Here is a 57,671-nt window from a genome sequence, read left to right on the forward strand (position 1 = left end):
CGCGGCGCGGCGCGCTCGCGAATACTCACGTGATGACTCCTCAGATGGCAGCAGCGACGCCAGCGTCTACTACGGACGATGGTAGACCGCGCAGCCGGGTCGACCGAATCGCAGGGTCGATTCATGGGTAATACACACGGCGACCGGACCTGCAACACTACCCGGCCCCCCACTAGGGTGAGAACCAACCAGGCTTGCCTAAACACATCCCGAAGATGAGGACTTCACGTTCGTGACCACTGCTGCAGAGATCTCCGCCCTCACCCAAGCCCACCACCCCGACGACTGGGCCGAGATCGACTCGGTCGCCGTCGACACCGCCCGGGTGCTGGCCGCCGATGCGGTGCAGAAGGTCGGCAACGGCCACCCCGGCACCGCGATGAGCCTGGCGCCGCTGGCGTACACCCTGTTCCAGCGGGTGATGCGCCACGACCCCTCCGACACGCACTGGCTGGGCCGCGACCGGTTCATCCTGTCCTGCGGGCATTCGAGTCTGACGCTCTACATCCAGCTCTACCTGGGCGGTTTCGGGCTGGAGCTGTCCGACATTGAGTCGCTGCGGACCTGGGGTTCCAAGACGCCGGGGCACCCGGAGTTCCGCCACACCAAGGGGGTGGAGATCACCACCGGTCCGCTGGGGCAGGGTCTGGCCTCCGCGGTCGGGATGGCGATGGCCGCCCGCTACGAGCGCGGGCTGTTCGACCCCGACACGGCCCCCGGCCAGAGCCCGTTCGATCACTACATCTACGTGATCGCCTCGGACGGCGACATCGAAGAGGGCGTCACCAGTGAGGCGTCGTCGCTGGCCGCGGTCCAGCAGCTGGGCAACCTGATCGTGTTCTACGACCACAACAAGATCTCCATCGAAGACGACACCAACATCGCGCTGTGCGAGGACACCGCGGCCCGCTATGAGGCCTACGGCTGGCACGTGCAGCGAGTCGAGGGCGGCGAGAACGTGACCGGCATCGAGGAGGCCATCGCCAAGGCGAAGGCCGTCACCGACCGGCCCTCGTTCATCGAGCTGCGCACGATCATCGGCTATCCGGCGCCGAATCTGATGAACACCGGCAAGGCGCACGGCGCGGCACTCGGCGACGACGAGGTGGCCGCCACCAAGTCCGCGCTCGGATTCGACCCGGACAAGTCCTTCGACGTTCGCGAGGACGTGATCACCCACACCCGCGGGCTGGTGGGCCGCGGCAAGGCGGCGCGGGACGAGTGGCAGGCCCAGTTCGAGTCATGGGCGGCCCGGGAGCCGGAGCGCAAGGCACTGCTGGACCGGTTGACCGCTGGTGAGCTGCCGGACGGCTGGGACGCCGACCTGCCGTACTGGGAGCCCGGCTCCAAGGAGATCGCGACCCGCGCCGCGTCCGGCAAGGTGCTCAATGCGGTGGGGCCGAAGCTTCCCGAATTGTGGGGCGGCTCAGCCGATCTGGCGGGCAGCAACAACACCACGATGGACAATGTCAAGTCGTTCGGCCCGGCGTCGATCTCCACCAAGGACTACACCGCCGACCCGTACGGGCGCACCCTGCACTTCGGGGTCCGCGAGCACGCGATGGGCTCGATACTGTCGGGCATCGTGCTGCACGGCCCGACCCGCGCCTACGGCGGCACCTTCCTGCAGTTCTCCGACTACATGCGGCCGGCGGTGCGGCTGGCCGCGTTGATGGACATCGACACCATCTATGTGTGGACCCACGATTCGATCGGCCTGGGCGAAGACGGCCCCACCCACCAGCCGATCGAGCACTTGGCGGCGCTGCGTGCCATCCCCCAGCTGTCGGTGGTGCGTCCGGCCGATGCCAATGAGACCGCTTACGCCTGGCGCACCGTGCTGGCCCGCGGCGCGGACAGCGGACCGGTCGGGCTGATCCTGACGCGTCAGGGCCTGCCGATCCTGGAGGGCACCGACCCCGAGGGGGTCGCGCGCGGCGGTTATGTGCTCGGCGATCCCGGCACCGAGCGGCCCGACGTGGTGCTGATCGCCACCGGGTCGGAGGTACAGCTCGCCGTGGCAGCACAGAAGCTGTTGGCGGACAAGGGCATCACTGCCCGCGTGGTGTCGATGACCTGTCTGGAGTGGTTCGAGTCGCAGCCGGTCGAGTATCGCGACGCGGTACTGCCGCCCGCGGTGTCGGCGCGTGTCGCGGTGGAAGCCGGTGTCGCGCAGTGCTGGCATAAACTGGTAGGTGACACCGGGGAAATCGTCTCGATCGAGCACTACGGCGAGTCCGCCGACCACAAGACGCTGTTCCGTGAATTCGGTTTCACTCCGGAGGCCGTCGTCGCCGCCGCCGAACGAACCCTGGAGCGATGAAGCAAACCGTGGCCGCATGACGGCCGATTGAGAAGGAGCGCAACATGACTCAGAACGAAAGGCTCGCCGCTCTGAGCGCCGCCGGCGTATCGGTGTGGCTCGACGATCTGTCCCGCGACCGGCTGACGTCGGGCAACCTGGCCGAGCTGGTCGCCACCCGCAGCGTCGTCGGGGTGACCACCAACCCGACCATCTTCCAGAAGGCCCTGGAGAAGGGCCATGCCTACGACAAGCAGCTGGCCGAACTGGCCGCGCGCGGCGCCGACGTCGACGCGGTGATCCGCACTGTCACCACCGACGACGTGCGCAACGCGTGTGACGTGTTGACCAAGGCGTGGGAGGCCTCCGACGGCGTCGACGGCCGGGTGTCGATCGAAGTCGACCCCCGCCTGGCCCATGACACCGACAAGACCGTCGCGCAGGCCGTCGAGCTGTGGAAGATCGTCGACCGGCCCAACCTGTTCATCAAGATCCCGGCCACCAAGGCCGGACTGCCGGCCATCACCGCGGTGCTGGCCGAAGGCATCTCGGTCAACGTCACGCTGATCTTCTCCGTCGAGCGGCACCGAGAGGTGATGGACGCCTACCTGGCCGGCCTGGAAGCGGCCAAGGCCGCCGGGCACGATCTGGCCAAGATCCATTCGGTGGCGTCGTTCTTCGTCTCCCGGGTGGACACCGAGGTGGACAGCCGGCTCGAGAAGATCGGTTCGGCGGACGCCCTGGCGCTGCGCGGAAAGGCCGGCGTGGCCAACGCCCGACTGGCCTACGCCGCCTACGAGGAGGTCTTCGCCGGTGAGCGCTTCGCGGCGTTGGCGGCGCACGGCGCCCGGGTGCAGCGCCCGCTGTGGGCCTCGACCGGGGTCAAGAACCCGGACTACCCGGACACCCTGTACGTCACCGAGTTGGTGGCCCCGCACACCGTCAACACCATGCCGGAGGCGACGATAGAGGCGGTGGCCGACCACGGCGATGTCACCGGCAACACCATCGCCGGTACCGCTTCATCGGCCCAGCAGGTCTTCGACCAACTCTCGGCGGTGGGCATCGATCTGACCGACGTGTTCCTGGTGCTGGAGAACGAGGGCGTGGACAAGTTCGAGGTCTCCTGGGGAGAACTGCTGGACGCCACCGCGTCGCAGCTCGACGCCGCCAAGTGACCTGATGGTGGGCGCAGGCGCAGCGCGAAGCAGTGCCGCGGGGTGGCGCAACCCCCTGCGGGACAAGCGGGACAAGCGCCTGCCTCAGATCGCCGGCCCGTGCGGCGTGGTGATCTTCGGGGTGACCGGCGACCTGGCCCGGCGCAAGCTGATGCCGGCCATCTATGACTTGGCCAACCGCGGGCTGCTGCCTCCGACATTCGCCCTGGTCGGCTTCGCTCGCCGGGACTGGGCCGACCAGGATTTCGTCGACGTCGTCTACCAGGCCGTCAAGCAGCACGCCCGGACACCGTTCCGTCAGGTCGTGTGGGACCGGTTGGCTGCCGGGTTCCGTTTCGTGACAGGCACCTTCGACGATGATGCCGCTTTCGCCCAGCTGGCCGAGACGCTGGAGAAGCTGGACGCCGAGCGCGGCACCGGCGGCAACCACGCCTTCTATCTGTCGATCCCGCCCGACGCGTTCCCGGTGGTGTGCGAGAAGCTGCACGCCAGCGGGCTGGCCCGCCCGCGGGAGGGCCGCTGGAGCCGGGTGGTGATCGAAAAGCCGTTCGGTCACGACCTCTCCAGCGCGGTCGAGCTCAACAGCGTGGTCAACAGCGTCTTCCCGGAGGAGTCGGTGTTTCGCATCGACCACTACCTGGGCAAGGAGACGGTCCAGAACATCCTGGCGCTGCGGTTCGCCAACCAGCTGTTCGACCCGATCTGGAACGCGCACTACGTCGACCATGTGCAGATCACCATGGCCGAAGACATCGGCCTGGGGGGGCGGGCCGGCTACTACGACGGCATCGGCGCCGCCCGCGATGTGATTCAGAACCACCTGCTGCAGTTGCTTGCCCTGACCGCCATGGAGGAGCCGGTGAGCTTCTCCCCCGCCGAGCTGCAGGCCGAGAAGATCAAGGTGCTCTCGGCGACCAAACTGGCGCTGCCGCTGGATGAAACCACCTCCCGCGGGCAGTACACGGCCGGCTGGCAGGGCGGCGAGCACGTCGTCGGTCTGCTCGAGGAGGAGGGGTTCGCCGCGGACTCCCGCACCGAGACCTATGCGGCCATCACGCTGGAGGTCGACACCCGGCGTTGGGCCGGGGTGCCGTTCTATCTGCGCAGCGGCAAGCGACTGGGGCGTCGTGTCACCGAGATCGCGCTGGTGTTCAAGCAGGCGCCGCACCTGCCGTTCGACGCCACCATGACCGATGAGCTGGGCAAGAACGCCCTGGTGATCCGGGTGCAGCCCGACGAGGGGATCACCCTGCGATTCGGATCCAAGGTGCCCGGCCATCTCATGGAAGTCCGCGACGTCAACATGGATTTCTCCTACGGCTCGGCGTTCTCCGAGGATTCACCGGAAGCCTACGAACGGCTGATTCTCGACGTGCTGCTCGGTGAGCCGTCGCTGTTCCCGGTCAACGCCGAAGTCGAATTGTCTTGGCAGATACTCGATCCGGTTCTGCAGAACTGGGAGCAGCACGGCAGACCCGAGCCCTATGAGGCCGGTACCTGGGGTCCGCGGTCGTCGTTCGAGATGCTGGAGCGCTCCGGGCGGGAATGGCGGCGCCCGTGATTGTCGAACTGCCGGACACCACCACCAACGCAATCAACAAGAAGCTCGACGAGTTACGCGAGCAGGTCGGCGCGGCCACCACCGGCCGGGTGCTGAGCCTGATCATCGCGATCGAGAACGACACGCTGCTCGACGAGTCCATCGCCGCGGCCAATATGGCCAGCCAGGAGCATCCCAGCCGGGTGATCGTGGTGATAACCGACGACACCGATGCCCGCAATGCCCGCCTGGACGCCCAGCTGCGGATGTTCGGCGACGCCGGCGCCGGCGAGGTGGTGGTGCTGCGGCTGTCGGGCCCGCTCGCCGGCCACGCCGATGCGGTCGTGGTGCCGTTTCTGTTGCCCGACATCCCGGTGGTCGCGTGGTGGCCCGAGATCGCGCCGTCGGCACCGGCCGTCGACCCGCTGGGCGCCCTGGCGGTGCGTCGGATCACCGACGCCACCAACAGCCCGGATCCGCTGGCGGCGATCAAGGGCCGGCGGGGCGGCTACACCGCCGGCGACACCGACCTGTCCTGGAGTCGCATCACCTACTGGCGGGCGCTGCTGGCGTCGGCGGTGGATCAGCCGCCGTATGAGCCGATCCGCTCGGCGCTGGTATCGGGACTGTCGACCGAACCGGCGCTGGACATCTTGGCCGGCTGGCTGGCCAGTCGTATCGATGGGCCGGTACGCCGCGCGGTCGGCGAGCTGAAGATCGAGCTGGTGCGCGACAGCGAAACGGTGGTGCTGAGCCGGCCCCAGACCGGGGTGATCGCCACCTTGAGCCGCACCGCCGGCCCGGACGCGCTGGTTCCGCTGCCGCGCCGGGTGACCGCCGAGTGCTTGGCCGAAGACCTGCGCCGACTGGACCCCGACCCCATCTATGGCGCCGCGTTGGTCGGCCTCGAGGAAGTGGAGTATCTGTGACTGTAACGACCTACCGCGATACCGAGGAACTCATCGCCGCCGCCGGTGACCGGCTGGCCGATGCCATCGAGGCAGCCGTCGCCGCCCGGGGCCGCGCGCTGATCGTGCTGACCGGCGGCGGCAGCGGTATCGCGCTGCTCAAGCGCCTCGGCGAGCACGCTGCACGCATCGACTGGACACGCGTGCACCTGTTCTTCGGCGACGACCGGTTCGTCCCGGCCGACGATGCCGAACGCAACGACAAGCAGGCCCGTGAGGCGCTGCTGGGCCGCATCGACATCCCGGCCGCCAATGTGCACGCCATGCCGGCGAGTGACGGCGAATGCGGCGACGACCTCGAGGCCGCCGCGCAGGCCTACCAGGAGGTGCTGGCCGCCAACGCCGAGCCGGGCCAGCCGGCACCGGATTTCGACGTGCACCTGTTGGGAATGGGCCCCGAGGGCCACATCAATTCGCTGTTCCCCGATACCCCCGCGGTGCGCGAGACGACCCGCCTGGTGGTCGGGGTGCCCGACTCACCCAAGCCGCCGCCGCGGCGCATCACGCTGACGCTGCCCGCGGTCCGGCGCTCCCGCCAGGTGTGGCTGGTGGTGTCCGGGGAGGCCAAGGCCGAGGCGGTGGCCGCCGCGGTCGGCGGCGCCGACCCGGTCTCGGTGCCGGCGGCCGGGGCCGTCGGGCGCGAAGAGACGGTGTGGCTGCTCGATGCCGGGGCGGCCGCGCAGCTGCCCGCGCAATCTCGCTGACCGGCGCTCGGCGCTGCCCGCCGTCGCGTCATAATGAGCGGCATGGCAGACAGAGGCTCGGGCACTGGCGGGGAACGCAATCGGCTCAAGACATTGGCGCAGGCGGCGCTGAACGCCGACGTGACCGTCGGGCAACTCGAAGACGTCCTGAGCGGCCTGGGCGACACGATGAACGCCTTGAACAGTTCCCTGGCCGGCCTCAACGCCACCGTCGAACGCCTCGGTGACGGCCTGGACCACCTGGATGAGACCATGGCCAGTCTCGACGACCTGGCCCGCCGGCTGGTTGCCCTGATCGAACCGGTGGAGACCATCGTCAGCCGGATGGACGATATCGTCAGCGTCGGCGAGACCGCGATGGCGCCGCTGGCCGCGACCGAGAACATGGTCCGGGGCATGTTCAACGCCATGCGCAACCGGGTGGTGCGTTAAGCGCCGCCTGGTTCAGGCGTATTTGATGAGCAGGCCCACCGCGATGATCGACACCAGCCAGATCGCGATGACGAAGTAGGTCAGCCGGTCGAGGTTCTTCTCCACCACCGTCGAGCCGGACAGGCTGGACTGCACGCCGCCGCCGAACAGGGTCGACAGGCCGCCACCCTTGGCGCGGTGCAGCAGCACCAGCAGCACCACCAGCAGGCTGGTGATCACCAAGAGGATCTGCAGCGTCAAGATCATGGCCGCTACCCTACCGTGCCACGCAGGGCCATCACGGCCCGCCTAGACAAGGGGCCCGCCGGCCGCCAGCGCCGCCAGGGTGGCGAACTGCTCGCCGTCCAGCGACGCCCCGCCGACCAGACCGCCGTCCACGTCGGGCTGCCCGATCAGTTCACCGATGTTCTTGGCGTTGACCGAGCCGCCGTAGAGCACCCGCACGGCCTCGGCCACCTTCGGCGAGGCGAGCTTGCCCAGCTCGGCGCGCACCGCGGCACACACCTCCTGGGCGTCGGCGGCACCGGCGACCCGGCCGGTGCCGATCGCCCACACCGGCTCGTAGGCGATGACGGTCGCGCCGATCTGCTCGGCACTGAGCCCGGCCAGCGAGCCGCGCAACTGCTCCAGGCAGTGCTCGACATGGTTACCGGCCTCCCGGATCTCCAGGTGCTCGCCGATGCAGACGATCGGGGTCAGTCCGTGCTTGAGGGCGGCGGCCGCCTTGGCCGCCACCAGCGCGTCGTCCTCGCCGTGGTAGCTGCGCCGCTCGGAGTGCCCGACGACGACGTAGCTGCAGCCCAGCTTGGCCAGGAACGCCCCGCTGACCTCGCCGGTGTAAGCGCCTGAGTCATGCTGCGAGAGGTCCTGGGCGCCGAAGGTCAGCCGCAGCTTGTCCCCGTCGACCAGGGTCTGCACGCTGCGCAGGTCGGTGAACGGAGGCAGCACGGTCACATCGACCTTGTCGTAGTACTTGTCCGGCAGCGAGAACGCCACCTTCTGCACCAGCGCGATCGCCTCGAAGTGGTTGAGGTTCATCTTCCAGTTGCCGGCGATCAGCGGTTTGCGACTCATTGCGCCCCTTCGGTCTCCAGTGCCTGCAGGCCTGGCAGTTGTTGTCCCTCAAGGTATTCCAGCGACGCCCCGCCGCCGGTGGAAATGTGCGAGAAACCGCGCTCGGGCAGGCCGAGTGCTCGCACCGCCGCAGCGGAGTCCCCGCCGCCGACCACGCTGAACGCGCCCTTGCCGGTGGCCGCCGCGATCGCCTCGGCCACGCCCTTGGTGCCGGCGGCGAACGCCGGGAACTCGAACACCCCCATCGGCCCGTTCCAGAAGATGGTCCGGGCATTCGACAGCAGGGCGGCGAACCGCTCGACCGAACCGGGACCGATGTCCAGGCCCATCTTGTTCTCCGGGATGGCGTCGGCCGCGACCAGTTCGCCGGTGGCGGCGGCGTCGAACTTGTCGGCGACCACGATGTCCACCGGCAGCCGCAGCACGTCGCCGTAGTCGTCCAGCAGCTGCCGGCAGGTGTCGACCATGTCGGCTTCCAGCAGCGAGGTGCCCACCGGCAGCCCTTGGGCGGCCAGGAAGGTGAAGCACATGCCGCCGCCGATCACGATGCTGTCGGCCTTGGTCGCCAGCGACTTGATCACGCCCAGCTTGTCGGAGACCTTCGACCCGCCCAGCACCACCGCGTAGGGGCGCTCGGTGGACTCGGTCAGCTGCTGCAGCACCTGGATCTCCGCGGCGACCAGCTTGCCGGCGTACGACGGCAGCAGGGTCGCGACGTCGTAGACCGAGGCCTGCTTGCGGTGCACCACGCCGAACCCGTCGGAGACGAATGCCCCCGGCGTGCCGTCCGGTGCGGCGACCAGCTCGGCCAGCGCCCGGGCCAGCGCGAGGCGCTCCTTGTCGTCCTTGCTGGTCTCCCGCGGGTCGAAGCGGATGTTCTCCAGCAGCAGCACGTCACCGTCGGTGAGGCCTTCGGCGCGGGCCAGCGCATCGGTGCCGACCACATCACCGGCCAGCTGAACGTGTCGGCCCAGCTGTTCGCCGAGCGCGGCCGCGACCGGCGCCAGCGACAGCGCCGGGTCGGGCTTGCCCTTGGGCCGGCCCAGGTGGGCGGTCACCACCACCTTGGCGCCGGCCTCGACCAGCGCGCGCAGCGTCGGCACCGACGCGGTGATCCGGCCCGGATCGGTGATGTTGCCGTGGTCGAGGGGGACGTTGAGATCGCTGCGCACCAGCACGCCGCGCCCACTCACCCCCTGCGCCAGAAGATCTTCCAGAGACTGGATGGTCACGGCGGCCGGACTTACAGGGACTTGCCGACGAGGGCGACCAGGTCAACCAGCCGGTTGGAGTAGCCCCACTCGTTGTCGTACCAGGAGACCACCTTGGCCTGGTTGTCGATCACCTTGGTCAGGCCGGCGTCATACAGCGAGCTGTGCGGGTCGGTGACGATGTCGCTGGAGACGATCGGGGCGTCGTAGTACTTCAGGATGCCCTTCATCGGTCCCTCGGCGGCGGCCTTCATCGCGGCGTTGATGTCGGCGATCGAAGCCGACTTGCTCAGCTCGGCGGTCAGGTCGGTGACCGAGCCGGTGGGGATCGGCACCCGCAGCGCGTAGCCGTCCAGCTTGCCCTTCAGCTCCGGCAGCACCAGGCCGATCGCCTTGGCGGCACCGGTGGAGGTCGGCACGATGTTGATCGCGGCCGCCCGCGCCCGGCGCAGGTCGGAGTGCGGGCCGTCCTGCAGGTTCTGGTCCTGGGTGTAGGCGTGGATGGTGGTCATCAGGCCCTTGACGATCCCGAACTCGTCGTTGAGCACCTTGGCCAGCGGCCCCAGGCAGTTCGTGGTGCACGAGGCGTTGGAGATGATCTTCTGGCTGCCGTCGTACTTGTCGTCGTTGACGCCCAGCACGATGGTGATGTCCTCATCGGAGGCGGGCGCGGAGATGATCACCTTCTTGGCGCCGGCGTCCAGGTGGCCCTGGGCCTTGTCGCGCTTGGTGAAGATGCCGGTGGACTCGACGACGACGTCGACGCCTAGGTCGCCCCAGGGCAGCGCCGCCGGGCCTTCCTTGACCTCCAGCGCCTTGATCTTGGTGTTGCCGACGACGATGGTGTCGTCGCCCTCGAGGCTGACGTCGTGGGGCAGCCGACCCAGGATGGAGTCGAATTTCAGCAGGTGCGCCAGGCTGGCGTTATCGGTCAGGTCATTGACCGCGACGATCTCGATGTCGGTATTGGCGCCCTGGGCCTTCTGCGCGTCCAATGCCCTGAAGAAGTTGCGCCCGATGCGGCCGAAGCCGTTCACGCCTACCCGGACCGTCACTGGTCTCTCCTCGTGTCGCCTAGTTTGCTGGTGTATTCGACGCCAGCCTAATGCGTGACCGAACCCACAGGTCCTTCGGTACGGCGGACCGGGAACTCGTCACCGGGCTCGGGCCACGGCTGACGACTGAGCATGTCGGCTACCGCCACATAGCCCGCTTCGATCAGTCCGGATTTGGCGTCGACGATGCGGTAGGCCTGTTCCTTGCGGTGAATGGGCTGGCCTTCGAGCATGATCACCCGCAGGTCGCCGTCTTCGAAGTGGCAGCGGCGCTGCACCGCGGCCAGCAGCTGCTCGTTGTGCAGGTGGCCTTCGCCGAAGTTCCACCCGATCAGCGGGCCGGCGATGATCTCGCCGTCGCGGATGCTGTAGTCGGCTTGGTTTTTGATGGCGCGCGGCAGCAGCCCGTTGAGTGCGCGACCGTGCAGGTGCATCGCGCGGAAGGCCCCCGGAACCTTGTCGGCCACGAGTTCGGCGGTGGCGCGGTCGTAGAGCTTGGCGAGCTGGTTGATGACCAGCGCCGAACTCTTGACCGTGCGCGCCTCGAGGGTGTCTTCGGCGCCGTCGCGGAAGCACCACAGGCTCGAGGCCCAGTTTCCGGCGTAGTAACGCATCGCCGGCAGGAACGAGATCTGTTGGGGAAACATGTTTCCCGCGATCGGCATGACCACCAGGCCGGCGACCAGTATGACCCCCAGCAGTGGTGAGCGCAGGTCGTACACCTGAATTTCGGCGTGCTGGCCGAAGAGATAGAACAGCGAGAAGATGAAGAACACGTTCCATTCCAACGGAACTCCCATCGGAAGGTTGGAGATGATGTTGAGGTGGAAGACCACCATGAACGCGATCAGGGCCCACCGCCAGGGCTGATCACCGGCGACCAGCACCAGCAGCGCCGGCACGATGAATTCGGCGGTGGTGCCGCCGACGTGTGCCATCAGTTGCGGTATCCGGGTGGGCCGTAGGTCGTTGGCGTGATCGCGGTAGAGCAGGTGCTTGAACCGGGTGAACATCCTGGGCCGTAACAGGGCGTTGTTGCTCATCATCACGGCCACCACGTACGGGAAGTGATGGTTGAGCTTGGAGGTCGCTGCGCCCCACCACAAACCGAGCAGGATGAGCTTGAACGCGGCCATCTGGTCGACGTAGGGAAAGAAGAACACCAGCAACGTCAGCCCGTAGTGCTCGGCGCGGGCCGCCAGGAAGATCGTCTTGTCCCGCAGCCCCAGCAGCACCAGTGCCGCGATGATCGGGACCACCCGGATCGGGTCGATCAGGCCGATCTCGCCGGCGCCGCCGGTGCCGGTGTCCGGGACCCCGGGCGAGAGCAACAGCCAGATTCCGGAGGCCAGCACCGCGGCGTACAGCGCGACGTCGAGCAGGGTCCGGGTGTCGCCGCCGGTGAGCGGGACCCGGCCCGGCCAGGGCGGCAGCCGAATCGTCTTGGGCCGCAGCCAGTATAGGAATCCGCCGATCGGCGGCCAGAATCGTCCGGTCAGCGGGCCGGAGCCGCAGCCCAGTCCCAGGATCTCGAACAGCAAGCTGAAGACGACGACCTTCTGGTAGACGATCGGCTGCGTCCACCATTCGGTGATCCGGCCCAGCCCGCCCAGGCCCGGGGTCAGCGCAATGACCGCCGCGGCGCCGACGGCGTAGGCCGTGATCTTGAGCAGATACAGCAGATAGATCGCTGACGGGGTGCCGAATCCGTGTTCGGCCCAGTGCCGGCTGCAGATCTGCGCCCGGGTGGCCCACGGCATACTGCGCCAGGTCTCGGGATCCGCATCGGGAACCGTCGGTGCGATGAACCCCATCTTGGCCTCACTCCCCTGGCTTGTGCATGTTCAGTTATAGCGATACGCGTCATGTTCGCGACGCGGTTTCGGGTCCGCTCAGGTGTAGGCCGCGCGCAGCAGCGCCGGCGGCCGGAATGGGCGCCAGACCCCGGTAGCTTGTGCCAGCCGGTCGGCGATCGCGAAGATGACCGCGGGATGGTAGGCGAACCCGATGTGACTCGCGGCGACGCCAATGTTCTCCGCTTGCGGCGCGGCGTCGGTGAGGCAGACCCGCCAGCCCACGATGCCGTCGAGCACCGAGTAGATCGAGGTGGTCGGCACCGGCAGCCCAGCCTCGCCGCCGGGCGCAGGCTCGTCGGGCACCCGGGCCTGGAAGTCCCCGTACCAGCGGGCCCACTGCGACCAGCGGGGCCACTGTGGAAAGCCGGACAGGTCACTGGGACGGCCGGCAGCGCCGCGTTGGCGTGCCATGCCGGCGGCGAGCCGTACCGGTGTGCCGAGGGTGATCACCTGGCGGACGGATTCGGGGCTGCGCCAAGCCAATTGGCGTGCATAAAATCCGCCGAGGCTCCAGCCGATCACCGACATCGGTTCCTGGTAGCGATCAGTCAACTCCTCGACGCGGGAGGCCATTCCGTCGAGCACCCGCGGGGTCGGCCCGAGATTGGTGCCCAGCCGCCACCCGTGCATCCGGTAACCCAGCCGCCGCAAGACTCGTCTCAGAACCAGCGTCGAAGTATCGGCGGCGCCCAGGCCGGGCAACACCAGCACCGGGTGGCTGTCACCGCGTGGCAGCAGCGACAGCAGCGGTGCCGTGGACGTGAGCAATCCGACGTCGACCGCGGCCCGGGCCGGTTCGGTGAGGTAGAGCAGCCGGCTAGGGACGGTGGGACGGCGATCGGGCCGTGCGTTGTCGGTCGCCACGGCAGGAGCCTTTCACACCTGGCGACGCACCCAGGCGACGTCATCCTCGGGTGGGTCGGGGTCGCCGTGGAGTAGTTCTTGGGGGTGGTGGGCGTGGTTGATCTGCGGCGGGCTGGTGCCGTCGGTCCAGGCGAGGCGGCCGGTTTTGGTGACGGTGGTGTGTTGGCGGCCGTCGGTGGTGTCGGTGTGGTCGGGGCCGCAGGCGAAGTAGAGGTTGTCGGCGTTGGTGCGGCCGCCTTGGGCCCAGGGTTCGGCTTCGCATGTTGGAGCAGGCGATCGCCGACCACCTGTCCCTGGTGAAACTCGAGCGGGGGGCGGCGAAGTCAGCGCAGCGTCAGGCGGCGCCGAACGCCCGGTGGCAAGCCTGGATTTTTCTGGAGTGGCCCGACCTAAACGTTCGCAGTGCAGCCGAGGTTGAAAACCGCTTGAGCACATGCTCTTTGCGGTACTTAAGGGCAGACTAGCGGCACTAGCGGGGCGGTCCGTATCCATAGGTGAACTCGTCGGTATCCCAGTTCATCATCGCATGATATTTGGGTCCAGCAAGTGTGCCGTCTTCGTTTACTGTATTCGCCACAAAGCATGCAAATATGGTAGTTTGAGCGGTCAGATCATCGGTAGATCCGCCGACTGGACTGCACGATACAGACAGTATCGGCCCGTCGATTAGTCCATCTTGGACGTGTTGTTCGGCCAATTCTTTGACGCTGTCCTCGATGGTCTTTATGGATTCTCTGCGTTCCGTACGCTTCGCGTCGTCTTCCTCTTGCTTACGTTCTGCTTGCGCTGCTGCCGCTTTAGATGAAGATTGCTGCGTCGAGATAATTGCGGCATTTCGCATAGCGGTGTCATGCGTAGTTTTGAGGTAGAAAATTACAGCGCCACCCAAAATGACTGCGACGATGGCAGTGACCGTCCTGATTATGATTTGGTTCGAATTGTGGGCGGCCGTGGTAGTCGTGTTCGCTTGTGGATCGGCCATTGCGGAGTTGGCCATCGGATCCGGTAGCGAGAGCCATTGTTCTCCATCCCAATACCGGTTACCGCCATCTGGAGTTGGATACCAGCCGGCCGGAGGTATCTCTGAATTTTCCAAGGTCGCCCTCGCTTTCTTTCCAGATTCTAGCGTCGGACATAAAGCGGGGATAGCTTTTGGGCGGCCTCTAGACCATCACCGTCGCGATCTCCCGAGAATGGGGGCACCTGTCGGCCGCCGTGCGCGACCGCGGCGGGCAGCCGCGTCGGCGCGCCATCAATCTCGCAATCGCGGCAACCGCCAATGTGCATGGCGTTCCGCTGTTTACCCACAACTCGGGCGACTTTCGCATCATCGACGACCTCGTCGACGTGCGCAGCCCTAGCGCCCTGTCAGGCGTCTTCCAGCAGCTCCGGGGTGACCGCCGACTCGGTGTCGGGGATACCGTCCTGCTTGGCCTTGCGGTCGGCCATCGACAGCAGCCGCCGAATACGGCCTGCCACCGCGTCTTTGGTCATCGGCGGATCGGCCAGCCGGCCCAGCTCCTCCAGGGAGGCCTGCCGGTGCTCCACCCGCAGCTTGCCGGCCGAGGCCAGATGATCGGGCACGGTGTCCCCGAGGATGTCCAACGCGCGTTCCACCCGGGCCGCCGCGGCCACCGCGGCGCGCGCCGAGCGGCGCAGGTTGGCGTCGTCGAAGTTGGCCAGCCGGTTGGCGGTCGCGCGTACCTCGCGACGGATCCGCCGCTCCTCCCAGACCAGCCGGGTGTCCTGGGCGCCCATCCTGGTCAGCAACGCACCGATCGCCTCGCCGTCGCGCACCACCACTCGGTCCGCGCCGCGCACCTCGCGGGCCTTCGCACTGACCCCGAGCCGACGCGCCGCGCCGACCAGCGCCAGGGCCGCCTCCGGACCGGGGCAACCGACCTCCAGCGCCGAGGACCGACCGGGCTCGGTCAGCGATCCGTGCGCCAAAAACGCGCCGCGCCAAGCCGCTTCGGCGTCGGCGACGCTGCCGCCGACGACCTGGGCGGGCAGGCCGCGCACCGGCCGGCCACGCAGGTCCAGCAGGCCGGTCTGGCGGGCCAGCGCTTCGCCGTCCTTGGTGACCCGCAGCACGTAGCGGGTGCTCTTGCGCATCCCGCTGGCCGACAGCACATGCACGATCGCGTTGTAGCCGTACAGGTCGAAGATGTCCTTGCGCAGCCGGCGCGCGATGACGCCCAGGTCCACCTCGGCTTCGACCACGACCCGGCCGGCCACGATGTGCAGCCCGCCGGCGAAGCGCAGCAGCGCCGCGACCTCGGCGCGGCGGGCATTGACCGAACTGACCACGAGACGGCTCAATTCGTCCTTGACTTCAGCCGTCATCGCCACGACTTGTCACCTCCCGGCCCGAGCCCGCTCGGTCCACTCACGCCGGTTTGCCGGCCCCCGCCCTCGGCCGGCGTCGCGACCGGTGTCGGGAGCGTCAGCGGTGACCCGCCGGCGTCCCGAACCCCGTCCAGCGCTGCCGCCAACTTTCCTGGGTCATGTAAAGGTGTACCAGGTCGAGCCACGTCGACGAACCGAACCTCCGCCGCGAACAGATTCGCAGCCCGACGCAGCTGCTCACGTTCGCGCTCACTGGGCACCCGTCCGGCGTCGATGATGATGTGGTCGACGGTGAAACCGGGGGCATGCTGGGCCAATACGTGCAGGTGCCGCTCCACCGAGAAGCCGGCGGTCTCCCCCGGTTCGGCGACCAGGTTGAGCACCAGGGCGCGCCGGGCCGTGGTGTTCTGCAGTGCGGCGGCCAGCCCGGGCACCAGCAGGTGCGGGATGACGCTGGTGAACCACGATCCCGGCCCCAGCACCACCAGGTCGGCGGACATGATGGCGTCGACGGCCTGGCGGGTGGCCGGTGGATTGCCCGGCAGCAGCCGCACCCGGCGCACCTTGCCCGGCGTCGTCGCGATCGCCACCTGGCCCCGGATCACCCCGAACAGCCGCGGGTCGGCGTCGAGTCCGGAGACGTCGGCTTCGATCTGCAGGGCGATCGGGCACATCGGCAGCACCCGCCCTTTGACGCCGAGCATTCGGCCGAGCTCATCGAGTGCGGCCACCGGGTCGGCCAGCACCTCGTTGAGGCCGGCCAGCAGCAGGTTGCCGATCGGGTGGCCGGCCAGCGCGCCGGTGCCGCCGAACCGGTGCTGCAGAATGGTCGCCCACAGCCGCCCGGCGGGACTGTCGGAGGCCAGCGCCGCCAGCGCCATCCGCAGGTCCCCCGGCGGCACCACATCCAACTCGCTGCGCAACCGGCCTGAGGAGCCGCCGTCATCGGCGACGGTGACCACGGCGGTGACGTGCGGCGTCAGCCGACGGGCGGCCGACAGTGTCGCGTACAGGCCGTGCCCGCCGCCGAGCGCCACGATGCTCGGGTTGCCGTGGGCGGGCTCGATGCTCATTTGCGCCGCTCCTTGTCATCGCTGCGCTGTGCATCGTCGCCGGCGCAACTCATTCGCGGCCCAGATCCCGGTGCAGCACCCGCACCGACAGCTCGTCGTTGTCGTCGGCGGTGTCCAACAGCCTCGCCAGCGCCTCGGCAATGGCGACACTGCGGTGCTTTCCGCCGGTACACCCGATGGCCACGGTCATGTATCGCTTTCCTTCTCGTCGATAGCCGCCCACCACCAGAGACAGCAGCCGATGGTAGGCCTCGAGGAATTCGTCCGCACCCGGCTGGCCCAGCACGTAGTCGCGCACCGCCGGATGCTGCCCGGAATGCGGGCGCAGTTCGTCGACCCAGTGCGGGTTGGGCAGGAACCGCACGTCCATCACCATGTCGGCGTCCATCGGCAGGCCGTACTTGTAGCCGAAGGACTCGACCGTGATCGAGGTGGGAGCCGTGACGGCGTCCCCGCCGAACATCTCCTCGATGCTCTCGCGCAGCTCGCGCACGCTGAGCACCGAGGTGTCGATGACCAGGTCGGCCACCGCGCGGACCGGCGCCAGCATGACCCGCTCGGCGGTGATGCCCTCGGTGAGCGTCTGCTGGCCCTGCAGCGGGTGGCTGCGGCGGTTGTGTTCGTAGCGGCGGATCAGTACGTCGTCGCCGGCGTCCATGAACAGCACCCGCGGGTTGACGCCTCGCGTCGCCAGCTCGTTACGTACCGAGTCCAGGTCTCCGGTGAATCCCGCCGAGCGCACGTCCATCACCACCGCCAGCTGGGTGATCCGCGAGCCTGCCGCCAAACCCAGGTCCACCATCCGGGTGATCAGGTCCGGCGGCAGATTGTCGGCGACGTACCAGCCCAGGTCCTCGAGCACCTTGGCGGCGGTGCCGCGCCCGGCGCCGGACAGCCCGGTGACCAGCACGACGTCGATACCGGCGCCGTCTCCGGGGCCGGCGATGTCGCGCTCCCGCACGCCCTTCGGTGCTTCCCTGGTCATCCCGACATCCGTTGCTGTTCAGCGGCACCCGTCGCGCCGTCGGCCCCCAGTGCCTCGAGAACGGCTGCCGCGGTCGCCGCGCCGATTCCCGGGATCGAGGTGAGCTCTTCGACGGTAGCCTTTTTCAGTCGTGCCACCGAGCCGAAATGCGAGATCAACACCTTGCGCCGGTGCTCACCGAGGCCGGGTACCGCATCCAGCACTGAGGCGGTCATCCGCTTGGACCGTTTGCTGCGATGGTAGGTGATGGCGAACCGGTGCGCTTCGTCGCGGATCCGCTGCAGCAGATACAGGCCTTCGCTTTGCCTCGGCAGGATGATCGGGTCCGGCTCTGAGGGCACCCACACTTCCTCCAGGCGCTTGGCCAGCCCGATAGTCGCGACGTCGGTGATACCGAGCTCGGCGAGCACGGCTGCCGCGGCGTTGACCTGCGGAGCGCCACCGTCCACCACGTAGAGATTCGGCGGGTAGGCGAATTTTCGTGATTTGCCTTCCGGGGCAAGCACTTCCGCATCCAGGTGGCGACGGAACCGGCGGCGGGTCACCTCGGCGATCGAGGCCACGTCGTCGGAGCGGCCCTCGCCGGCGGCCTCTCGGATCGCGAAGTGGCGGTAGTCCGACTTACGGGGCAAGCCATCCTCGAACACCACCAGGGATCCGACCACATCAGTGCCCTGCACATGGCTGATGTCCACGCATTCGATGCGCAGCGGTGCGTCGGGCAGGCCCAGGGATTCCTGAATGTTCTGCAGCGCAGCGGTTCTGGCGGTGAAATCTCCGGCTCGTTTCAGCTTATGTTGCTGCAGTGCGTGTTTGGCGTTTCGCTCCACGGTCTCGGCCAGTGCGCGCTTATCACCGCGCAACGGTACCCGCAGCGACACCCGCGAACCCCGCAGGCCCGACAGCCAGCTGATCAGCTCGTCGGCGTTGGCCGGCAGACAGGGCACCAGCACCTCGCGTGGCACCGGGTTGGTCGGCTCATCGGCCGCACCTTCCAATTCGGCCTGGTCGCCGTAGAACTGGGTGACGAACTGCTCGACCAGCTGCCCCAGGGAGCTGTCGGCATCGCCGGGGTCGCCGGGCTTTTCGACGATCCAGCCGCGCTGCCCGCGCACCCGGCCGCCGCGCACGTGAAACACCTGGACCGCCGCTTCCAGCTCGTCCTCGGCGAAGGCCACCACGTCGGCGTCGGTGCCGTCGCCGAGCACCACGGCCTGCTTCTCCAGGGCTCGTTTCAGGGCAGCAACATCGTCGCGCAGCCGCGCGGCGCGTTCGAAGTCCAGTTCATCGGAGGCGGCCAGCATCTGCTGTTCGAGGCTGCGGACCAGCCGGTCGGTCTTACCGGCCAGGAAGTCGCAGAAGTCGTCCACGATCCGCCGGTGCTCCTCGGCGCTGACCCGACCGATGCACGGCGCGGAGCACTTGCCGATGTAGCCGAGCAGACAGGGCCGGCCGATCTGCTGGTGGCGCTTGAACACCCCGGCCGAGCAGGTGCGCGCCGGAAACACCCGCAACAGCAGGTCCAGGGTTTCGCGGATCGCCCAGGCGTGCGAGTACGGCCCGAAGTAGCGCACCCCTTTGCGGCGCGGCCCGCGGTAGACCATCAGCCGCGGGTACTCCTCGTTCAAGGTGACCGCCAATACGGGGTAGGTCTTGTCGTCGCGGTAGCGGACGTTGAACCGCGGGTCGAACTCCTTGATCCAGTTGTATTCCAGCTGCAGCGCCTCGACCTCGGTGTTGACCACCGTCCACTCCACCTTGGCGGCGGTGGTCACCATCTGGCGGGTGCGCGGGTGCAGGCCGGCGATGTCGGCGAAGTACGACGTGAGCCGTGACCGCAGGCTTTTCGCCTTGCCCACGTAGATGACCCGGCCGTGCGGGTCGACGAATCGGTAGACGCCGGGCTCGACGGGAATGGAGCCGGGCGCCGGGCGATATGTCGCGGGGTCTGGCACGGTTACGAGGCTAGTCCGGCGGTGCGTCAGACGGCCGGTAGCGCGCGATCAGGGCCCGCATGGTGCGCATGGCCTGCACCGCGCGCTCCTTGTCGGCGGACTGGATGGCCACCAGCGGAATGTATTCGTCGTCGGGCAGCTCCAGCCGGGCCCAGCGTTTGCCCGGCGGGAAGGACACCCCGAGCACGTGCGCCCACGGGATCAGCCGATCGCCGAGCGCGTTGCGCACCGAGACCCCGGACGCGCCCGCCCGCACCCGGGCGCGCGCGAACAGCAGTAGCGAGCCGGCCACGATGATGCCCAGCACTATGACGGCCACCCGGTCGTAGGTACGAAAGATCACCCCGCTGGAGCGGATCGTCAGAAGAAAGCTCACCACGACGTGGATCGCGACGATCAGGACCGCGGCGCTCCATAAGCCGATCCGCATCAGCCGTGGACGCACCTGCAGATCCCACTGCGGGGACCCGGACGGGCCCGTCACAGCGCGGCGCGAAGGTCGCGCAGGGTCAGTGCCGTGCTCAGCGCGGCGGCGGCCGCCTGGGCGCCCTTGTCCTCGGCCGAACCGGGCAGCCCGGCGCGATCCAGCGCCTGCTGCTCGTCGTTGACGGTGAGCACCCCGTTGGCCACCGGTGTCGCCGCGTCCAGCGACACCCGGGTCAGGCCCTGGGTCACCGCGTCGCAGACATAGTCGAAATGCGGTGTGCCGCCGCGGATCACCACACCGAGCGCGACGACCGCGTCGTGGTTTCGGGCCACCTCCTGGGCCACTACCGGGATCTCTATCGCCCCGAGCACCCGTACCACCGTGGGTTGGGCGACGCCGGCGTCGGCGGCCACCTGGCGGGCACCGGCCAGCAGGGCGTCACAGATCCGGGTGTGCCAGGTGCTGGCCACGATCGCCAAGCGCACACCGGAGGCCTCGAGCGCCGGCATGTCCGGCACGCCAGTACCGCTCACAGCGCCCCGCCGAATTCGCCGGGCAGGTGCGAAGCCTCGTCGAAGTCCTCCAGCCCGGTCAGCTCGTGGCCCATCCGGTCCCGCTTGGTCATCAGGTAGCGGATGTTCTCGGCGTTGGCCCGCACCGGCAGCGGCACCCGCTCGATGATGTGCAGCCCGTAGCCGTCCAGGCCGACCCGCTTGGCCGGATTGTTGGTCAGCAGGCGCATCGAACGCACCCCGAGATCCACCAGGATCTGCGCACCGATGCCGTAGTCGCGCGCGTCGGCCGGCAACCCCAGCTTGAGGTTGGCGTCGACGGTGTCGTCGCCGGCATCCTGCAGCTGGTAGGCCTGCAGCTTGTGCAGCAGCCCGATGCCGCGGCCCTCGTGGCCACGCATGTAGAGCACCACCCCGCGGCCCTCGTGGGCCACCATCGCCAGCGCCGCATCCAGCTGCGGCCCGCAGTCGCAGCGCCGGGAGCCGAAGACGTCGCCGGTCAGGCACTCGGAGTGCACCCGGACCAGCACGTCGTCGCCGTCATTGTGCGGCCCGGCGATCTCACCGCGCACCAGCGCGACGTGCTCGACGTCCTCGTAGATGCTGGTGTAGCCGACCGCACGGAATTCGCCGTGGCGGGTCGGGATGCGGGCTTCGGCGACCCGCTCGATGTGCTTCTCGTGCTTGCGGCGCCACTCGATCATGTCGGCGATGGAGATCAGCGCCAGGCCGTGTTCGTCGGCGAAGATCCGCAGCTCGTCGGTCTGGGCCATCGCGCCCTCGTCCTTCTGGCTGACGATCTCGCAGATCGCGCCGGCCGGCTGCAGGCCGGCCATCCGGGCCAGATCGACCGCGGCCTCGGTGTGACCCGGCCGGCGCAGCACGCCGCCGTCCTTGGCGCGCAGCGGCACCACGTGCCCGGGCCGGGTGAATTCGTCGGCGGCGCTGCCCGGATCGGCCAGCAGCCGCATCGTGGTCGCCCGGTCCGAGGCCGAAATCCCGGTCCCCACATTGTTCTTGGCGTCGACGGTGACGGTGTAGGCGGTGCCGTGCTTGTCCTGGTTCACCGCGTACATCGGCAGCAGGCCCAGCCGGTCGCAGATCGCGCCGTCCAGTGGCACGCACAGATACCCGGAGGTGTAGCGCACCATGAACGCCACCAATTCGGGGGTGGCCTTCTCGGCGGCGAAGATCAGATCGCCTTCGTTCTCCCGGTCCTCGTCGTCGATGACGACGACGGCTTTACCCGCCGCAATGTCGGCAACCGCCCGCTCGACGGTGTCCAACTTCGTCATCTATGCCACCTTGCGTTCGCCGTCTCCGGGTCGCCCGATCGGCGCAACCCGCCCATCCAGTATGAACCACCCCGGGGCCAGGATTTGCCGCCCGACTCATCCAGCGGGATTTGTCACCAGCCGCTCGACGTATTTGGCGATGACGTCCACCTCGAGATTGACCGGCGTGCCGACCGGCGCGCGGCCCAGCGTGGTCAGCTCCAGTGTGGTCGGGATCAACGACACCTCGAAGAAGTCGTCCGGGTCACACCCCAGTCCGGCGACGGTCAGTGAGATGCCGTCGACGGTGATCGAGCCCTTCTCCACCACGTAGCGGGCCAGCGACTTCGGCAGCGAAATCCGCACCACCTCCCAGTGCGGTGCGGGTGTGCGGGCCAGCACGCGCCCGGTGCCGTCGACGTGGCCCTGCACGATGTGCCCGCCCAGGCGGCTGCCCAGCGCGGCCGCGCGTTCCAGGTTCACCGGTCCCCCGACCTGCACCGAGCCCAGGCTGGAGCGATCCAGCGTCTCGCGCATCACGTCGGCGGAGAACCGGCCGCCGGGCAGCACCTCCACCACCGTCAGGCACACCCCGTTGACGGCGATCGAGTCACCGTGGCGAGCGTCGGAGACGACGGTGGGGCCGTGGATGACCAGGCGCGCGGCTTCGGTCAGCTCGTCGCGGCTGACCAGCTCGCCCAGTTCCTCGACGATTCCGGTGAACATCACATCAGGCTATGTCGGTGCTCGGCCGTCCCAGCAGGCCGGCCTCTATACGATGTTGCCCATGCGCAGACTTCTGATCGCCCTGGCCACCGCCACCACCGCCGCCGCCCTGTTCGCCGGCTGCTCGAGCAAGGACTCCGGCGCCCCGTTGCCCGACGCGACGACCCTGGTCAAGGAGTCCGCCAGCACCACCGCGGACCTCAAGAGCGCGCACCTGGCACTGTCGGTGACCGGCCAGATCAAGAACCTGCCGGTCAAAACCCTCGAAGGCGATCTGACCAACGAGCCGACCACCGCGGCCAAGGGCAGCGCCACGATCACCATGCTCGGCAGCGACGTCGACGCCAAGTTCATCGTGATCGACGGCGACCTGTACGCGGCGATCACCGGTGACGACTACGACAACTACGGCGCCGCCGAGAACGTCTATGACGTCGCCGCGATCCTGAGCCCGGACAAGGGGTTGGCCAACATGCTGGCCAATCTGACCGACGAGAAGGCCGCGGGCCGCGAAACCATCAACGGCCAGAAGACGATCCGGGTCACCGGCAATGCGCCCGCCGACGCGGTGAACGCGCTGGCACCGCAGCTCAAGGCCACGGCCTCGACGCCGGCCACGGTCTGGATCCAAGAAGACGGTGACCACCAGCTGGTGCAGGCCAAGCTCGACCCCAGCGCGGGCAACTCGATCCAGATGACGTTGTCGAATTGGAACGCCGCGGTCACCGTTGAGAAGCCGGCAGGAGCGTGATGCGGGTCAATCGCCGACTCGCGATCAGCGCAGGTAGCCTCGCCGTCCTGCTCGGGGCCCTCGACACCTATGTCGTGGTCACGATCATGCGCGACATCATGGCGCCGCAACCGGCCGGTGTCGGGATCCCGATCAACAAGATCCAGCAGCTGACCCCGATCATCACCTGTTATCTGCTCGGCTACATCGCTGCGATGCCGCTGCTGGGCCGAGCCTCCGACCGGTTCGGCCGCAAGCTGCTGCTGCAGGTGAGCCTGGCCACGTTCGCGGTCGGCTCGGTGGTGACCGCGTTGTCGATGGATCTGTCGATGCTGGTGGTCGGCCGCACCATCCAGGGCATCGCCAGCGGCGCCCTGCTTCCGGTGACCCTGGCGCTGGGCGCCGACCTGTGGGCGCAACGCAATCGGGCCGGAGTGCTCGGCGGGATCGGCGCGGCCCAGGAGCTGGGCAGCGTGCTCGGCCCGCTGTACGGCATCTTCATCGTCTGGGCGCTGCGCGACTGGCGCGACGTGTTCTGGATCAATGTGCCGCTGACCGCGATCGCCATGGTGATGATCCACTTCAGCCTGCCGTCGCGTGCCGACTCCGTCGACGACGGGACTCCGCCCGAACGCGTCGACGTCGTCGGCGGGCTGCTGCTGGCGGTCGCGCTGGGCCTGGCCGTCATCGGCCTCTACAACCCCGAACCCAGCGCCAAGCAGGCGCTGCCCCACTGGGGGCTGCCGGTGCTGGGAGCCGCGCTGGTGGCCACCCTGCTGTTCGCGGTCTGGGAGCGGTTCGCCCGCACCAAGCTGATCGACCCGACCGGCGCCCGATTCGGGCCGTTCCTGGCCGCGTTGGGCGCCTCGGTATGTGCCGGCGCGGCGCTGATGGTGACGCTGGTCGATGTCGAACTGTTCGGGCAGGGCGTGCTGGGGATGACCCAGAACGAGGCCGCCGGACTGCTGCTGCGGTTTCTGATCGCGCTGCCGGTGGGCGCCCTGATCGGCGGCTGGATTGCGACCCGGGCCGGCGACCGGGGGGTGACCTTCGTCGGCCTGCTGCTCGCGGCCGGCGGCTACTGGCTGATCTCGAAGTGGCCAGTCGATCTGCTGGCCTACCGGCACGATTTCTTCGGGCTGTTCTCGCTGCCCGCGCTGGACACCGACCAGATGCTGGCCGGCTTCGGGCTGGGCCTGGTGATCGGGCCGCTGACATCGGCGGTGATGCGCGCGGTGCCGCCGCGCGAGCACGGCATCGCCGCGTCCGGTGTGGTGGTCGCCCGGATGACCGGGATGCTGGTCGGGATGGCCGCCCTGTCAGCGTGGGGGCTGTACCGGTTCAATCAGATTCTCGCCGGCATACCCAAGGTGCCCGGCGGCAGCCTGGCCGAGAAGATGGCCGCGACGGCGCACAATTCGAAGCTGGCGTTCGCCATGATGTACGGCGAGATCTTCGGGATCACCGCGATCGTCTGCGTGGTGGGCGCCGTACTCGGGCTGTTCATCGGCAGCAACAAGGATTCCGTCGAGGACCCGGAGTTGCCCGAACCGGAGGCCAGCCTCGCCCGCTGAGCAGACCGGTAGCCGTCAGTGCGGCACCAGGCTCAGCAGCAGATCCGGGCCGATCGGTTCGACCGTGTCGAATCGCCACCGCAGCGCCCGGGCGATGCTGGGCACCCCGACATCGTCGACGGCGGTGATCGGCCCGCCCAGCAGGATCGGCGCCACATAGGCCAGGATGCGATCGATCGCCCCGGCCCGCAGGAACGCTCCGGCCAGTGTCGGACCGCCTTCCAGCAGTACGTCGGTGCGGTCCGACAGCGCGCGCAGCACCTCGGCCGGATCGTGGGTGCGGATCACCATGGTGCGCGAGTCGTCGTTGAGCACGTGCGCGTCCGCCGAGATCTCGCGCTGCCCGACCACCACTCGCAGCGGCTGCCGGTCGGCCAGGGTGCCGTCGGGCAGTCGGGCGGTCAGCGTCGGGTCGTCGATGAGCACGGTGCCGGTACCCACCACGATGGCGTCGGCGGCCGCCCGGCGGCGGTGCAGATCGGCGCGGGCGGCCTCGCTGGTGATCCACTGACTGGATCCGTCGGCAGCCGCGCTGCGGCCGTCGATGCTGGTGGCGTACTTCCAGGTGACGTGCGGTAGGCCGGTGCGCTGCTTGTGCAGCCACTCCCGCAGCGGCCCGGCGATCACCGCGTCGGCCTGCACGCCGGCGAGCACCTGGACTCCGGCCGCGGCCAGGCGCGCCGCCCCGCCCGCCGCTTCGGGGTTGGGGTCCTCGACGGCGTAGGCCACCTTCGCGACACCGGCGGCCAGCAGGGCGTCCACGCACGGTGGGGTTCGGCCGTGGTGATTGCAGGGCTCCAGCGTGACCACCACCGTGCCGCCGGCGGCCAGCTCACCGGCGCGGCGCAGCGCCACCACCTCGGCGTGGGCCTCACCGGTCGGTCCGGTCCCGCCGACGCCGACCACCCGCCCGTCGCGGTCCAGGACGACCGCGCCGACCGGCGGGTTGGGATAGGTCTTTCCCTTGACCCGCTGCGCCTGCTCGATGGCGAGCAGCATCGCGGCGTCGTGGCCGGCGGCGTCTGTCACGGCCGGGGCGGTATTCATCCCTCGGTGCTCATGCGCGCAGATGCGGCGACGCTGAAAGGGCTTGGCGGCGCAACGATTCCACCGCCGCGGCCGGGTCCGCGGCGCTGTAGACGGCCGAGCCGGCGACGAAGCAGTCCACACCGGCCTCGGCGGCCTGTTCGACGGTGTCGGCGTTGATGCCGCCGTCGATCTCCACCAGGATGCTCAGCTCCCCGGCGTCGACGAGCTTGCGCACCGCGCGAACCTTGCCCAGGACCTCCGGGATGAAGGACTGTCCGCCGAATCCCGGTTCCACCGACATCACCAGCAGGGTGTCGAAGTTCGGCAGGATCTCCAGGTAGGGCTCCAGCGGCGTACCCGGTTTGATGCTCAGCCCGGCTTTGGCGCCGGCGGCCCGGATGTCGCGGGCCACCGCGATCGGGCTGTCGGTGGCCTCGGCGTGGAACGTGACATTGTGGGCGCCCGCCTCGGCGTAGGGCGGCGCCCAGCGGCCCGGGTCCTCGATCATCAGATGGCAGTCCATCGGGATGTCGGTGGCTTTGAGCAGGCTTTCCACCACCGGTAGGCCCAGCGTCAGGTTGGGCACGAAGTGGGCGTCCATCACATCGACGTGCAGCCAGTCCGCCCCCTTGACGGCGGCGGCCTCCTCGGCGAGCCGGGCGAAGTCCGCCGACAGGATCGACGGGGCGATCATGGGTCGTGACATGGGCTCAGATTACTTGTAGCGCCGCGGCGAACATGGCGTCGGTGCCGTGCCGGTGCGGCCACAGCTGCACGTGCGGGCCATCTCCGAGCGCGTCGGCTGGCGCGAACAGTTCTCGGGTGTCCAAGGCCCGCACCGGATGCCGGCGCAGCGCATCGGCCACCACCCCGACCGTTTCGGCCAGGTGCGGTGAGCACGTCGCGTACAGCACCACCCCCCCGGGCCGGGTCAGCCCGATCGCCGCGGTCAGCAATTCACGCTGCAGTTTCGTCAGTACCGGGACATCGGCGGGCAGTCTGCGCCACCGGGCTTCGGGCCGGCGGCGTAGGGCGCCCAGACCGGTGCAGGGCACGTCGACCAGCACCCGGTCAAAGCCCCCGGGTTGCAGGCCCGAGTCGCGGCCGTCGGCCGTCAGCACCTCCACGTCCAGGCCGCGGGTGTTCTCGGCGACCAGCGCGGCGCGCTGGGGCGCCAGCTCCACCGCGGTCACCCGGGCTTCGGCCTGCGCGGCGAGCGCGGCCAGCAGCGCGGTCTTGCCGCCCGGGCCGGCACACAGGTCCAGCCACCGCCCGCTGTCACCGTCCACGGGGGCCAGCGCGCACGCGCGGGCCACCAATTGACTGCCCTCGTCCTGGACCAGGGCGTGGCCGTCGCGTACCGGTTGCAGCCGACCGGGGTCGCCGCCGGGCAGGTACACCGCGTACGGCGAGTACCGGCCCACGGCGCCGTCCACGGCGGCAGCCAGTTCGGCGGCGGTCAGCACGCCGGGACGGGCGGCCAGATGCACCTGGGGACGCTCGTCGTCGGCGGCCAGCACCGCGTCGAGTTCACCGGCGGCCGATCCCAGCGCGTCGGCGAAGGCCTGCGCGATCCAGCGCGGGTGCGCGCGGGTGAACGCCGCGTGGCCGATCGGGTCGGCGGCCGGGTCCGGTGCGAGCTCCGCAGTCCAGGACGCTTCGTCGCGGGTGCTGATGGTGCGCAGCACGCCGTTGACGAAACCTGCTCGCGGCGAGTCGAATTCGATGGCCGCCTGCTCGACAGTGGTGGACACCGCGGCGTGCGCGTCCACCCGGGTACGCAGCAGCTGATAACTACCCAGCCGCAGCAGGTCCAGCAGCACCGGGTTGATCGCATCGGGCGAACGCTGCGCCGCCGCTCCGATGATCGCGTCGAGCAGCCCGCGGACCCGGCAGGTTCCGTAGGTCAGTTCGGTGGCGAAAGCCGCGTCGCGGCCGGTGATCCCGCGCTCGGACAGCAACGCCGGCAACGCCAGGTTGGCGTAGGCATCGCGTTGCGAGACCGCCCGCAGCACGTCGAACGCGGCGCGACGGGCCGGATCCAGCGGTTTACGACGCGGTTGCCGCGGCCCGCTTTGAGGCCGCCGGCGCGACGGTCCGGTCATGACGCCCGCAAACCCGAGTCGAGCCGGGCGCCGCGCGCCCAGTCGGCAGCGTTCATGGGCTTCTTTCCGGGCGGCTGGAGCTGCCCCAATCGCACCGGCACCGATCCGGTGCCGATCCAGACGCTGCGCCGGTCGGCGTGAATGTACCCGGCCGCCAAGTCTTGTGGACCATCGTCGGTGACGGCCACCGGACCGAGCTTGACGCGCAGGTCCCCGATCACCGTCCAGGCCCCCGGCGCCGGGGTGACGGCACGGATGCGGCGCTCGATCACCGGGGCGGGCAGATCCCAGCGCACCCGCGCATCGTCGACGCTGATCTTCGGGGCGTAGCTGACCCCGTCGCGCGACTGCGGCACCGCGTTCAGCGCGCCGTCGGCGATCCCATCGAGGGTGGCCGCCAGCAGTTCGGCGCCCGCGACCGCCAACCGTCCCAGCAGCTGTCCGGCGGTGTCGTCGGGCCGAATCGTCTCGGTCAGCACCCCGTACACCGGCCCCGAATCGAGTTCCGGCTCGATCGCGAACGTCGTCGCGCCGGTCACCTCGTCGCCGGCGGCGATGGCCGCCTGCACCGGGCCGGCGCCCCGCCAGGCCGGCAGCAGCGAGAAGTGCAGGTTGACCCAGCCGTGCTGCGGTACCGCCAACAAGCCGTCGCGTAGCAGCGCCCCGTAGGCGACCACCGGGCAGCACTCCGGTGCCAGTTCGGCCAGCTCCGCGACGAAGTCGGCCGAGTTCGGCTGGTGCGGCCGCAGCACCGGAATCTCGTGGTCGAGGGCGAGTTGCGCCACCGGCGACGGCTGCAGGTGCCCGCGCCGCCCGGAGGCCGCGTCGGGCCGGGTGAGTACCGCAGCCACCTCGTGGCGGGGCGAGTCGATCAGCCGTTGCAACGACGGCAACGCGGTGTCCGGGGTGCCGGCGAAGACGATGCGCACCGGCACAGTTTAAAGAGGCCGCGGGACGGCCCGAAGTACCAACGGCCCTTCCGCCGGCCTGTGCGGAGCGCCATCATGGAAGGCGAGGTAAAGATCGGAGGTCACGTTGTCTGCCGTGATGGTGGAAGCCCAGACCGTCAGAGATGCGGTCGAGGCGGCCTGCCGTGCCCCCTCGCTGCACAACATCCAGCCGTGGCGATGGCTGTTCGACGGCACTGCGCTGCAGCTGTTCCTCGACCCGAGCCGGCTGTTGCCGACCGACCGGGCCGGGCGTGAGGCGATCATCGGTTGCGGCGCGGCGCTGGACCACCTTCGGGTGGCCCTGTGCGCGACGGGCCTGCGCGCCGACATCGAGCGGTTTCCCAATCCCAATGACCCCAACCATCTGGCATCGATCCGATTCGCCCGGCTGGATCACGTCACCGAGGGACACCGCCGCCAGGCCGCAGCGATCCAGGAACGCCGCAGTGACCGCTTGCCTTTGCAGTCTCCGGCGAACTGGGAACTGTTCGAACCGGTGCTGCGTGACCGCCTCGATCGTTACGACGTGCACCTGGATGTGCTGCCGGAGGACGCCCGGCCGCGCCTGGCGCAGGCCTCACAACTCGCCGAGTCGTTACGGCTCTACGATTCCACCTACCACGCCGAATTACGCCGGTGGACGGTTCCTTTCGCGGAATCGGCGGGTATTCCCTACAGCGCGTTGGCCTCAGCGGCCGAAGGTGACCGGGTCGATATCGGTCGAGCGTTTCCGGCCGCCCGCCACCCTGAGCGACGTGTCCGGATCCAGCAGGATCAGGCGGTGATCGTCGTGCTGTCCACCGATACCGACTCCCGCGCCGCGGCGTTGGCGACCGGTGAAGCACTCTCGGTGGTTCTGCTGGAGGCCACGATGGCCGGTTTGGCCACCTGCCCGCTGACCCACCTCACCGAGGTTCAGGTCGCCAGGGAGATCGTCGAGACGCTGGTGGGCGGCGACGGCGTACCGCAGATCCTGATCCGGATCGGGCACGCTCCCGCGGGCGAGGAACCACCGCACCTCACCTCGCGGCGCCCGCTCGACGACGTCCTGGACATCCGGGGCGGATAAGAACTCTCAGCCGATATGCAGCGGGTCGAGTTGTACCCGTACCGGATGATGCGACCCGCGGGCGCTGAGCACCCCGACGCCGTGGCGCAGTGCCGCGGCCAGCGCCAGGCCGTGGTCGCGGCCGACCCGGGCCAGCATCCGGATCACCGGCAGCTCGTCCGGGACGCCAGCGGGGCGCCGCACCCCCGGCGGTAGCGGCACCGGGCCGAGCACGTCGGCGCCGCCGGGGAGTCGCGCCTGCTCCAGCAGCGCCGCCACCGACTCCGGGTCGCCGTCGAGGGCCGCGATGTGCACCGCCGGCGGTAATCCGACTTCGGTGCGGGTGGCCAGCTCGGCGTCGGCGTGGCCGACCGGGTCCCACCGGATGAGGGCCTGCACGGTCGGAATCGACGACTCCGCGACCACCGTCACCACCCCGCCGGCCTCCCGGTCGCGCACCAGGGCGGCGGCCGCCATCCAGCGCCGCAAGGTGTCCTCGGCGGCCCGCAGATCCTGGCGGCCCAGCAGCGCCCAGCTGTCCAGCAGCAGCGCCGCGCCGTACCCCTGCGGAGCGTGCGGCTCGGCGCCGGGCGTGGCGATCACCAGGGCGGGCCCGTCGCCGGTGCGATCGACGATGGTGTCCCCGGCGGACGTGATGACCGCCGTACCCGGGAAGGCCCGGCCGAGTTCTTCGGCGGTGCGCCGGGCCCCGACCACCACCGCCCGCACCGCATCCGACCCGCAGCGCGCGCACCGTAGCGCCGGCTCGGCCCGGCCGCACCAGCGACAGCCGGCGGCGCCACCGCGTTCGGGTAGGGACAGCGGACCGGTGCAGTGCCGGCATCGGGCGATGGCGCGGCAGCGCCCGCACGCCAGCGACGGCACATACCCGCGCCGTGGCACCTGCACCAGCACCGGCGCACCGGCGGCCAGTGCGCTGCGCGCGCTCTGCAGCGCCACCGAGGGCAGCCGGGCGGTGCGCGCCGCGGCGTCACGCTCTTCGGCGTATCCGGTGTCATCGAGGGCCACCACCCGCGGCGCCGCCGTCCGCAGCACCGTCCGCGGCGCCACCACGTCATGCGCCCACCCGGCGCGGACCAGCGCGTGCGCCTCGGCGGTGCGCGCGTATCCGCCGATCAGTGCGGCGCAACCCGACAGGTGCGCCCGCAGCATCGCCACCTCGCGGGCGTGCGGGTAGGGCGCCCGCGGCTCGGCAAGGTTGTCATCGCCGTCGTCGAAGACCATGACCAGTCCCAGGTCGGCAAGCGGGGCGAACACCGCACTGCGGGTGCCGATCACCAGGCGGGCCCCGCCCCGCAGCACCGACAGCCAGCGCCGGTAGCGGGTGGCCGGCCCCAGACCCGCCGACAGCGCGACGACCGCGGACTCGTCGATCCGGGCCGTTGCGGCGCTCCACAATGCGTCGATGTCACGCTGGTCGGGAACGATCGCCAAGGCCGTGCGCCCCGCGCGGATGGTCTGGGCGGCGGCTTCCGAACACCGGTCTACCCAGGAATCGCCGGGCAGCACCTGCCACACTGCCCGCGCGGCCCGGCCCTCCCCGAGCGCCGCCAAAAACGGCCCGCCCGCCCGGTAGCGCTGCCAAGCCGCCGGATCGACCGGTGCGGGCAGCGGCGCCTCGGCCGGCGTCACCGCCTCGCGTTCCACCCGGGCATGCCGCGGCGGTACCGCCAGCCGCAACACGTCAGCCCGGGTGCCGGCGTAACGGGCGGCCACCGCCTCCACCAACCGGCGGACCTCGGCGGTGAGCACCGGTTCGCTGGAGATCACCCGCTCGAGCCGGCCCAGCCGGCCGGCATGGTCGGTATCGGCACGGCGCTCCCAGATGAAGGCGTCGACCAGCCGGCCGTGAAAGCGCACCCGCACCCGTGCGCCGGGTCGCGCGTCCTCCGACTGCTCGGGGGTGACCAGGTAGTCGAACTCACGGTCCAGGTGCGGCACCGAGAGCATCGGCAGCACCCGGGCTATGGGTTCGGGTTCATGCGGCGGTCCCAGCGTCGGCTCTCCTTCGTCGAGCCTCGCTGAACCGCCGGGTTCGACGCTCACCACGCAGGTCTAGCAGACTCCGCCGACCCCGGCAGCCGCCGGACCACAAGCGGGGCGGTCTGTGGATCGACGACCGCGCCGTCGGCGGCGCTGAATTAGCTTGCTGCGGTATGCCCGACGAGCGCGGCGCCCATGCGGAGGCGGCACGAGCCCGCGAGGGTTTACTCCTGTCCCGGCAGCAGTCCGCGGCGTGCACCGATCAGCTGCTGTCGGCGACGCTGCGTGACGCCGTTGCCCACGCCCGCGACGGCCGTCGGCGCCTGGACGCCATCGACGCCGAGATCCGAGAGGCGCTGGGCGATCAGCCGGCGTTGGACACCCCGGCCGGCGCCCGCCAATTCCAGCTCTTTCTGGCCGCCAAGACCCGAGACATCCGCCGGGTGGTCGCCGCCGCGGTCGCCGACGACCGGACCCGCACGGCGCTGCTGGGGCCGCTGGCTGCCGGGTACCACGGCGTCCCGGCCGCCGTTCGCGATCGGGTCAACCGGCAGCTGCTCGCCGATGACATCGACCGGGTGGAGAACGCCACCAAGGCGATCAGCGCCACGGACATCATCCGCTACCACAACGCCCTACGGGTCCGGGACGGCCTTCGGGCCAACTGCGCTGACGGCCCGGTGCTGCTGATCACCTACGACCCGGCGGCGTTCGGTGGCCGGGGCCGGGCCGCCATCGCGATCGGTGATCCCGACACCGCCGACAACACCACGGTGCTGGTACCGGGGGCACACAGCAGCGTCCGCGACGGCTACCTGTCGCATCCGGACGGGGTGAACGTCTACCGCGAGGTCGTCCGCGCCGATCCGGCGCGATCGAATTCGGTCATCCTGTGGATGGGCTACCGCGCTCCGGACAGCTTTTTCGATCCGTCTGTGGCACAACCGGATTCAGCACGATCCGGCGGCAGGCTGCTGGCTGCGGAAGTCAGCGCCCTGCGGGCCGCACACCGCGGGGCCACGCATATCACGGTGATCGGGCATTCGTACGGCTCGACGACGGTGGCTGATGCCGCCGCCGGCTTCGGGATGCGGGCCGACGACGTGGTGCTCGTCGGTTCGCCGGGAACCGACCTGGCGCGCAGCGCCAAGGACTTTCACCTACCCGCGACAGGGCACGTCTATGTCGGGGCGGCATCCTCGGACCCGATCACCGGATTCGCCGGTGAGCCGCAAGTGCCGGTGCCAGGCACCGCGGCGACGGTCGGGCTCGGCCGCGATCCGGCCGACGACGGCTACGGATCGACCCGGTTCAAGGCCGAGACCCCGGGCCTGTCCTGGCCGATGGCCGGCCACAGCTCCTACTTCGCACTGGGCACCGAGTCGCTGTTCAGCATCGGCGACATCGCCTCCGGCCACGGCGACGCGCTGGCGCACGACCACATGACCGCACCGCACCGCCGTCGGCTTCCGGCATTCGACCCCGAACGGCTACGTCTAGGAACCGGAGGTCACCGGCATTGAGCGCCAGGGGGTTTCAGCCGGCGGGTTCGGCATTATCGGAGCGACCGAAGAAGAAGCCGGCCGTGATGAGCAGTTGCGCCGCTGCGTAGGCCCACCAGATCGGCACCGCCAGCACCTCGTTGCCCAGTACGAACCGGCTGATCGCGATCATGGCGTCCGAAACGGCGAAGAACACCGCGCCCACCGCGGTCCATCGGGTGGGCAGCTTCGCCAGCAAAGCCGCGCACACCATGGCGCCGAGCACCACGACGTAGACGGTCACCGGCACCGTCATCTGTTCGCGGGCCAGGCCGGGCCAGAACCACACCAGCAGCGTCAGGCAACTCACGCCGGTCAGCCCCACGCCGACGAGCCTGCCCCGGGACACCACTGCCAGCGGAATCAGCGCCCCGAGAAAACACAAGTGCGCCAACAGGAATGCCGTCAGTCCGGCGACGAAGGACGGCTCCCACCACGGGATCGCCAGCAGCCAGTCGCCGGCGGCCGACAGGATCAGCGCGGGGATCAGCCAACGCGCCTCGCGCAGGATCGGGTGCGCGACCGCGGCGACGGCCAACAGCACCGCCATCGACGCCTTGAACGCCGGCTGGCCCACCCAGTGCCCGGTCAACTCCTCCCCCGGCGCCGACCGCAACGCCAGCACGGTCAAAAAGATGCCGTAACCCACACCAGCCCAACCGGCCGCAGCCCAGGCGGTGGGGACCAGGCGCGTTGCGTACGGTGGTCTGATGTCACTCACCGACGATGACTCCGCTATCGACCCCATAGTGCTGAAGGTACTGGACGTCGTCCCCTTCCGACTGACACTCGCCGACGGCGTCGAGACGGCGCGCCGCCAGATGCGTGACCTGCCACGCCGGCCGGTCTACCCCGACCTGCTCAGCGAGGACCGCGTCATCGACGGCCCCGGCGGGGACCTGCCGGTGCGCATCTACCGGCCACCGAGTGCGGCCAACGGCCCCGCCGCCGTGGTGGTGTTCTTCCACGGCGGCGGTTTCGTCGCCGGCGACCTCGACACCCACGACGGCACCGCCCGCCAGCATGCGGTCGACGCCGACGCGGTGGTGGTGTCGGTGGACTACCGGTTGGCTCCCGAGCATCCGTTCCCGGCCGCCGTGCAGGATGCGCTGGCCGCCACCGAGTGGGTGGCGGCACATGCCGCCGAGCTCGGCGTCGACCCGGCCCGGCTGGCGGTGGCCGGGGATTCGGCCGGCGGCAACCTGGCAGCGGTGGTGTCTCAGCTGGCCCGCGACGCCGGCGGGCCGGACATCTGCTTTCAGCTGCTGTGGTATCCGGCCACCACCTACGACATCACCTTGCCGTCGTTCAGCGAGAACGCTGATGCGCCGATCATCGACCGTGACGCGATCGCCGCGTTGACCCTGGCCTATGCCGCCGGCATCGACCTGAGCGATCCGCCGCCGACGCTCGCGCCCGCACGTGCGGCGAACCTGGCCGGCCTGCCGCCGGCGTACATCGCCGTGGCCGGCCATGACCCGCTGCGCGACGACGGCATCCACTACGGCGAACTGCTGTCCGCGGCCGGGGTGCCGGTCGAGGTGCACAACGCCACCACGCTGGTGCACGGTTACCTGGGCTACGCCGGGGTGATCCCGGCGGCCACCGAGGCCACCGACCGCGGGCTGGCGGCATTGAAAACGGCCCTGCACGGTTGATCCGATGCGGCTGAACCAGGTCACCGTCGGCTCGACCGACATCGACCGGTCGGAGCGGTTCTACCGGCTGCTGGGTCTGCGGCTGATCGTCAAGACCGACGACTACCTGCGCTTCGAATGCCCCGCCGGGGACAGCACCTTTTCGGTGGAACGGGTCAGCGCTGTCCCGGCCTGCGAGCAGGTGACGATCTATTTCGAAACCGACGACCTCGACGGCCAATACCAGCGCCTGCGGGGCTTGGTCGAATTCAGCCAGCCGCCGACGGATATGCCCTGGCTGTGGCGAGAGGCCAGGCTGCGTGATCCCGACGGCCACCCGCTGTGCCTATTTCAGGCCGGCGAGACCCGCCGTAACCCGCCGTGGCGGCTCGACCCGCCGGATTCGCACTAACGCGCCACCGGCCCGCTGATCGACGCGCTACCGTCGACCGGTATCGCCCGACGAGGAGCCGCCGTGACCGACAAACCCGACCACGAAGTCCTGATCGTCGGCGCCGGGTTCTCCGGCATCGGTGCCGCGATCGGCCTCGACCGAGCCGGCATGTCCGACTATCTGATCGTCGAGGCCGGCGACGGGGTCGGCGGGACCTGGCACTGGAACACCTATCCCGGTATCGCCGTGGACATTCCGTCGTTCTCATACCAGTTCTCCTTCGAGCAGAGCACCGAGTGGTCGCGCACCTACGCCCCCGGCCGGGAGTTGAAGAACTATGCCGAGCACTGCGTCGACAAGTACGGGCTGCGTTCCCGAATCCGGTTCGCCACCAAGGTGCTTGCGGCGGAGTTCGACGACCGGGCCGATCTATGGCGGGTGCGGCTAGATGCGGGCGGGGGCGAGGTCACCGCGCGGTTTCTGATCAACGCCAGCGGCGTGCTCACCACACCGAAGCTGCCCGAGATCGACGGTGTCGACACCTTCGGCGGGGTGACCATCCACACCGCGCGCTGGGACCACTCGCAAGACCTGACCGGCAAGCGCGTCGCGGTGATCGGCACCGGGGCCTCGGCGGTGCAGGTGATCCCCGAGATCGCGCCGAAAGTCTCGCAGCTCACCGTTTTTCAGCGCACCCCGATCTGGTGTTTCCCGAAGCTGGACCTGCCACTGCCGGCGCCGGTCCGCTGGGCGATGCGGGTGCCCGGCGGCAAGGCGCTGCAGCGGCTGACCAGTCAGGCCTACGTCGAGGCGACGTTTCCGATCGCGGCGCAGTACTTCACGGTGTTTCCACTGGCCAAGCGCATGGAGGCCGCCGGGCGGGCCTACCTGCGCCGGCAGGTGCGCGATCCGGTGGTGCGTGAGCAGCTCACCCCGCGCTACGCGGTGGGCTGCAAGCGGCCCGGTTTCCACAACACCTACCTGTCGACGTTCAACCGCGACAACGTCGACCTCGTGGTCGATCCCATCGCGCGGATCACCCCCACCGGCGTCGTCACCGCCGACGGGACCGCGCACGACGTCGACGTCCTCATCCTGGCCACCGGGTTCAAGGTGATGGACAGCGACAACATCCCCACGTTCGCGGTCACCGGGGCCGGCGGCCAGTCGCTGAGCCGGTTCTGGGACGAGCACCGCCTGCAGGCCTACGAGGGCGTCAGCATCCCCGGATTCCCCAACCTGTTCAGCGTTTTCGGCCCGTACGGCTACGTCGGATCGTCGTATTTCGCGCTGGTCGAGGCGCAGACCCATCACATCGTGCGCTGCCTGACCCGCGCCCGGCGGCGTGGCGCCACCCGAGTGGAGATCTCCGAGGCGGCCAACGCCCGCTACTTCGACGAGATGATGAGCAAACGGCACCGGCAGGTGTTCTGGCAGGACAGTTGCCGGCTGGCCAACAGCTATTACTTCGACAAGAACGGCGACGTCCCGTTGCGGCCCACCACCACGGTGGAGGCCTACTGGCGAAGCCGGCGCTTCGATCTCGACGACTACCGGTTCACCGCCTGATTTTCACGGCGCGAGCAGACACAAAAGCCCCCAAATCCGGTCGGAAATGGGGGCCTATGCGTCTGCTCGGCGGAAGATCAGATGGCGCGCTTGAGGTCGTCGACCTTGTCCAGCTGCTCCCACGGCAGTTCGATGTCGGTGCGACCGAAGTGGCCGTACGCGGCGGTCGGTGCGTAGATCGGGCGCAGCAGGTCCAGGTCGCGCACGATCGCACCCGGGCGCAGGTCGAAGACCTCGGGCACGATCTTCTCGATCTTGACCGGGTCGACGGTGGCGGTGCCGAAGGTCTCGATGAACAGACCGACCGGGGCGGCCTTGCCGATGGCGTAGGCCACCTGAACCTCGACACGCTGCGCCAAGCCGGCGGCGACGATGTTCTTGGCCACCCAGCGCATCGCGTACGCGGCCGAGCGGTCGACCTTCGACGGGTCCTTGCCGGAGAAGGCGCCGCCGCCATGCCGTGCCCAACCACCGTAGGTGTCGACGATGATCTTGCGGCCGGTCAAACCGGCGTCACCCATCGGCCCGCCGACGACGAACTTGCCGGTCGGGTTGATCAGGATGCGGGTCGAGGAGGAGTCCAGGGTCTCGTGGGCGAGTTCGGCCAGCACCGTCGTGATCACGTGCTCCCGCAGATCGGGGTCCAGCGTCTTCACCAGGTCGATGCCGTCGGCGTGCTGGGTGGAGATCACCACGGTGTCCAACCGGGTCGGGACGTCGTCCTCGTACTCGATGGTGACCTGGGTCTTGCCGTCCGGGCGCAGGTAGTCCAGCGTGCCGTTCTTGCGCACCTCGGTCAACTTCCGCGACAGCCGGTGGGCCAGCGCGATCGGCAGCGGCATCAGCTCCGGGGTGTCGGCGATGGCGTAGCCGAACATCAGGCCCTGGTCGCCGGCGCCCTGGGAGTCCAGCGGGTCGGCCGCCCCCTCGACGCGGGCCTCGTGGGCGGTGTCGACGCCCTGGGCGATGTCGGGCGACTGCGCCCCGATCCCGATGTTGACCCCGCAGGTCTCGCCGTCGAAGCCCTTGTCCGAGGAGTCGTAGCCGATGTCGAGGATGCGCTTGCGCACGGTGTTGGTGATGTCGGCGAAGGCCTCGCGGGCGCTGGTCGTCACCTCCCCGACCACATGTACCTGCCCGGTGGTGACCAGGGTTTCCACTGCAACCCGCGAGCGGGGGTCATCGGCGAGCAGTGCGTCGAGCACCGAGTCGCTGATGGCGTCACAGATCTTGTCGGGGTGTCCCTCGGTCACCGACTCACTGGTGAACAGCCGACCCTTTTCGCTCACAATGTCATCCTTCCGTGCGTCTCCGCACTGTCAAAAAAGTTAGGCCGGGAAAATATATCGTCTGCATCTCGAGCGCTGCCCCCGCCTGCGTCACAACCCCCCGGCTCGCTACCGTAGCAGCGTCCTCATCGGCCCTGCCCCCGCAGGAACGCCGCGATCGCGTCCACGATGCGACTGGCCATCAGTGTCTTGGAGCCGGGCTCCAGCGCGGACTCGGTTCCATCGGCGGTCAAAAGCCAGCCGTCGTTGTGGTCCACCTCGAAGGCCCGGCCGTCGCCGACGGCGTTGACCACCAGTAGATCGCACCCTTTGCGCTGGAGCTTCGCGCGGGCGTGGAACAGCACGTCGCCGTTCTCGTCCCCGGTCTCGGCGGCGAAACCGACGATGGCGGCCATGTTGGGCAGCTGCCCGTCGTCACGCGCCCGGACCGCGCCGGCCAGCACGTCGTCGTTGCGGACCAGATCGATCGTGGGCGGCCGGTCGTTCTCCCCCGGGCCCTTCTTGATCTTGGACTGCGCCATCCGGGCCGGGCGGAAGTCGGCGACGGCGGCGGCCATCACCAGCACCTGCGCATCGGGGGCGTGTTTGGTGACCGCGTCCTGCAGCTGCGGGGCCGAGCTGACGCGCACCACGTGCACTCCGGCCGGGTCGATCAGCCCGGCGGTGTGGGCGGCGATCAACGTGACCTCGGCACCGCGCTGGGCGGCTACCCGGGCCACCGCGTAGCCCTGCTTGCCCGAACTGCGGTTGCCGATGAAGCGGACCGGGTCGATCGGTTCGCGGGTGCCGCCCGCGGTCACCAGCACCTTGTGTCCGGCCAGGTCGTAGGGCAGCGCGTCCGCGCGCTCCAGCAGCAGCGAGGCGAAGGTGTTGATCTCCTCGGCCTCGGGCAGCCGGCCGGGCCCGGTGTCGGCGCCGGTCAGGCGTCCCGACGCGGGCTCGAGAACCACCGCGCCGCGGTCCCGCAGCGTCGCGACGTTCGCGACGGTGGCCGGATGCTGCCACATCTCGGTGTGCATCGCCGGGGCGAACAGCACCGGGCAGCGGGCGGTGAGCAAGGTGGCGGTCAGCAGGTCGTCGGCCCGCCCGGCGACCGCGCGGGCCAGCAGGTCAGCGGTGGCCGGCGCCACCACCACCAGGTCGGCCTGCTGGCCGATGGCGACGTGCGGAACGTGCGGAACGTCATCGAACACACCGGTGTGCACCGGCTGGCCCGAGAGCGCTTCGAAGGTGGCGGCCCCGACGAACCGCAGTGCGGATTCGGTCGGCACGACCTGCACGCAGTGGCCGGCCTCAGCCAGCTGACGGACCACCGTGCACGCCTTGTAGGCGGCGATACCGCCGGAGACGCCGACGACGATCCGCTTAGCAGTCACGGGTACCGGCCCCGAACCTCTGCTACTCGCCTTCGGTGTACTCGAGCAGGTCGCCGTGGATCTCACGCAGTGCGATCGACAGCGGCTTCTCCTGCAGGCCGGGCTCGACCAGCGGCCCGACGTATTCGAGGATGCCCTCGCCGAGCTGGTTGTAGTAGTCGTTGATCTGGCGCGCCCGCTTGGCCGCGTAGATCACCAGGGCGTACTTGCTGGACGCCCGCTGCAGCAGCTCGTCGATGGGCGGGTTGGTGATGCCCAGTGGCGTGTCGTAGCCACCGATCAACGCCGGGTCGAACTCATCGGCGTCGGTCACCACGGCCGCGTCGGTCTGCGAAGTACTCACTTAAGACAATCTCCTGAAGCTCATTGGGCTGGGGTTGATCACGCCTGAGGCGGTGGTCCGGTCGATCAGACCGCGTCGGATGCGGATTCCACCAGCAAGGATACCAATTCTGAGCAGGCGGTTTCCAATCGACCGTTCACCACGACCGCGTCGAAGTCCCCCTGCGCCGCCAACTCGGTGCGCGCGGTGGCCAGTCGACGTTCCATGACCTCCGCGGATTCGGTGCCCCGCCCGACCAGCCTGGCCTGCAGCGTCTCCCAGTCCGGCGGCGCCAAAAACACCGTGACGGCCTCCGGCAGGGCCTTCTTGATGGCCCGGGCCCCGGCCAGGTCGACCTCGATCAGCACGGGTCGACCCGCCTTGGTCGCCTCGGCGACCGGACCCGCCGGGGTTCCTGATCGCTGCAGGCCGCCGTGGATGTCGGCCCACTCCAGCAGCGCGTCGGCCTCGATCAGCCGGCCGAACTCCTCTGGCGTCACGAACCGGTAGTCGACGCCGTCCACCTCTCCGGGCCGCGGCGCGCGGGTGGTGGCCGACACGCTGAAATACAGGTCCGGTACCCGCTCCCGCAGGCACCGGACCAGGCTCGACTTACCGACCGCGGATGGACCGGACAGCACCACCACACGCCCCGCGTGTCGGCTGCCCGGTCCTCCACCGGCATTCACTGACAGGTCAGGAGAAGTCGAACTTTTCCAGCAGCGCCTTGCGCTGCCGGTCGCCCAGGCCGCGCAGCCGGCGGGTGGGGGCGATCTCCAGCTCGGTCATGATCTCCTGCGCCTTGACCTTGCCGACCTTCGGCAACGCCTCCAGCAGCGCAGAGACCTTCATCTTGCCCAGGACCTCGTCGGTCTCGGCGTCCTTGAGCACCTGCTTGAGGTTGGTGCCGCCACGCTTCAGCCGGTCCTTGAGCTCTGCTCGGGCCCGACGCGCGGCCGCCGCCTTCTCCAACGCGGCGGCGCGCTGCTCGTCGGTCAACTGGGGAAGGGCCACGATTCCTCCGTCTCGTCATCATCGACAACGCCGATGTTTTCCTTGTCTCGGCCGGGTACTCCCGCCAGAGACGACGACCGTACCCACGCCGTCTGACGAAATCTAACCCCACCCCCCGTTTCCGGCTACAAATGCCCAGCGTGCGGCGGCTGAGCACGGCAGCCCGACCGGGGCCGCGGGCGCCTATGCGACCGGGTCCACCGCAGCCGCGCACCCCCGGTCGGGGCCTGCAAAAACCACGTGTGAGCTGGGCGTTTATCTGGGGGCGGCGGGCCGGACGAGCGACGCCGCCAGGCCCCTTCCGGCGCTTGGGAGACCGGTAGGACCGCGGCCGCATTGAATTCGCACCTCACGGCGTGTCGGGCGTGTCGAAGCCGTTCCGATGGTGATCCGAGCGGGCATGACCGGCGTTCGAGCCGCCGGGCCGCTGCGCGGCTACCTACCGCCTCGCCACGTCCGGTCGAACGGTAGCCGCCAGGCGTGCGGCGCGATGAGCTGGTGGACGGCGTTGGGCCCCCAGGAGCCGATGTCGTAGCCGCGCACCGGCGGCGGATCGTCCAGCAACGGCGCCGAGACCTGCCACAGCCGCTCGATGCCCTGCGCGTGCGTGTAGAGCGTGCGGTCGCCGCGCATCGCGTCCAGGATCAGCCGCTCATAGGCTTCCAGCACATCGCCGGCGGTCTCGGTGTCGGCCATCTGGAACTGCATGCTGTGCTTGTCCAGCTTCATCCCCGGTCCGGGGCGCTTGCCGTAGAACGACAGCGACAGCTTCGCCTGGTCCGCCAAGTCGAAGGTGAGGTGGTCCGGGCCGTGCGCGCCGACCCCAGACCCCGCCGGGAACATGCTCCGGGGCGGCTCCCGGAAGGCGATCGAGATGATCCGCTGACCCTCGGCCAGGCATTTGCCGGTGCGCAGGTAGAACGGCACCCCCGCCCAGCGCCAGTTGTCGATCTCGCATTTGAGTGCGACGAATGTCTCGGTGTCCGAGTCCGACGCCACCCCCGGCTCGTCGCGGTAGCCGCGGTACTGGCCGCGGACCACGTTGTGCGGATCCAGCGGCACCATGGACCGGAAAACCTTGTTCTTCTCCACGCTGATCGCATCGGAGGCCAGCTCCGTCGGCGCCTCCATCGCGACGAAAGCCAGCACCTGGAACAAATGGGTGACCACCATGTCCTTGAAAGCGCCGGTCGGCTCGTAGAAGGCGGCCCGGCCCTCCAGGGACAACTTCTCCGGGATGTCGATCTGGACGTGGTCGATGAAGGTGCGGTTCCAGATCGGCTCGAACAGGCCGTTGGCGAACCGGAACGCCAGAATATTCTGCGCCGCCTCCTTGCCGAGGAAATGGTCGATGCGGAAGATCTGCGATTCGTCGAAGGTCTGGTGGATCGAGGCGTTGAGCTCGACCGCACTGGCCAGATCGGTGCCGAAGGGTTTCTCCATGACGACCGCCGCGCCGTCGACCAGGTTCGCCTGCTCCAGCATCCGGATCGCCGGGATCGCCGCTGACGGCGGAACACTCAGGTAGTGCAGCAGCTGCGGCTCCTGGCCGCCGGGCAGGTCGAGCTGCGCCGCCTGCGCCCGCACCGCCGCCGCCAGCGCCTCGGGCCCGCCGTGTTGCGGCACATAGGTCAGGTTCTGCGCCCAGTTCTGGCTCTCATCCGGCGAAGCCGCACCGTGCGACGACTGTTCGCATGCGGCCACCGCGATCTTGCGGAAAGCGCCGTCGTCCAAGTCGTCGAGGGAGGTGCCGACGATGCGCAGCTGAGGCGCCAGCTTGGACCGCGACAGGTGAAACAGGCCCGGAAGCAGCTTGCGGCGGGCCAAATCGCCGGTGGCGCCGAACAACACCACCACGTGCGGTGCCGCGTCGGGTGCGGCGTGGTCAGAACTGCGCATCGCGTCCCCCGTCAGTTCGCCGGCAGGAATTCGCCTGCCGCGAACGACCTACCGGGCTTTCTTCTGGTGGTGCCCATCGTTTCACCCTGGTCGCGCGAGCGCGGGTTTCTCCGGATAACCGGGCATAGCCGCTGGGAAAAGCCCGGCTGACAGCCTGGCCACAGCTTACCTTTGAGTTTTCCCGAGGAGTCTCGTATCTCCTACTGCCGGTTAATGTTTCACAGTGACCAGAGATTGCGTTCACAGCCGCTTCGCGGGGTCGACCGATTACCTTCAAGCACGACCGGCCGATGCGAGCGGAGTCGGCCCCAGTACCTGATGCGCAAGCGGCGGGTCACCGAATCGGTGGCCCGCCGCTGGATTTCCGGCTCGCTAACCCGCCAGATACGCGACGGCGTCGCGGAGCCGCTCCCCCGCCGCGCGCAGCGCATCGACGTCGGGGCCGGCGCGCAGCACCTCGCGGGAGACGGCGGGCAGCAGCGTGCCCGAAGCGGCCCCGCCGAGTCCGGCCAGCTGCTCCGGGCGTCCGCCCTGCGCCCCGATGCCCGGCACCAGCACCGGGCCGCCCAAGGCACTCAGATCAGGGACGTCGCGCAGCGTCGCGCCGACCACCACCCCGATCGAACCGGGCTCCCCGCCGGCCGCCCCGTTGGCTGCAGCGGCGGCATCGACGATCGACTGCGCCACGCTGCGGCCGTCGCTCACGGCGCGCTGCACACTGGCCCCCTCCGGGTTGGAGGTGGCGGCCAGCACGAAAACGCCCCGCCGATGGGCGGCGGCGGTATCCAGCAGCGGGGCCAGCGATCCGAAGCCCAGGTACGGCGAGGCGGTCACCGCGTCGGCGGCCAGCGGTGACTCACCGGCCCAGGCGGCTGCGTAGGCGGCCATCGTCGAGCCGATGTCACCGCGCTTGGCGTCGGCCAGCACCAGCACACCGGCCTCGCGCAGCGCCGCGATCGTGCGCTCCAGCACCGCATAGCCGGCCGAGCCGTAGGCCTCGAAGAACGCCACCTGCGGCTTGACGACGGCGAAGCCGGCGAAGGCCGCGACGCAGATCTCGCTGAAAGCCGCCAGGCCCTCCGGTGTCGAGGCCAGGCCCCAGGCGCTCAGCAGTTCGGGGTGCGGGTCGATGCCCAGGCACAGCGGTCCGCGGGTCGCGGTCGCCTCGGCCAGCCGGGTGCCGAAACCCCGGGCAGCCACTAGTGCCCGCCGAGCGTGCTGTGCAGCTCCTGCAGGGAACGCACCCCGATATCGCCCCGGATTCCCGCTTCGATGCCCTGCACCGCCGCGGCCGCACCTTGGACGGTGGTCACGCACGGGATGTTGACGCTCACCGCCGCCGCGCGGATCTCGTAGCCGTCCACCCGCGGTCCGGAGTTGCCGTAGGGGGTGTTGATCACCAGGTCGACCTCACCGGCCCGGATCACGTCCACCGCCGACGGCAGCGGATCGCTTCCACTGGCTTCCTCGAAATGCTTGCGCACCACCTCGCACGGAATTCCGTTGCGGCGCAGCATCTCCGCGGTCCCCTCAGTGGCCAGGACCCGGAAGCCCAAATCCGCCAGTCGTTTGACCGGGAACACCAGCGACCGCTTGTCGTGGTTGGCCACCGAGACGAAAACCGTGCCGTCGGCGGGCAGCGACCCGTACGCGGCGGTCTGGCTCTTGGCGAACGCGGTGCCGAAGTCGCGGTCGATGCCCATCACCTCGCCGGTGGATTTCATCTCGGGGCCGAGCAGCGAGTCGATGCCGGATCCGTCCGCGCGGCGGAAGCGGTGGAAGGGCAACACCGCCTCCTTGACCGCGATCGGGGCGTGCGGGCCGACGCTGGCGCCGTCACCGCAGGCCGCCAGCAGGCCCTCGGCGCGCAGTTCGGAGATGGTGGCGCCCAGCATGACCCGCGCGCAGGCCTTGGCCAGCGGCACCGCGGTGGCCTTGGACACGAACGGGACCGTGCGAGAAGCCCGCGGGTTGGCCTCCAGCACATAGAGCACGTCGTCTTTGAGGGCGAACTGCACGTTGAGCAGCCCGACCACCCCGACGCCATGGGCGATGGCCTCGGTGGCGCGGCGCACCTTCTCGATGTCGCTGCGGCCCAGTGTCACCGGCGGCAGCGCGCACGCCGAGTCGCCGGAGTGGATGCCGGCCTCCTCGATGTGCTCCATGATCCCGCCGATGTAGACCTCGGCGCCGTCGCACAGGGCGTCGACGTCGATTTCGATGGCGTCTTCCAGGAACCGGTCGACCAGCACCGGATGCTCCGGTGTCAGCAATGCCGCCCGGGTGATGTAGCCGCGCAGCGTCTCCTCGTCGTAGACGATCTCCATGCCGCGACCGCCCAGCACGTACGAGGGCCGGACCAGCACCGGGTAGCCGATGTCGGCGGCGATCCTTCTGGCCTGCTCGAAGGTGGTCGCGGTGCCGTAGCGCGGCGCCGGCAGCCCGGCGCCTGCCAGGACGTCGCCGAATGCGCCGCGGTCCTCGGCCAGGTCGATGGCCTCCGGGCTGGTGCCCACGATGGGCACCCCGGCATCGGCCAGCCGCTGGGCCAGCCGCAAGGGTGTCTGCCCGCCCAGTTGCACGATGACGCCGACCACCCCGGGGCCGCCCTGTCCGGACTGCTGTTCGGCGTAGTACACCTCGAGCACGTCCTCGAACGTCAGCGGTTCGAAGTAGAGCCGGTCGGCGGTGTCGTAGTCGGTGGAGACCGTCTCGGGGTTGCAGTTGACCATCACGGTCTCGAACCCGGCCTCGCTCAACGTGATCGCAGCGTGCACGCAGCTGTAGTCGAACTCGATGCCCTGACCGATCCGGTTCGGCCCGGAACCCAGGATGAGCACCTTGGGTTTGGTGTCCTGGGGCGCCACCTCCGTCTCGGCGGCAGGGTCGAGCTCGAAAGTGCTGTAGTGGTAAGGCGTTTGGGATTCGAACTCCGCCGCGCAGGTGTCGACGGTCTTGAAGACCGGGTGAATCCCCAACCGGGACCGCAGCAGCCGCACGCCGTCCTCGCCGGCCAGTTCGGGCCGCAGCGCGGCGATCTGATGATCCGACAGCCCGCTGTATTTGCAGCGTCGCAGCAGATCCGCGTCCAGCACCGCGGTGTCGACGACCTCGGCGCGCAGCGCCACCAGGCCGTTGATCTGCTCGACGAACCACGGGTCCACCCCGGAGGCCTCGGCGACCTGCTCGACACTGGCGCCGAGTCGCAGCGCCAGCTCGATGTCGTAGAGCCGGCCTTCGGTGGGCGTGCGCAGCCGGGCCAGCGCATCTTGGGCCGTGCCGTCCGGGTCGGGCTTGGTCCAGAACCCGGCCCGATCGGTCTCCAGCGACCGCATCACCTTGCCGAGTGACTCGATGAAGTTGCGGCCCAATGACATCGCTTCGCCCACCGACTTCATCGTGGTGGTCAACCGCGGGTCGGCGCCGGGGAACTTCTCGAACGCGAAGCGCGGGGCCTTGACCACGACGTAGTCCAGCGCCGGCTCGAAACAGGCCGGGGTTTTTCCGGTGATGTCGTTGAGGATCTCGTCGAGGGTGTAGCCGATGGCCAGCTTGGCGGCGATCTTGGCGATCGGGAAGCCGGTGGCCTTGGACGCCAGTGCGCTCGACCGGGACACCCGCGGGTTCATCTCGATCACGATGAGCCGGCCGTCCTTCGGGTCCACCGCGAACTGGATGTTGCAGCCGCCGGTGTCCACCCCGACCTCGCGCAGAATCGCGATGCCCAGGTCCCGCATCTTCTGGTATTCCCGGTCGGTCAGCGTCATCGCCGGGGCGACAGTCACCGAGTCGCCGGTGTGCACGCCCATCGGGTCGACGTTCTCGATCGAGCAGACCACGACGACGTTGTCGTTGCCGTCGCGCATCAGCTCGAGCTCGAATTCCTTCCAGCCGTAGATGGATTCCTCGATCAGCACGTTGGCCGTCGGCGAGGCCGCCAGCCCGTCGCCGGCCATCCGTGCCACCTCGTCGAGGCTGGCCGCCAGCCCGGAACCCAACCCGCCCATGGTGAAAGAGGGCCGCACCACGACGGGCAGACCCAGTTCGGCGACGGTCTCCTCAACCTCGGCCATGGTGTAGCAGACCCGGGAGCGGGCCGATTCGCCGCCGACGCGGGCGACGATGTCCTTGAACTGCTGGCGGTCCTCGCCGCGCTGAATGGCATCGAAGTCGGCACCGATCAGCTCGACGCCGTAGCGTTCCAGCACCCCCTGCTCGTGCAGCGCGACGGCGGTGTTCAGCGCGGTCTGCCCACCCAGGGTGGCCAGCAGCGCGTCGACCTTGTTGCCGCGTTCGGCCTGCTGGGCGAGCACCTTCTCGACGAACTCCCAAGTGATGGGCTCGACGTAGGTGTTATCGGCGTACTCCGGGTCGGTCATGATCGTCGCCGGATTGGAGTTGACCAGGCTCACCTGCAGGCCCTCGGCCTTGAGCACCCGGCACGCCTGGGTGCCGGAGTAGTCGAACTCGCAGGCCTGGCCGATCACGATCGGCCCGGAGCCGATCACCAGCACGTGGTGCAGGTCGGTACGGCGCGGCATTACTTCTCCCCTGCCATCAGGTCGACGAACTGGTCGAACAGGTATTCCGCGTCGTGCGGTCCGGCCGCGGCCTCCGGGTGGTACTGCACCGAGAAAGCCCGGCCGTCAGCCAGTTTCACGCCCTCGACCACCCCGTCGTTGGCGCAGGTGTGGCTTACCACCGCCGCACCGAAATCGGTGTCGAAGCGCTGGCCTGCTTCACCCTCCAAGGCGAAGCCATGGTTCTGCGCGGTCACCGCCACCCGGCCGGTGGCGTGGTCGATCACCGGGATGTTGATGCCCCGGTGACCGAACACCATCTTGTAGGTGTTCAAACCCAGCGCCCGGCCCAGAATCTGGTTGCCGAAACAGATTCCGAACAAAGGGATCCCGGCGCCCAGCACTTCGCGGGTCACCGCGACCAGATGGTCGGCGGTGGCCGGGTCACCGGGGCCGTTGGACAAGAACACCCCATCGGGCTTCAGCGCGGCGATCGACGCGAAGTCCACCGACGACGGCAGCACGTGGCTGCGGATCCCGCGCCGGGCGAAGTTACGCGGCGTGTTGGTCTTGATGCCCAGATCCAGTGCGGCGACGGTGAACCGGTGTGGCCCGTCGGGGTCCACCACGTACTCGGTGTCGGTGCTGACCTGCCCGGCGAGGTCGGCGCCGAGCATCGACGGCTGCTCGCGGACCCGGCTCACCAACTCCTCGGGCGTTGCCAGTGCGTCACCGGAGAACACCCCGGCTTTCATCGTGCCGTGGTTGCGCAAGTGGCGCACCACGGTGCGGGTGTCGATCCCGGCCACCCCGACGATGTCCTGGCGCACCAGTTCGTCTTCCAGGGTTCCGCTGGCGCGCCAGTTCGAGGCCAGCGGCGACGGGTCGCGGACCACATAGCCGGCCACCCAGATCTTCTCGTCGCGGCTCTCACCGTCTTCGCGGTTCCACCCGGTGTTGCCGATCTGCGGGGCGGTCGCCACCACGATCTGGCGGTGGTAGCTGGGGTCGGTCAGCGTCTCCTGGTAGCCGGACATGCCGGTGGAGAACACCGCCTCGCCCAGGCTCTGGCCCACGGCTCCGAACGGCCTTCCGGTGAAGATCCGGCCGTCCTCGAGGACCAGGGCGGCACGCGCGTTGCTCATCGGTCTCCGTCCTCATCGGTTCGTTCAGCATCGTCGCCGGCACCCAGCCAGCGACGGTGGTCGGTGCGGTCGTCGGCGCGGAAGCCGGTGTCCATCTCCGTGCCCGACGGCAGTCGCCACCGGATCGCCAGCACGCCGTCGTGATTACGGGTAGGAATAGTGCGGCCGGCGATACCGCGCTCGGTCCGGACCGCGACCACCGAGTCCTCCGGAATCCAGATCGGCCGGGCGCCACTGCGCTGCACCATGATTCCCTCCGGGTAACGGGTCAGCACCGCCTTGGTGCGATAACCGAGGTCGCCGACCACCACCCGGTCGTTCCACTTCGGCGCCAAGGTGCAGCCCAGGTACAGGCCGCGGGTCGGGGCGACGGTAGGCGGTCCGACGGTGTCGGGAACCGGCGGCAGCGTGCCGATCAGGGCCTCCTGCAACTGGCCGCGGTGCCGCCAGCCGCGCATCATCAACCGGATCACCAATCCGATCAGCACCACCAGCACGAAGGCGAAGATCAGCGAGGCGACCATCGTGGGGGTGTTCATGCCGGACTCTTCCCGTCCCGGGCGGTCAGCCGGCCGCGCAGCAACGTCGCGGTGACGGTGGCGGGAAGGGTCATCGCCTCATACGGGGTGTTGGCCGAGCGGCTGGCCAGCTGCTCGCCGGTCACCACCCAACTCGCTTGCGCGTCCACCACCGTCAGGTTGGCCGGCTCGCCCACCTCCAGCGGCCGGCCCTGATCGGGCAGGCCGACGATCTCCGCGGGCCGCTCGCTCATCACCCGAGCCACGTCGCGCCAGGTCAGCAGACCCGGCTCGACCATGGTGGCCACCACCACCGACAGGGCGGTCTGCAGCCCGAGCATCCCGGGCCGGGCGGCGGCGAACTCGCAGGTCTTCTCGTGATCGGCGTGCGGGGCGTGGTCGGTGGCCACGCAGTCGATGACACCGTCGGCCAAAGCCTGACGCAGCGCGGCCGCGTCGGAGGCCTCGCGCAGCGGCGGGTTGACCCGGTTGCGCCCGTCGTAGTCGGCCAACCGGCTGTCATCGAGCATCAGATGATGCGGGGTGACTTCGGCGGTCACCGAGATCCCTTGCGCCTTCGCCCATTTGAGGAGCTCCACAGTGCCGGCGGTGGACGCGTGGCAGATGTGCAGGCGAGCACCGGCGTCGCGGGCCAGCAGGGCGTCGCGGGCGACGATCGACTCCTCGGCGACGCGCGGCCAGCCGGACAGTCCCAGCCGGGCGGCGTTGGGCCCCTCGTGGGCGACCGAGCCGACGGTCAGCCGGGGTTCTTCGGCATGCTGGGCGATCAGCACGCCCAGGCCGGTGGCGTACTCCAGGGCGCGGCGCATCACCAGCGGATCGGCCACGCACACACCGTCGTCGGAGAACATCCGTACCCCCGCGGCGCCGGCGGCCATCATGCCCATCTCGGTCAGCTGGGTGCCACCGAGCCCGACGGTGACGGCGCCGACCGGGTGCACATCGACCAGGCCGATCTGCTGTCCGCGCGCCCAGACATGGTCGGTGACCACCGGGGAGTCGGCCACCGGCTCGGTGTTAGCCATCGCGAACACCGCGGTGTAGCCACCGAGAGCCGCTGCCGCCGAGCCGGTTTCGATGTCCTCGGTGTATTCGCGACCAGGTTCCCGCAGGTGGGTGTGCAGGTCCACGAATCCGGGCAGCAGCACCTGACCGGGTGCGTCGATGACGTCACAGCCGGCCGGTGCAGCCAGGCCGTCACCGATCTCGGCGATCTGGCCGTCGTGCACCAGCACGTCGACTGGGTCACCTTCGCCATAGCACCGCACCCCGCGGATCAGCACGCTCACAACTCCACCTCCCCCGACGACGCCACCGAACCCGCGGATTCGCTGCCCACCAGCAGATGGAACAGCACCGCCATTCGCACGTGTACGCCGTTGGAAACTTGTTGCAGCACCGCAGATTGTGACGAGTCCGCCACCGACGAGGCGATTTCCATGCCGCGTAGCATCGGACCGGGGTGCAACACCACCGCGTCGTCGGCCAACATCGTCCGGCGCTTCTCCGAGAGCCCGTAACGCACCGAATATTCGCGGGTGGACGGGAAGAAGCCACCGGTCATCCGCTCGGCCTGCACCCGCAGCATCAGCACCGCGTCGGCAGCGGGCAGCTCAGCGTCGAAGTCGTAGCTCACGGTCACCGGCCAGTCGGCCACCCCGACCGGCAACAGCGTCGGCGGGGCGACCAGCACCACCTCGGCGCCGAGGGTGGCCAGCAGCTGCACGTTGGAGCGGGCCACCCGGCTGTGCACGATGTCGCCGACGATCACCACCCGCCGGCCCTCGATGCCGCCGAGCCGCTGGCGCAGGGTCAGCGCGTCCAGCAGGGCCTGGGTCGGGTGTTCGTGGGTGCCGTCGCCGGCGTTGATCACCGCCGGGCCGGTTTCCTCGGCGCCCGCGGTCCATTCGGCGAGCAGGTGTGCCGCCCCCGAGGACGGGTGCCGGATGATCAGCGCGTCGGCGCCGGCGGCGCGCAACGTGAAAGCGGTGTCGCGCAGCGACTCTCCCTTGTTCACCGAGGACCCCGATGCGGACACGTTGATCACGTCGGCGCTCATCCACTTGCCGGCGACCTCGAACGAGACCCGGGTGCGGGTGGAGTTCTCGTAGAACATGGTGATCACGGTGCGTCCGCGCAGGGTGGGCAGCTTTTTGACCTCGCGCCCGACCAGGGCTTCGGCGAACCGGTCGGCGTCGTCGAGGATCGCGGTGGCCTGATCAAGGCTCAGGTCGCCGGCGGCCAGCAGGTGCCGGGCGGTCATCGGGTGATCACCACCTGATCGCGGCCGTCGTGTTCGGCCAGCAACACATGCACGCTCTCGCCGCGCGCGGTCGGCACGTTCTTGCCGACGTAGTCGGCGCGCACCGGCAGTTCGCGGTGGCCGCGGTCGACCAGCACCGCCAGCTGCACGATCCGGGGCCGGCCCTGATCGCGCAGCGCATCCAATGCAGCCCGCACCGACCGGCCGGCGTAAAGCACGTCGTCGACCAGGATCACCAGTGCGTCGTCGATGCCGCCGACCGGGATGGAGGTGGTTTCCAGGGGCCGCGGTGGCTGGCGCATCAGGTCATCGCGGTAGAGGGTGATGTCCAGGGCGCCGTGGCCGATGTCGACCCCGCAGAATTCGCTGATCTTGGCGGCCAGCCGAGCGGCCAGGGTGACTCCGCGGGTCGGAATGCCCAGCAGCACCACTTTCGGCGCGTCGGAGCCGTCGAGAGCGGTCTTCTCGATGATCTGGTGTGCGATACGCGAAATGGTGCGACTCACATCCGCCGAGGACATCAACTCTCGGTCGGTGCTGGAATTACCGGCAGCGCCCATGGGAAACCGCTGGACCTCCTTCTCCGCCTCGCGGGACGGATCGTTAAAGGATGTCGAACTGCCGGGTAGCCTAGCACCCGCCGCGCCCCTGGCCTGCCGCGAGCTTCGTCAGTCTCCGATCGGGACGAATCCGCTGCCCGGTCCGTCGCCGGCGTTGACGTCGGCCAGGATCGCGCTGAATCTCGTCAAGTAGGTCAGGGCTCTCGGGAGGGTGTACCTGCCGCCCGGGGCGACGGCGCCGCCGTAGACCAAGCCGACCAACCGACCGTCCAAAGTTACTGGCGCTCCCACATCACCGGCCTCAAACTGCCCCCACATCGTCATGCGCGGCCAGCCGTCGAACCTGATGCGATCGCAGATGCCAGGGGTTGTGGGCCCGTACTTGCACACGAGCGAATCGAAGCCCGGGTCTGGGCCGATGCCATTGATCGCAATGCCGGCGTAGTCGGACACCGGGATGAGGTCGGGCACGTCGAACTTGATCACGCCGTAGCGAAGGTCGCCGTTGACGGCCACCACGGTGCCCACCGTTACGCCGGTTCCCGCGAGTGCGACGGCTGCCCCGGGTCCGCCGCACTGCGCTCCGGTGAAGCCCACCACGTCACCGGCCCGGTCGCGTCCGATCGTGGTCAAGGTGCAGTAGTTGTTGCCGTCGACGACGAGGACGGCTCCGCCACCCAAGAGCACCATCGCCGCCGCGGGAGGCACAACCGGCAGCGCGACGCCGAAGAACAGTGCGAGGGCAAGGGTGAGCCGCCAACGAGTGAACCGCACGACGTTCTTCCCTGAATTCAGCTGACGCCGTAGCTCACGTCACCTGTCAGCTGGATGGGTCCGGGGTGGATGCGCCATCAGTCCCAGGTGTTCCCGGCGTTCCGTCGGCACCGCCGTTACCGCCATTGCCACCGGGGTCCAGGTTGCCGTTGCCGCCGTTGCCGCCGTTGCCACCGGCCCCGTTGCCATTGGGGCCGACCTGGCCGCCGTTCCCGCCATTGCCTCCGATCCCGCCGGGGCTACCCAACGGGCCGGAGCCACCGTTACCGCCATTGCCGCCGACGCCACCGAGACCACCATCTGCACTGCCACCGGTACCGCCCGTCCCGCCGTAGCCACCGCTGGTGTCGGATCCAGTTCCTAACCCAACGCCTCCATTGCCGCCGGTGCCGCCGTCCCCGCCCTGGCCTCCGGTACCGGCGCCGCCGCCGCCACCGCCGCCACCACCGGCACGTGCCCAGCCGGCGCTGCTGTTGCCTTCCCCGCCCTGGCCGCCCGTGCCGCCGACTCCCCCGTCACTGGCGCCGCCGTTGCCGCCGACACCACCGCTGCCGCCATTTCCGCCATTGCCCAGACCGGTGCTGCCGCCGGTGCCGCCAGCGCCACCGTGGCTGGCAACCCCGCCATCGGTGCCATCACCACCATTGCCGCCGTTGCCGCCGGCCCCGCTGTCACGGCCGCCGCCCAACGGGCTACTCATTCCCCCCGTGCCACCGTTGCCGCCGGCCCCAGCGACGCTGCCGGCACCGCTGGCATCACCGCCATCGCCGCCGTTGCCACCGGCACCGCCGTCACGGGCGCTGCCAACTGCGCTGCCCACGCCGCCGATACCACCGTCGCCACCCTTACCCGCGGTGCTGTCGACACCGCTAGCTGAGCCGCCATTACCGCCGGCGCCACCGACACCACCATCGCGGCCACTACCCAGGGCACTGGCGGTGCCGCCTCCGCCTCCGTCACCACCATTACCGGCGGTGCTGCCGACGCCCTGAGCCGAGCCACCATTGCCGCCGGCGCCACCGACACCACCATCGCGGCCACCGCCCTGGGCGCTGCCGGGGGCGCCTCGACCACCGTCACCACCATTACCGGCGGTGCTGCCGTCACCGATAGCTGAGCCGCCATTGCCACCGTTGCCACCCGGGCCGCCATCGATGTCTCCCTGGCCGAAGACCAAAATGCCGCCCTTACCGCCATTACCGCCATCACCAGCGACACTGTCGGGACCGCTGGTAGCACCACCGTCTCCGCCATTGCCGCCCGCGCCGGCGCCTCTACCTAGCCAATAGCTGGCCTGACTGCTATCGCCGCCGTCCCCGCCGGCACCGCCGGTGCTGCCGACTCCGTCAGCGCTGCCGCCGTCACCACCGTTGCCGCCATTGGCACCGGCACCACCGATGGACAATATGCCCGGGGCGCGGCCGCTGGCACCACCGTTGCCCCCGGCGCCACCGGTGCCACCATCGCCGACCGAGTTTCCACCACTGCCGCCGTTGCCACCGTCGCCGTTGGTGCTGAACAACATTCCGCCACGGCCACCGGCGCCGCCGTTGCCGCCGTCGCCGGCATGTAGGCCATCCAGTCCTGCTCCGCCGTTTCCGCCGGCACCACCGTTGCCGATCCAGTTCGCAGCCCCACCGGTACCGCCGTCAGCACCGGCCCCACCATCACCACCGGCACCACCGTTGCCCAGCCAACCGCCGGCACCGCCAGCGCCGCCGGCCACACCGGCTTCGTCGCTGCTCCACCCGGTGCCGCCGTCACCGAAGATCCAGCCGCCATTGCCGCCGTCGACATCGGTCTCGGTGCCATCGACACCGTTGCAGACCAGGCCGCAGGCACCGCCGAATGCGAACAGCGGGTTGACGACGTCGTTGAGCTGCGAGCCGAACGGGCTGTCGATCCACTCCTGCATCGCTGCGTGCAGCGGCAGATAGAAGTCGTCTTGGAACCAGTCGGCGAAGTCAGTTTCGACCGCCGCGCCGGGCAGGTCGTCACCGGCGAACAACGACGCGAGGTCGAGAGTCGAAGCCGAGTCCAGTCCATTCCAGTACCCGGGATCGAACAGCGTGCCCCACGCGGCCGGGTCGAGCAGGTCGGCCATGAAGTCATCGAAGTCGGCATGGGCTACCGGCGCCACTCCGAACGCCGTCAACGCCCCGACAGAGGCACCCGCAGCAGCCACCCGCCGAGCGGCCACGGACCCATTTTCCTTAAGCCAACCTGAGATTTTCACGCCGCCTTTCTACCACGGAAGCAGGGCCACTGCATTTCGAGCGCAGGCCCAGACGACGTCGACGCCAAGGGCGGCGCAGCGGCGATCAGCTCCCCGCCGCTAGCCTGGGCCGGGTGAATCTCGACCCCAACCAGGCGTCGCTGCGGGAGGCCTGCGACGCCGGTCTGCTCGCCGGCGCGGTGACTGTGGTCTGGCAGCGCGGACAGGTGCTGCAGGTCAATGAGATCGGCTACCGCGATGTCGGCGCCGGCCTGCCGATGACCCGCGACACGGTGTTCCGGATCGCCTCGATGACCAAACCGATCACCGTCGCCGCCGCCATGGCCCTGGTCGATGAGGGCCGGCTGCGCGTGAGCGACCCGGTCGCCCATTGGCTGCCGGAGCTCGCCGCGCCGCGCGTCCTGATCGACCCGTCCGGGCCGCTGGATAAGACCACTCCGGCCCGGCGAGCGCTCACCATCGAGGACCTGATGACGCACCGCTGCGGTATCGGCTACGGCTTCTCGGTGTCCGGCCCGATTGCGCGGGAGTATCAACGGCTGCCGTTCGGACGCGGCCCGGAGGCCTGGCTGGCGGCGCTGGCCGCGCTGCCGCTGGTGGATCAGCCCGGCGAGCGGGTGACCTACGGGCATGGCATCGATGTGCTGGGCGTGGTGCTGTCCCGGATCGAGGGCAAGCCGCTGCCGCAGCTGCTCGACGAGCGGATCCTGGGACCGCTGGGAATGGCCGACACCGGGTTCTGCGTCTCCCCGCAGCTGCGCGGGCGCAGCGCCACCATGTACCGCCTCGACGGCGACACGCTGCGCGACGACGCGATGGGGCCGATGCCGATCACCATGCCGGCGTTTCCCAACGCCGGCGGCGGGCTGATGTCCACCGCTGATGACTACCTGGCCTTCGCGCGAATGTTGCTGGCCGACGGCGTATTCGGTGGCACCCGGGTGATCTCGGCGGAATCGGCGCAAGCGATACGCACCGACCGGCTCACCGACGCCCAGAAACGGCACCCGTTCTTGGGGGCCCCGTTCTGGGTCGGCCGCGGATTCGGGCTCAACCTGTCGGTGGTGACCGACCCGGCCAAGTCGCAGCCGCTGTTCGGGCCGGGCGGTGCGGGGACGTTCAGCTGGCCGGGCGCCTACGGCACCTGGTGGCAGGCCGATCCGTCCGCAGACCTGATCCTACTGTACCTGGTCCAGAACGCACCGACGTTGTCCACCGAGTCGGCCGCGGCCGTCGCGGGCAACACCTCGGTCGCCAAACTGCGGGTCGCGCAACCGAAGTTCGTGCGCCGGACCTACCGCGCGCTGGGCTTGTGAGCCGAACCTAGAGCTGCTGGCCCGCCAGGCGTGCCCGCTCCAGGGCCGCCTCGCGCAGCTGCGCCCGCTCCTCGGCGGTCCATCGCGTCGTCGGCTCGAACACCAGCGTCTCGACCCGGTAGCCCAGCATGGTGAACACGTACTCCAAGTAGGGCCGCTGGAAATCCTGCAGGTCGTGGCGGCTGCCGTCGTAGGCGCTGGAGCGGGTCAAGATGAGTTGTACCGGTTTGCCGTCGCCCAACGTGCCCACGTGCACACCACGTTCGTCGACCGTGAAGCTGGCCATCGGTTGCACGATGACGTCGATCCACGCCTTCAAGGCATGCGGCACATGCCAATTCCACATCGGTGAGGACACCACCAGCCGGTCGAACGACCGTACCCGTTCGATCTCGGCCAGCACCCTCGACCAGATCTGCTTCTGCTCGGGTGTACGCCGTTCGCCGTAGAGCGGTGCGAACTTGGCAAGAGCGGCCTCCCGCCCGAATACCACCAACTCATCGGCCCACACCGAGAACCGTTCGACGTCGCCGACCGCGGCGGCGGGCGCGGCGTCCAGGAACGCCCGGGCCAGCGCCGACGACAGCGAATGTTCTTCCTTGGGACTGGCCTCCACCCAGAGAGTTTTCATGACCGCCATCAGATCATCGAGATCGGCGAGACCTTCACTCCGACCTCCAGCGCACCGGCCAGCTCACGCGCCACGTCGTAGTCGAAGACGACGTGACCGCAGATGATGTCGACATCACGTTTGATCCGTTGCAGCGGGTTGTCGACGAAATGCACGCTCGCCCCGGAAGCTTCGAGCAGATCGGCGACCACCGCGCGGGATTCGTGCACGATATGCGCGGCTGCGGCGCGCGCTTCGGCCCGGACCGCTCGGCCGATCCGTTCGCCACGGTCGACCGCGTCTTGAAGCCGGGCCACGGTGACATCACGCAGCCCGCGCAGCGCGCTCAACCGCACCCGTGCGTCACCGAGGCGGATCTGCGCGGCGGGCTGATCCTTCTGCGCCGCACCGGAATACGCCAGTACGCGCTCCCCGAGACGCTGAGCGTAGAGGTCGGCGACCCGTTCGGCCGAGCCCAGCGCGGGCATCGCGGCCACCAGTGCCAGCGCCGGGACCATCGGCCACCGGTAGGCCGAGGCGTCGTGCAGGGCGGCGCCCGGCGCGGTCCCGGAGTAGATGTCGACGACTTTGACCAGCCGGTGCTGCGGTACCCAGACATCCTCGACGACGACGTCGTTGGAACCGGTCGCCCGCATTCCCGCGGTGTGCCATACGTCCTCGATGCGGATATCGGATGCCGGCAGCAGCACCAGCGCCGGGTACGGCGCGTCGTCGGTCCCGC

53 protein-coding genes and 1 pseudogene (2 of these 54 cut by a window edge) are annotated in these 57,671 nt (G+C 69.4%); 14 read left to right on the forward strand and 40 right to left on the reverse strand.

From position 1 onward, the window contains the following. Positions 1-29 carry the 5' end (the start) of a heme o synthase gene (locus A5648_RS00855; RefSeq protein ID WP_065022728.1) on the reverse strand. It extends 895 nt beyond the left edge of the window, so only the first 29 of its 924 coding nucleotides appear in the window; its start codon is at positions 27-29; its stop codon lies off the left edge, out of view. 203 nt (positions 30-232) lie between these two features. On the opposite strand from A5648_RS00855, the gene tkt reads away from it, so the two are divergent. The 6 genes from tkt to A5648_RS00885 are packed head-to-tail and all read left to right on the forward strand — an operon-like array spanning position 233 to position 7,124. Continuing rightward, on the forward strand, positions 233-2,323 hold the full coding sequence (tkt, locus tag A5648_RS00860; RefSeq protein WP_065022729.1) for a transketolase: 2,091 nt from the start codon (positions 233-235) through the stop codon (positions 2,321-2,323). A gap of 44 nt (positions 2,324-2,367) precedes the next feature. Further along, the gene (tal, locus tag A5648_RS00865) at positions 2,368-3,480 is read left to right on the forward strand and encodes a transaldolase (protein ID WP_065022730.1); all 1,113 of its coding nucleotides are present in this window, start codon (positions 2,368-2,370) and stop codon (positions 3,478-3,480) included. A gap of 4 nt (positions 3,481-3,484) precedes the next feature. Continuing rightward, entirely contained in the window at positions 3,485-5,041 is a 1,557-nt protein-coding gene (zwf, locus tag A5648_RS00870; RefSeq protein ID WP_065022731.1) for a glucose-6-phosphate dehydrogenase, read from the forward strand. Beyond that, positions 5,038-5,949 (forward strand): glucose-6-phosphate dehydrogenase assembly protein OpcA, encoded by a 912-nt coding sequence (opcA, locus tag A5648_RS00875; RefSeq protein ID WP_065022794.1) that lies wholly within the window; start codon positions 5,038-5,040, stop codon positions 5,947-5,949. The genes zwf (A5648_RS00870) and opcA overlap by 4 nt, the downstream gene beginning before the upstream one ends. Then, positions 5,946-6,692: a 6-phosphogluconolactonase gene (gene pgl / locus A5648_RS00880; protein ID WP_065022732.1), complete on the forward strand. Its 747-nt coding sequence runs from the start codon at positions 5,946-5,948 to the stop codon at positions 6,690-6,692. The genes opcA and pgl overlap by 4 nt, the downstream gene beginning before the upstream one ends. 33 nt (positions 6,693-6,725) lie before the next feature. Next, the gene (locus A5648_RS00885; RefSeq protein ID WP_065022733.1) at positions 6,726-7,124 is read left to right on the forward strand and encodes an ATPase; all 399 of its coding nucleotides are present in this window, start codon (positions 6,726-6,728) and stop codon (positions 7,122-7,124) included. A 12-nt stretch (positions 7,125-7,136) separates the two neighbouring features. On the opposite strand, the gene secG is transcribed toward A5648_RS00885, so the two are convergent. The 16 genes and pseudogenes from secG to A5648_RS00960 all read right to left on the reverse strand — a co-directional run bounded on the left by secG (position 7,137) and on the right by A5648_RS00960 (position 22,485). Further along, positions 7,137-7,370, reverse strand: coding sequence for a preprotein translocase subunit SecG (gene secG / locus A5648_RS00890; RefSeq protein ID WP_064853893.1), 234 nt, complete (start codon positions 7,368-7,370; stop codon positions 7,137-7,139). Positions 7,371-7,412: 42 nt separating this feature from the next. Further along, on the reverse strand, positions 7,413-8,198 hold the full coding sequence (gene tpiA, locus A5648_RS00895) for a triose-phosphate isomerase (RefSeq protein ID WP_065022734.1): 786 nt from the start codon (positions 8,196-8,198) through the stop codon (positions 7,413-7,415). Further along, on the reverse strand, positions 8,195-9,430 hold the full coding sequence (locus A5648_RS00900; protein ID WP_065022735.1) for a phosphoglycerate kinase: 1,236 nt from the start codon (positions 9,428-9,430) through the stop codon (positions 8,195-8,197). The genes tpiA and A5648_RS00900 overlap by 4 nt, the downstream gene beginning before the upstream one ends. Positions 9,431-9,441: 11 nt before the next feature. Next, the gene (gene gap, locus A5648_RS00905) at positions 9,442-10,464 is read right to left on the reverse strand and encodes a type I glyceraldehyde-3-phosphate dehydrogenase (RefSeq protein ID WP_064853896.1); all 1,023 of its coding nucleotides are present in this window, start codon (positions 10,462-10,464) and stop codon (positions 9,442-9,444) included. 47 nt (positions 10,465-10,511) lie between these two features. Further along, on the reverse strand, positions 10,512-12,278 hold the full coding sequence (locus A5648_RS00910) for a DUF3556 domain-containing protein (protein WP_065022736.1): 1,767 nt from the start codon (positions 12,276-12,278) through the stop codon (positions 10,512-10,514). A 78-nt stretch (positions 12,279-12,356) separates the two neighbouring features. Further along, entirely contained in the window at positions 12,357-13,184 is an 828-nt protein-coding gene (locus A5648_RS00915; protein WP_207511557.1) for an alpha/beta hydrolase, read from the reverse strand. 12 nt (positions 13,185-13,196) lie between these two features. After that, positions 13,197-13,457: pseudogene (locus A5648_RS24275) on the reverse strand (HNH nuclease); the annotation flags it as partial. 196 nt (positions 13,458-13,653) lie between these two features. After that, the gene (locus A5648_RS22235; protein ID WP_082966262.1) at positions 13,654-14,280 is read right to left on the reverse strand and encodes a DUF2510 domain-containing protein; all 627 of its coding nucleotides are present in this window, start codon (positions 14,278-14,280) and stop codon (positions 13,654-13,656) included. Positions 14,281-14,552: 272 nt separating this feature from the next. Next, positions 14,553-15,530 (reverse strand): DNA-binding protein WhiA, encoded by a 978-nt coding sequence (whiA, locus tag A5648_RS00925; protein ID WP_082966263.1) that lies wholly within the window; start codon positions 15,528-15,530, stop codon positions 14,553-14,555. Further along, positions 15,527-16,606 carry a YvcK family protein gene (locus A5648_RS00930; RefSeq protein WP_064853900.1) on the reverse strand — a complete coding sequence of 360 codons (1,080 nt, stop codon included), beginning with the start codon at positions 16,604-16,606 and terminating at the stop codon, positions 15,527-15,529. Before A5648_RS00930 ends, whiA begins: the two co-directional genes overlap by 4 nt. Positions 16,607-16,655: 49 nt before the next feature. Next, positions 16,656-17,591 carry an RNase adapter RapZ gene (gene rapZ / locus A5648_RS00935; RefSeq protein ID WP_065022739.1) on the reverse strand — a complete coding sequence of 312 codons (936 nt, stop codon included), beginning with the start codon at positions 17,589-17,591 and terminating at the stop codon, positions 16,656-16,658. After that, a complete protein-coding gene (gene uvrC / locus A5648_RS00940) occupies positions 17,588-19,546 on the reverse strand; it encodes an excinuclease ABC subunit UvrC (RefSeq protein ID WP_065022740.1) in 1,959 nt (652 codons plus the stop codon). The genes rapZ and uvrC overlap by 4 nt, the downstream gene beginning before the upstream one ends. A gap of 10 nt (positions 19,547-19,556) precedes the next feature. Then, entirely contained in the window at positions 19,557-20,030 is a 474-nt protein-coding gene (locus tag A5648_RS00945; RefSeq protein ID WP_428844295.1) for a PH domain-containing protein, read from the reverse strand. Further along, positions 20,027-20,482, reverse strand: a complete 456-nt coding sequence (gene ribH / locus A5648_RS00950) for a 6,7-dimethyl-8-ribityllumazine synthase (protein ID WP_064853961.1) — start codon at positions 20,480-20,482, stop codon at positions 20,027-20,029. Before ribH ends, A5648_RS00945 begins: the two co-directional genes overlap by 4 nt. 20 nt (positions 20,483-20,502) lie before the next feature. After that, positions 20,503-21,780 (reverse strand): bifunctional 3,4-dihydroxy-2-butanone-4-phosphate synthase/GTP cyclohydrolase II, encoded by a 1,278-nt coding sequence (locus A5648_RS00955; RefSeq protein ID WP_065022741.1) that lies wholly within the window; start codon positions 21,778-21,780, stop codon positions 20,503-20,505. Between the two features lie 96 nt (positions 21,781-21,876). Further along, the gene (locus A5648_RS00960) at positions 21,877-22,485 is read right to left on the reverse strand and encodes a riboflavin synthase (protein WP_065022742.1); all 609 of its coding nucleotides are present in this window, start codon (positions 22,483-22,485) and stop codon (positions 21,877-21,879) included. 52 nt (positions 22,486-22,537) lie between these two features. Between A5648_RS00960 and A5648_RS00965 the strand changes: the two genes are divergently transcribed. Together A5648_RS00965 and A5648_RS00970 are read left to right on the forward strand one after the other, a co-directional pair. Then, positions 22,538-23,236 (forward strand): LppX_LprAFG lipoprotein, encoded by a 699-nt coding sequence (locus tag A5648_RS00965; protein WP_065022743.1) that lies wholly within the window; start codon positions 22,538-22,540, stop codon positions 23,234-23,236. Continuing rightward, the gene (locus A5648_RS00970) at positions 23,236-24,789 is read left to right on the forward strand and encodes an MFS transporter (protein ID WP_065022744.1); all 1,554 of its coding nucleotides are present in this window, start codon (positions 23,236-23,238) and stop codon (positions 24,787-24,789) included. The genes A5648_RS00965 and A5648_RS00970 overlap by 1 nt, the downstream gene beginning before the upstream one ends. Positions 24,790-24,804: 15 nt before the next feature. Here the strand turns inward: A5648_RS00970 and ribD are convergent, their stop codons facing one another. The 4 genes from ribD to fmt are packed head-to-tail and all read right to left on the reverse strand — an operon-like array spanning position 24,805 to position 28,852. Beyond that, on the reverse strand, positions 24,805-25,836 hold the full coding sequence (gene ribD / locus A5648_RS00975; protein WP_065022745.1) for a bifunctional diaminohydroxyphosphoribosylaminopyrimidine deaminase/5-amino-6-(5-phosphoribosylamino)uracil reductase RibD: 1,032 nt from the start codon (positions 25,834-25,836) through the stop codon (positions 24,805-24,807). Positions 25,837-25,846: 10 nt separating this feature from the next. After that, positions 25,847-26,524 (reverse strand): ribulose-phosphate 3-epimerase, encoded by a 678-nt coding sequence (gene rpe / locus A5648_RS00980; RefSeq protein WP_207511559.1) that lies wholly within the window; start codon positions 26,522-26,524, stop codon positions 25,847-25,849. A 4-nt stretch (positions 26,525-26,528) separates the two neighbouring features. After that, positions 26,529-27,923, reverse strand: a complete 1,395-nt coding sequence (locus tag A5648_RS00985; protein WP_065022747.1) for an RsmB/NOP family class I SAM-dependent RNA methyltransferase — start codon at positions 27,921-27,923, stop codon at positions 26,529-26,531. Next, complete coding sequence (fmt, locus tag A5648_RS00990; protein ID WP_065022797.1) at positions 27,920-28,852, reverse strand: methionyl-tRNA formyltransferase; 933 nt, start codon at positions 28,850-28,852, stop codon at positions 27,920-27,922. Before fmt ends, A5648_RS00985 begins: the two co-directional genes overlap by 4 nt. Before the next feature lie 106 nt (positions 28,853-28,958). Here fmt and A5648_RS00995 point away from each other — a divergent pair, with 106 nt between their 5' ends. Then, the gene (locus tag A5648_RS00995; protein ID WP_275080632.1) at positions 28,959-29,942 is read left to right on the forward strand and encodes an Acg family FMN-binding oxidoreductase; all 984 of its coding nucleotides are present in this window, start codon (positions 28,959-28,961) and stop codon (positions 29,940-29,942) included. A gap of 6 nt (positions 29,943-29,948) precedes the next feature. On the opposite strand, the gene A5648_RS01000 is transcribed toward A5648_RS00995, so the two are convergent. Then, positions 29,949-31,892 carry a primosomal protein N' gene (locus tag A5648_RS01000; RefSeq protein WP_065022798.1) on the reverse strand — a complete coding sequence of 648 codons (1,944 nt, stop codon included), beginning with the start codon at positions 31,890-31,892 and terminating at the stop codon, positions 29,949-29,951. Positions 31,893-32,098: 206 nt separating this feature from the next. Here A5648_RS01000 and A5648_RS01005 point away from each other — a divergent pair, with 206 nt between their 5' ends. Then, the gene (locus A5648_RS01005; protein WP_065022749.1) at positions 32,099-33,448 is read left to right on the forward strand and encodes a DUF4226 domain-containing protein; all 1,350 of its coding nucleotides are present in this window, start codon (positions 32,099-32,101) and stop codon (positions 33,446-33,448) included. Positions 33,449-33,461: 13 nt separating this feature from the next. On the opposite strand, the gene A5648_RS01010 is transcribed toward A5648_RS01005, so the two are convergent. Continuing rightward, on the reverse strand, positions 33,462-34,178 hold the full coding sequence (locus A5648_RS01010; RefSeq protein WP_234787246.1) for a lysoplasmalogenase: 717 nt from the start codon (positions 34,176-34,178) through the stop codon (positions 33,462-33,464). Here A5648_RS01010 and A5648_RS01015 point away from each other — a divergent pair. From A5648_RS01015 to A5648_RS01025, 3 genes are all read left to right on the forward strand, one after another. Then, complete coding sequence (locus A5648_RS01015; protein WP_065022750.1) at positions 34,177-35,124, forward strand: alpha/beta hydrolase; 948 nt, start codon at positions 34,177-34,179, stop codon at positions 35,122-35,124. The genes A5648_RS01010 and A5648_RS01015 overlap by 2 nt on opposite strands. A gap of 4 nt (positions 35,125-35,128) precedes the next feature. Next, a complete protein-coding gene (locus A5648_RS01020) occupies positions 35,129-35,515 on the forward strand; it encodes a VOC family protein (RefSeq protein WP_065022751.1) in 387 nt (128 codons plus the stop codon). 63 nt (positions 35,516-35,578) lie between these two features. Continuing rightward, positions 35,579-37,066: a flavin-containing monooxygenase gene (locus tag A5648_RS01025; protein ID WP_065022752.1), complete on the forward strand. Its 1,488-nt coding sequence runs from the start codon at positions 35,579-35,581 to the stop codon at positions 37,064-37,066. Between the two features lie 77 nt (positions 37,067-37,143). Here A5648_RS01025 and metK read toward each other — a convergent pair whose 3' ends face one another. The 15 genes from metK to A5648_RS24775 all read right to left on the reverse strand — a co-directional run bounded on the left by metK (position 37,144) and on the right by A5648_RS24775 (position 54,967). Further along, positions 37,144-38,355, reverse strand: coding sequence for a methionine adenosyltransferase (gene metK, locus A5648_RS01030; protein ID WP_065022753.1), 1,212 nt, complete (start codon positions 38,353-38,355; stop codon positions 37,144-37,146). A gap of 125 nt (positions 38,356-38,480) precedes the next feature. Beyond that, positions 38,481-39,731 (reverse strand): bifunctional phosphopantothenoylcysteine decarboxylase/phosphopantothenate--cysteine ligase CoaBC, encoded by a 1,251-nt coding sequence (coaBC, locus tag A5648_RS01035; RefSeq protein WP_065022754.1) that lies wholly within the window; start codon positions 39,729-39,731, stop codon positions 38,481-38,483. A 22-nt stretch (positions 39,732-39,753) separates the two neighbouring features. Continuing rightward, positions 39,754-40,074 carry a DNA-directed RNA polymerase subunit omega gene (rpoZ, locus tag A5648_RS01040; protein ID WP_065022755.1) on the reverse strand — a complete coding sequence of 107 codons (321 nt, stop codon included), beginning with the start codon at positions 40,072-40,074 and terminating at the stop codon, positions 39,754-39,756. Positions 40,075-40,139: 65 nt separating this feature from the next. After that, positions 40,140-40,742, reverse strand: a complete 603-nt coding sequence (gmk, locus tag A5648_RS01045; protein ID WP_065022756.1) for a guanylate kinase — start codon at positions 40,740-40,742, stop codon at positions 40,140-40,142. Positions 40,743-40,749: 7 nt separating this feature from the next. Then, a complete protein-coding gene (mihF, locus tag A5648_RS01050) occupies positions 40,750-41,067 on the reverse strand; it encodes an integration host factor, actinobacterial type (protein WP_003932123.1) in 318 nt (105 codons plus the stop codon). A gap of 435 nt (positions 41,068-41,502) precedes the next feature. After that, positions 41,503-42,966, reverse strand: a complete 1,464-nt coding sequence (gene zwf, locus A5648_RS01055) for a glucose-6-phosphate dehydrogenase (protein WP_065022757.1) — start codon at positions 42,964-42,966, stop codon at positions 41,503-41,505. Between the two features lie 372 nt (positions 42,967-43,338). Beyond that, entirely contained in the window at positions 43,339-44,166 is an 828-nt protein-coding gene (gene pyrF, locus A5648_RS01060; protein ID WP_065022758.1) for an orotidine-5'-phosphate decarboxylase, read from the reverse strand. After that, a complete protein-coding gene (carB, locus tag A5648_RS01065) occupies positions 44,166-47,507 on the reverse strand; it encodes a carbamoyl-phosphate synthase large subunit (protein ID WP_065022759.1) in 3,342 nt (1,113 codons plus the stop codon). The genes pyrF and carB overlap by 1 nt, the downstream gene beginning before the upstream one ends. Then, positions 47,507-48,631, reverse strand: a complete 1,125-nt coding sequence (carA, locus tag A5648_RS01070; protein ID WP_065022760.1) for a glutamine-hydrolyzing carbamoyl-phosphate synthase small subunit — start codon at positions 48,629-48,631, stop codon at positions 47,507-47,509. The genes carB and carA overlap by 1 nt, the downstream gene beginning before the upstream one ends. Further along, entirely contained in the window at positions 48,628-49,170 is a 543-nt protein-coding gene (locus A5648_RS01075) for a transporter (protein ID WP_065022761.1), read from the reverse strand. The genes carA and A5648_RS01075 overlap by 4 nt, the downstream gene beginning before the upstream one ends. After that, positions 49,167-50,459 carry a dihydroorotase gene (locus A5648_RS01080; RefSeq protein ID WP_065022762.1) on the reverse strand — a complete coding sequence of 431 codons (1,293 nt, stop codon included), beginning with the start codon at positions 50,457-50,459 and terminating at the stop codon, positions 49,167-49,169. The genes A5648_RS01075 and A5648_RS01080 overlap by 4 nt, the downstream gene beginning before the upstream one ends. Beyond that, positions 50,456-51,433, reverse strand: a complete 978-nt coding sequence (locus A5648_RS01085; RefSeq protein ID WP_065022763.1) for an aspartate carbamoyltransferase catalytic subunit — start codon at positions 51,431-51,433, stop codon at positions 50,456-50,458. Before A5648_RS01085 ends, A5648_RS01080 begins: the two co-directional genes overlap by 4 nt. Beyond that, positions 51,430-51,993, reverse strand: coding sequence for a bifunctional pyr operon transcriptional regulator/uracil phosphoribosyltransferase PyrR (gene pyrR, locus A5648_RS01090; protein ID WP_065022764.1), 564 nt, complete (start codon positions 51,991-51,993; stop codon positions 51,430-51,432). The genes A5648_RS01085 and pyrR overlap by 4 nt, the downstream gene beginning before the upstream one ends. A gap of 108 nt (positions 51,994-52,101) precedes the next feature. Next, positions 52,102-52,767 (reverse strand): peptidase, encoded by a 666-nt coding sequence (locus tag A5648_RS01095; protein WP_109470642.1) that lies wholly within the window; start codon positions 52,765-52,767, stop codon positions 52,102-52,104. Positions 52,768-52,813: 46 nt separating this feature from the next. After that, a complete protein-coding gene (locus A5648_RS24775) occupies positions 52,814-54,967 on the reverse strand; it encodes a PGRS repeat-containing protein (protein WP_165607282.1) in 2,154 nt (717 codons plus the stop codon). 149 nt (positions 54,968-55,116) lie between these two features. Here A5648_RS24775 and A5648_RS01105 point away from each other — a divergent pair, with 149 nt between their 5' ends. Next, a complete protein-coding gene (locus A5648_RS01105; RefSeq protein WP_065022766.1) occupies positions 55,117-56,319 on the forward strand; it encodes a serine hydrolase domain-containing protein in 1,203 nt (400 codons plus the stop codon). A gap of 7 nt (positions 56,320-56,326) precedes the next feature. Here the strand turns inward: A5648_RS01105 and A5648_RS01110 are convergent, their stop codons facing one another. Continuing rightward, on the reverse strand, positions 56,327-56,950 hold the full coding sequence (locus tag A5648_RS01110; RefSeq protein WP_065022801.1) for an FMN-dependent NADH-azoreductase: 624 nt from the start codon (positions 56,948-56,950) through the stop codon (positions 56,327-56,329). Positions 56,951-56,958: 8 nt separating this feature from the next. Next, positions 56,959-57,671, reverse strand: partial view of an acyl-CoA dehydrogenase family protein gene (locus A5648_RS01115; protein WP_065022767.1) — the 3' portion only. Its footprint extends 436 nt past the window's final position; 713 of the gene's 1,149 nt are visible here — the last part of the coding sequence; the start codon falls outside the window, past its right edge; it ends in the stop codon at positions 56,959-56,961.

It is taken from the genome of Mycolicibacter sinensis, from assembly GCF_001673565.1.
Classification (GTDB): Bacteria; Actinomycetota; Actinomycetes; order Mycobacteriales; family Mycobacteriaceae; genus Mycobacterium; species Mycobacterium sinense_C.

Coding starts and splice junctions, on each gene's coding strand:
- tal (WP_065022730.1), top strand. CDS start 2,368: ATGACTCAGAACGAAAGGCTCGCCGCTCTGAGCGCCGCCGGCGTATCG.
- zwf (WP_065022731.1), top strand. CDS start 3,485: ATGGTGGGCGCAGGCGCAGCGCGAAGCAGTGCCGCGGGGTGGCGCAAC.
- A5648_RS00885 (WP_065022733.1), top strand. CDS start 6,726: ATGAGCGGCATGGCAGACAGAGGCTCGGGCACTGGCGGGGAACGCAAT.
- secG (WP_064853893.1), bottom strand. CDS start 7,370: ATGATCTTGACGCTGCAGATCCTCTTGGTGATCACCAGCCTGCTGGTG.
- tpiA (WP_065022734.1), bottom strand. CDS start 8,198: ATGAGTCGCAAACCGCTGATCGCCGGCAACTGGAAGATGAACCTCAAC.
- A5648_RS00910 (WP_065022736.1), bottom strand. CDS start 12,278: ATGGGGTTCATCGCACCGACGGTTCCCGATGCGGATCCCGAGACCTGG.
- whiA (WP_082966263.1), bottom strand. CDS start 15,530: ATGACGGCTGAAGTCAAGGACGAATTGAGCCGTCTCGTGGTCAGTTCG.
- A5648_RS00930 (WP_064853900.1), bottom strand. CDS start 16,606: ATGAGCATCGAGCCCGCCCACGGCAACCCGAGCATCGTGGCGCTCGGC.
- rapZ (WP_065022739.1), bottom strand. CDS start 17,591: ATGACCAGGGAAGCACCGAAGGGCGTGCGGGAGCGCGACATCGCCGGC.
- ribH (WP_064853961.1), bottom strand. CDS start 20,482: ATGCCGGCGCTCGAGGCCTCCGGTGTGCGCTTGGCGATCGTGGCCAGC.
- A5648_RS00955 (WP_065022741.1), bottom strand. CDS start 21,780: ATGACGAAGTTGGACACCGTCGAGCGGGCGGTTGCCGACATTGCGGCG.
- A5648_RS00960 (WP_065022742.1), bottom strand. CDS start 22,485: ATGTTCACCGGAATCGTCGAGGAACTGGGCGAGCTGGTCAGCCGCGAC.
- A5648_RS00965 (WP_065022743.1), top strand. CDS start 22,538: ATGTTGCCCATGCGCAGACTTCTGATCGCCCTGGCCACCGCCACCACC.
- A5648_RS00970 (WP_065022744.1), top strand. CDS start 23,236: ATGCGGGTCAATCGCCGACTCGCGATCAGCGCAGGTAGCCTCGCCGTC.
- ribD (WP_065022745.1), bottom strand. CDS start 25,836: ATGAATACCGCCCCGGCCGTGACAGACGCCGCCGGCCACGACGCCGCG.
- rpe (WP_207511559.1), bottom strand. CDS start 26,524: ATGTCACGACCCATGATCGCCCCGTCGATCCTGTCGGCGGACTTCGCC.
- A5648_RS00985 (WP_065022747.1), bottom strand. CDS start 27,923: ATGACCGGACCGTCGCGCCGGCGGCCTCAAAGCGGGCCGCGGCAACCG.
- A5648_RS01000 (WP_065022798.1), bottom strand. CDS start 31,892: ATGCTCTCGGTGCCGCACCTGGACCGTGAGTTCGACTACCTGGTCACC.
- A5648_RS01005 (WP_065022749.1), top strand. CDS start 32,099: ATGCCCGACGAGCGCGGCGCCCATGCGGAGGCGGCACGAGCCCGCGAG.
- A5648_RS01015 (WP_065022750.1), top strand. CDS start 34,177: ATGTCACTCACCGACGATGACTCCGCTATCGACCCCATAGTGCTGAAG.
- A5648_RS01020 (WP_065022751.1), top strand. CDS start 35,129: ATGCGGCTGAACCAGGTCACCGTCGGCTCGACCGACATCGACCGGTCG.
- zwf (WP_065022757.1), bottom strand. CDS start 42,966: ATGCGCAGTTCTGACCACGCCGCACCCGACGCGGCACCGCACGTGGTG.
- carB (WP_065022759.1), bottom strand. CDS start 47,507: ATGCCGCGCCGTACCGACCTGCACCACGTGCTGGTGATCGGCTCCGGG.
- carA (WP_065022760.1), bottom strand. CDS start 48,631: ATGAGCAACGCGCGTGCCGCCCTGGTCCTCGAGGACGGCCGGATCTTC.
- A5648_RS01075 (WP_065022761.1), bottom strand. CDS start 49,170: ATGAACACCCCCACGATGGTCGCCTCGCTGATCTTCGCCTTCGTGCTG.
- A5648_RS01085 (WP_065022763.1), bottom strand. CDS start 51,433: ATGACCGCCCGGCACCTGCTGGCCGCCGGCGACCTGAGCCTTGATCAG.
- pyrR (WP_065022764.1), bottom strand. CDS start 51,993: ATGGGCGCTGCCGGTAATTCCAGCACCGACCGAGAGTTGATGTCCTCG.
- A5648_RS01110 (WP_065022801.1), bottom strand. CDS start 56,950: ATGAAAACTCTCTGGGTGGAGGCCAGTCCCAAGGAAGAACATTCGCTG.